We start from the raw sequence: 56,555 nt of genomic DNA on the forward strand, positions 1-56,555 counted from the left end.
TCGGAGCCTGGTGCTGGGATATTGAAAGCGGCCAGGTCAGTTGGTCCCGTGGCACCCAGGCGCTGTTCGGCTTCGATCCGCACCAGCCATTGCCCAAGGACATGGACTACCTCGACCTGCTGCCGGTCGAGGACCGCGCGCGCACCCTGCGGGCCTTCCACGCGGTACTGGAAGGCGAGCCCGTCGAACAGGCCATGCATCACCGCATCCTCTGGCCCGACGGCAGCCTGCACTGGCTGGAAATCAATGGCAGCCTGTTGCCGGACAAGAACGGCAAGCCGCGAATGATCGGCGTCATCCGCGAAATCACCCACCAGCGCCAGCGCGAACATGCCCTCAGCAGTTCGGAAAAGCGCTTCGCCACCCTGTTTCATCTATGCCCCAACATGGTGCTGCTGACCCGCGAGGAAGACGGCCTGATCAGCGAGGCCAACCAGTACTTCGAAAGCCTGTTCGGCTGGCCGGCGCTCCAGGTGATCGGACGGACCACCGTGGAGATCGGGCTCTGGGTCAATCCCGAAGAACGCGAGCGCCTGGTCAAATCGATCAACATCCGCGGCGAGTCAGTCAGCCAGGAGGTGCAGTTTCGCGCCAGCAACGGCAAAATTCATGATGGTATCCTCAGCGCCCAAAGGGTCGAACTGGAAGGCCAGGCCTATCTGCTGAGCACCTTTCTCGACACCACCGAACGCAAGAATGCCGAGCTGGCCCTCAAGGACAGCCAGGACCGTCTCGATCTGGCCCTGGACTCGGCGCAACTGGGCACCTGGGACTGGCATATTCCCAGCGGCATGCTCTATGGCTCGGCGCGCGCCGCGCAGTTGCACGGCCTGGAGCCACAGCCGTTCCATGAGTCCTTCGACGCTTTTTTCGACGGTGTCCCCGCCAGCGAACGCGAAAGCATGCGCAACGCCTACCGCAGCCTGCGCGAAGGTCCGGAAGGCAGCTATCAACTGACCTATCGGGTACAGTTGGAAAACGGTACCTCGCGCTACCTGGAAAGCCGCGCCCGCCTCTACCGCGACGAGCAGGGCAACCCATTGCGCATGGCCGGCACCCTGCTGGATATCACCGAACAGGTGGAGCGCGAACAACGCCTGGTGGCCTCGGAAGAGAAATTCGCCAGCCTGTTCCAGGCCAGCCCCGACCCGATCTGCGTCACCCGTCACGAAACCGGGCAGTTCATTGAAATCAACCCGGCCTTCACCCAGGTGTTCGGCTGGAACATCGATGAAGTGCGCAATCGCAGCGCCGAGCAGATCGGCCTGTGGGACGACTCGGCCAAGCGCCTGCAACGTATCCAGCAGGTGATCCGCGACCAGGCCCTGAACAATGTGGCGGTGATCGTTCACCACAAGCGCGGCCACGCCCTGACCTGCGTGATCGCCAGTCGGCAGATCGTGGTCGAGGGGCAGCTGTGCATCGTCACCACCTTGCGCGACATCACCCAGCAACAGCGGGCCGAGGCAGCGCTCAAGGCCAGCGAGGAGAAATTCGCCAAGGCCTTCCACTCCAGCCCCGACGCCATCACCATTACCGAGCGCGACAGCGGCCGCTACCTGGAGGTCAACGACGGTTTCTGCCGGCTGACCGGCTACACCAGCGGCGAAGTCATCGGCAGAACGGTGTATGAAATCGGTGTCTGGGCCGATCACAAGCAGCGCAGCGCCCTGCTGGCGGAGCTGAAGGAAAAGGGTCATGTCCCACACCGCGACATGCTCGGGCGCAACAAACGCGGCGATGTGCTCACGGTCGAGGTGTCGGTCGAACCCATCATCCTCAATGAAACCGCGTGCCTGCTGCTGACGGCCCGGGATATCAGCCAATTGAAGAACGCCCAGGCGCAGATCCGCCACCTGGCCTATCACGACCCGCTGACCAACCTGCCCAACCGCGCCCTGCTGATGGACCGCCTGAGCCAGCAGATCGCCCTGCTCAAGCGCCACAACCTGCGCGGCGCCTTGCTGTTTCTCGACCTGGACCACTTCAAGCACATCAACGATTCCCTCGGCCACCCGGTGGGCGACACCGTGCTCAAGGTGGTGACCGCCCGCCTGGAAGCCAGCGTGCGCACCGAGGACACCGTGGCGCGCCTCGGCGGCGACGAATTCGTGGTGCTGCTCAGCGGATTGGACGGTTCACGCAGCGAGGTCACGCACAAAGTCCGCGAGCTGGCGGACACCATTCGCGAGCTGCTGGCCGAACCGATGTTCCTCGACGGCCAGCGCCTGCAAGTGACCCCGAGCATCGGCGTGGCGCTGATTCCCGATCACGGCACGACCCCCGCCGACCTGCTTAAGCGCGCCGATATCGCGCTGTACCGGGCCAAGGATTCCGGGCGCAACATCACCCAGCTGTTCCACAGCACCATGCAGAAAGCCGCCAGCGAGCGCCTGCGCATGGAAAACGACCTGCGCCAGGCGCTTTCCCGGGGTGAATTCAGCGTGCACTTCCAACCCCAGGTGGATGCCCGCGACAACAGCATCATCGGCGCCGAGGCCCTGGTGCGCTGGCACCACCCGGAACTCGGCGCGCAATCGCCGACCGAGTTCATCAAGGTCCTGGAAGACAGCGGGCTGATCCTTGAAGTCGGCACCTGGATTCTTGACCACGCCTGCGAGGCCTTTGGCCTATTGCTGGGCGAAGGCCTGATCAGCCACGCTTTCAGCCTGTGCGTGAACATCAGCCCGCGGCAGTTTCGCCAGACCGATTTCGTCGAACGGGTGGAACGTACGCTGATCCGCTACAACGTGCCGTCCTCGATGCTGAAACTGGAAGTCACCGAGGGCATCGTGATCCAGAATCTGGAGGACACCATCAGCAAGATGCGCCGCCTGAACAAGCTCGGTGTCAGTTTTGCCATGGATGATTTCGGCACCGGCTATTCGTCGCTGACCTACCTCAAGCGCCTGCCGGTGGATGCCTTGAAGATCGACCAGTCGTTCGTCCGCGACGCGACCCACGATCCCAACGATGCGGAAATCATCCGTGCCATTGTCGCCATGGCCCGCAGCCTGGGGCTGACGGTGATTGCCGAGGGGGTGGAGTTGCCGGAGCAACTGGTGTTCCTGGAAGGCTTGGGTTGCCATCTGTACCAGGGTTACCTGCACAGTCGGCCGCTGCCTTTGGAGGAGTTCAAAAAGCTCCTGATCTGAGTGCACCAAACAAAGAACCCCGCCGTGGCGGGGTTCTTTTTCAGCGGACTGGCGCTTAGTGCTGCAGTGCCGGCTTTTGCCCGGCATTAATGGCAATGCGCTTTGGCTTGGCCTCTTCCGGCACGACCCGCAGCAGGTCGATATTCAACAGACCGTTGCTCAGGCCGGCGGCCTTGACCTCGATATGGTCGGCCAGGCGGAAGGACAGTTTGAACGCACGCTGGGCGATGCCCTGATGCAGGTAGCTGACGTTTTCAGCCAGGGCGTCACGTTTGCCGCCACTGACGGTCAGTACGCCTTTCTCGACCTGCAGTTCCAGGTCTTCTTCCTGGAAACCGGCGGCGGCCACGACGATGCGGTACTCGTCATCACCATGCTTTTCAACGTTGTAGGGTGGATAGCTGCTGCCCGGTTCGTTGCGCAGGGCGGTCTCGAACAGATCGTTGAAACGATCGAACCCGATGGAAGAACGGAACAGCGGAGCCAGCGAAAATGCGGTAGTCATGTCAATCTCCTGAAATTCAGCGAGTGGTTTAGTCCGCGACCCGAATTCGGCATCGCGTACTCCCTAGATAGGAACTCGCCCAGGCATTTCAAGAGATTGTCGTGAAATTTTTCAGGCCGTTTCAGACAACGGCACGTTCAACAGGCGCCCGACCGCCGCGCAATCGGTCTCACGGCGCAGGTGGGTGAACAGCTCCACCGCCTCCGGATAATTGCGCGTCAACATCGCCAGCCACTGCTTCAAACGACCCGGCGCCTGGCGTGGCGTCAGCTGCGCCTCTGCCTGTACCCAGAAGTCACGCAACAGCGGCAGCAGCTCGGCCCAGGTCATCTCCACGACTTCTTCGCCGGCCCGCGCCGCGGCGATCTGCCGAGCCAGGTCCGGACGCGAGACCAGGCCGCGACCGAGCATGATGTCCTCGGCACCGCTGATCTCACGGCAGCGCCGCCAGTCGTCCACCGACCAGATATCACCATTGGCGAACACCGGCACCTTGACCACTTCCTGCACCCGCGCCACCCATTCCCAATGGGCCGGCGGCTTGTAGCCATCGACCTTGGTCCGGGCGTGCACCACGATCTGCGATGCGCCACCTTCAGCCAGGGCCGTACCGCAGACCAACGCTCCATCCGGGCTGTCGAAACCCAGGCGCATCTTCGCCGTCACCGGGATATGCGCCGGCACCGCGCGCCGCACCTGCTCGACAATGGCGTTGAGCAACTCCGGCTCCTTGAGCAGCACCGCCCCGCCCCGGGACTTGTTCACGGTCTTGGCCGGGCAACCGAAATTCAGGTCGATCACCTGCGACCCCAGCTCGCAGGCCAGGGCCGCGTTTTCCGCCAGGCACACCGGATCGGAACCCAGCAGTTGCACCCGCAACGGCACACCCGCCGCCGTGCGGGCGTCGGTCAGCAGTTCGGGGGCGAACTTGTGGTAGTAGGCAGGCGTCAACAGCGAGTCATTGATCCGGATAAACTCGGTGACACACCAGTCGATACCGCCAACGCGGGTCAGCACATCACGCAGGATGTTGTCGACCAACCCCTCCATGGGTGCCAGGGCAATTTGCATGGGTACTCTCATCGGAAAAAGCGGTCATGAAAAAAAGCGACCGGCGAAAAAGTGCGGCAGTTTACGGGGTTCCGGCACAAACCGGTACGCCCTCAGACCGACTGCAGCGCCGGCCCGTAGCCCTCGATAAATTCCGCCGGCATGCGCTTGGGCTTGCCGCTGGACAGCTCGATGCAGACAAAGGTGGTTTGCGCGCGCAACAGGGTCAGGTTGTCGCGGGGACGGACCAGCTGGAAACGCCGCGTCATCTTCAGGCGCTGGTCCCAGTCGACGATCCAGGTCGCCAGTTGCAACTCGTCGCCTTCGTAGGCGGCGGCCAGGTAGTCGATTTCATGCCGGACCACGGCCATGGCCCGATCCAGGCGCCGATACTCGGTCAGGTCCAGGCCCAGGCGCTGCGAGTGACGCCAGGCGCAGCGTTCCAGCCAGCTGACATACACCGCGTTGTTGGCGTGCCCAAGACCGTCGATATCCTCGTCAGCCACCTGCAAATCGAGGATGAAGGGTGTCGCCAGATCCCAACTCATGTACCGCTCCCGGTCAAATCAAAGACCCGGGCAGTGTAACGGAACAACCCTCAGATCACCGCCGTTTTGGCCGCCCGCAGGATTCGGTCGGACAATTCGCCGGGCCCCAGCGCCCGGGCCACGGCCAGGCCGCCGATCATCAGGGCGATATCGGCCAGGGCCTTGTCAGTATCCTCGGGGCTGGACGCCAACTGCGCGACCATCAGTTCCACATGCTCGTTCAGGGCTTCGCGAAAACACTCCGGCAGGTTGCACATTTCCCCGACGATGGACGGGATCGGACAGGCCTGCTGGACCGCATCACGGTGCTTGCGCGACAGATAGAAGGCCGCGAACAGGGCACGCCGCTCCTCGCCCGGCAACTGGCTGTCGACCTCGCTCATCTTCGCCCGGCGCTGGGCGAGCAATTGCTTGAACGCCTCCAGCATCAACGCGTCCTTGCTCTCGAAGTGCGCGTAGAACCCACCCACGGTCAACCCGGCGGCGCCCATCACTTCACTGACACTCGGCTCCACCGGACCACGCTGGATCAGGGCGTTACTGGCCGCCTGCAGGATGCGCTCGCGGGTTTGAGCTTTCTTGTCGTTCATTGCCACCTCCAGACATCACACAGAAAATATTATTCGCATAATATTTTTCCGCAAGACTTTATTTTGACCGCTGGTCCGCACCATGGGTATTAAAAAATGAATCAAGGGAGCAAAGGGCCAAACGCCAGACAAACAAAAGGGCCATTCAATAATTGAATGACCCTTATAAAATCCCGCAGAGCGGGCAATCGTGGCGTCCCCTAGGGGACTCGAACCCCTGTTACCGCCGTGAAAGGGCGGTGTCCTAGGCCACTAGACGAAGGGGACACAAACCCTTCTAACATGATCGGCGCTGAGTGCCGATCGCTCCAAGGCCGGTGTGGCCAAACCTTGAAGTGTAAATTGGTGGAGCTAGACGGGATCGAACCGTCGACCTCTTGCATGCCATGCAAGCGCTCTCCCAGCTGAGCTATAGCCCCGGATTTTTCGCCTCGGAGGCGGAACGACATCAACCTGCAACATCGCTTCTGTAAAACTGGCGTCCCCTAGGGGACTCGAACCCCTGTTACCGCCGTGAAAGGGCGGTGTCCTAGGCCACTAGACGAAGGGGACGCAAACCCTTCTATACAACTGATCAACGCTGAGTGCTGATCGCTTCAAGACCGGTGTGGCCAGGCCTTGAAGTGTAAATTGGTGGAGCTAGACGGGATCGAACCGTCGACCTCTTGCATGCCATGCAAGCGCTCTCCCAGCTGAGCTATAGCCCCTCATCGGTGAGGACGGGGCGAATCTTAAGGGCGTATCGGGGAGCTGTCAAACTTATTTTCAAACTTTTTGAAAATTTTTTGTCGGCATAACAACCACTTACCGCCCTGCCCCGGTAAAACCGGGGGGAATACCACCTACTGTGGAATCCTCTACAACCCTGTAGGCACTCAGAACCCGTAACAGCTTGGCTTGCCAGCAAAGCTTTTGGTGATCTTATGCGCCTCTTCGCGGGCAAGCCCTGCTCCTACAGGTTTGCGTCGTACATGGATTTTGTATTCGACGAGGGACTGTAGGAGCAGGGCTTGCCCGCGAAGCTTTTGACGCCCTCAGGGCCGCCCCTGTCGCTGATCAGCCAATCGCGCCCAGCAGCTTTTCCCATTCCTTGTTTTCTTTCTTCGACACCCCGCCCAGCAAATCCAGGGCCTGGCGCAGACGGAAACGCGTAAGGTCCGGCCCGAGGATTTCCATCGCATCGAGCACCGACACCGAACTGGCCTGCCCGGTGATCGAGGCGAACATCAGCGGCATGGCATCGCGCAGCTTCAACTCCAGGGAGTCGACCACCGCCTGGATGGTCGCGGTGATGCTGTCCTTTTCCCACTGGCGCAAGCTTTCCAGCTTCCACAGGATCAACTGCATCAACTTGCGCACGTCGTCGGCCGAGAGTTTCTTGTGCTCGAACAGCTTGACGTCCAGCGGCAGGCTACCGGCGAAGAAGAAGTTCGCCAGCGGCGCGACCTGGCTGAAGGTCTCGACCCGGCCCTGGACCAGCGGCGCGATCTTCATCAGGTACTCGGGGTTCAGCGCCCAGTTCTGCACCCGGCTGGCGAATTCTTCCACCGGCAGGTCGCGCAGCCACTGGCCATTGAGCCAGGACAGCTTCTCGATATCGAAGATCGGCCCGCCCAGGGAAACGCGGGACAGGTCGAAATGCTCGACCATTTCCTCCAGGGAGAACTTCTCGCGCTCGTCGGGCATCGACCAACCCATGCGCCCCAGGTAGTTGAGCATGGCTTCAGGCATAAAGCCCATGCGCTCGTAGAAGGTCACCGAAGTCGGGTTCTTGCGCTTGGACAGCTTGCTCTTGTCCGGGTTGCGCAACAGCGGCATGTAGCACAGCTGCGGCTGTTCCCAACCGAAGTATTCGTAGAGCAGGATCAGCTTCGGTGCCGACGGCAGCCACTCTTCGCCACGCAGCACATGGGTGATGCCCATCAGATGGTCGTCGACCACGTTGGCCAGGAAGTAGGTCGGCAGACCGTCGGTCTTCATCAGCACCTGCATGTCCATGCGATCCCACGGGATCTCGACATCGCCACGGAGCATGTCCGGCACCACGCAGACGCCTTCGCTCGGTACTTTCATGCGGATCACATGGGGCTCGCCGGCGGCCAGGCGCCGGGCCACTTCCTCTTTCGACAGCAACAGCGCACGACCGTCATAGCGCGGGGTCTCGCCGCGAGCCATCTGCTCGGCACGCATCTGGTCCAGCTCTTCGGCGGTGCAGAAGCACGGGAAGGCGTGGCCCATGTCCACCAGTTGCTGGGTGTATTTCTTGTAGATCTCGCTACGCTCGCTCTGCCGGTACGGACCGTGGGGACCGCCGACATCCGGGCCTTCGGCCCAGGTGATACCCAGCCAGTTGAGGGCATCGAAAATCTGCTGTTCGGACTCGCGGGTCGAGCGCAACTGGTCGGTGTCTTCGATCCGCAGGATGAACTCACCACCGTGCTGCTTGGCAAAGCAATAGTTGAACAAAGCGATGTAGGCGGTGCCGACGTGGGGATCGCCGGTGGGCGATGGCGCGATGCGCGTGCGAACGGTGGTCATGGGCGGTCTCGAAGTGGAGATAAAACAAAGGGCGAATGGTAACAGGCACAGCCGTCCGGGCTCCAGTACAGGGCATCCGGCCGAGGGCATATAAGCCAAGCTTCGGTCTAAAAATGGCTCCAGGCCCCGAAAGCCGGGCTTTCTCGGTTACTGGCATTTACCCATTAATCCTGCTGTGCCAGATTCGTCTACCGTAAAATTCACTTACACATTGATGTGTTGCTGCCCATGCCCTCCCAACTCAAGCGTCGACTGTTTATTTTCCTGTTCCTGGTCCTGGTGATTGCCCTGGGCTTTTTCGTCCAGTGGTTTTTCAGGGGACGCTTTTATGAAAGCACCGATAACGCTTATGTCCAGGGCGAAATCACCCGGGTCTCCAGCCAATTGGGCGCACGCATTGACGAAGTGCTGGTGGCAGACAACCAGCATGTGGAGAAAGGCCAGTTGCTGGTCCGGCTCGAAGGCGCTGACTTCCAACTGGCCATCGACCGCGCCAATGCCGTCCTCGCCACCCGCGAGGCCGAACGGGTGCAGGCCCAGAGCAAGCTGACCCAGCAAGCCAGCCTGATCGCCTCCGCCGATGCGCAGGTCGCGGCCAGCCAGGCCAGCCTCGGCCGCTCGCAACTCGACCTGAACCGTGCGCAGACCCTGCGCAAACCCGGCTACGTCTCGGAAGAGCGGGTCACCACGCTCTCCGCCGACAACCATATCGCCCGCTCGCAAGTGGCCAAGGCCCAGGCCGACCTGCAAGGCCAGCGCCAGCAGGTCACGGCCCTGAGTGCCGAGCTCAAGCGCCTCGACGCACAGATCGCCAATGCCCGCGCCGACCTGGCCCAGGCCGAGCTGAACCTGACCCGCAGCGAGATCCATGCGCCCATCAGCGGCCTGGTCGGCCAGCGCGCGGCGCGCAATGGCCAGTATGTGCAGGCTGGTGCCTACCTGCTGTCCATCGTCCCAGACCAGGACATCTGGATCCAGGCCAACTTCAAGGAAACCCAGATCGGCCATATGCAGCCGGGCCAGCACGCGACGCTGACCTTCGATGCCTATGAGGACACGCCGATCCAGGGCCAGGTCGAGAGCCTGTTCGCCGCCTCCGGCGCGCAGTTCAGCCTGCTGCCGCCGGACAACGCCACCGGCAACTTCACCAAGGTGGTGCAACGCATTCCGGTCAAGCTGACCTTTGCCGCCGACAATCCGTTGCAGGGCAAGATCCGTCCGGGCATGTCGGTCACCGTCAAGGTCGATCTGCGCGACGCCCAGCATGGCCGGTGATCAACTGATCCGACCGCTGGGCGAGCCGACCCGCCGGGACTGGATTGCGGTGATGAGCGTGATGCTCGGCGCCTTTATGGCGGTGCTCGATATCCAGATCACCAACTCTTCGCTCAAGGATATCCAGGGCGCCCTGTCGGCGACCCTGGAAGAAGGTTCGTGGATTTCCACCTCCTACCTGGTGGCGGAAATCATCATGATTCCCCTCACCGCCTGGCTGGTGCAATTGCTCTCGGCGCGGCGGCTGGCGGTCTGGGTCTCCCTGGGTTTCCTCGGTTCGTCGCTGCTCTGTTCCATGGCCTGGAGCCTGGAAAGCATGATCGTGTTCCGCGCCATGCAGGGTTTCACCGGCGGCGCGCTGATTCCCCTGGCGTTCACCCTGACCCTGATCAAACTGCCGGACCACCACCGCGCCAAGGGCATGGCCATGTTCGCCATGACCGCCACCTTCGCCCCGTCCATCGGCCCGACCATAGGCGGCTGGCTTACGGAGAACTGGGGCTGGCAGTACATTTTCTACATCAACATCCCGCCCGGCCTGATCATGATCGGCGGCCTGCTCTACGGCCTGGAAAAGAAGGAGTCCCATTGGGAACTGCTCAAGAGCACCGACTATGCCGGGATCGTCAGCCTCGGCATCGGCCTGGGGTGCCTGCAGGTGTTCCTCGAAGAAGGCCACCGCAAGGACTGGCTGGAATCGGATCTGATCGTGACCCTGGGCAGTATCGCCCTGCTGAGCCTGATCACCTTCGTGATCCTGCAACTGTCCAAGGCCAATCCGCTGATCAATCTGCGCATCCTGCAGAACCGCAACTTCGGCCTGTCCAGCATTGCCAGCCTGGGCATGGGCGTGGGGCTGTATGGCTCGATCTACCTGCTGCCGCTGTACCTGGCGCAGATCCAGAACTACAACGCCCTGCAGATCGGCGAAGTGATCATGTGGATGGGGGTGCCGCAGTTGTTCCTGATTCCGCTGGTGCCCAAGCTGATGAAATTCATCTCGCCGAAGCTGCTCTGTACCCTGGGTTTCGGCCTGTTCGGGCTGGCGAGTTTTTCCTCCGGGGTACTCAACCCGGACTTTGCCGGCCCGCAGTTCAACCAGATCCAGATTATCCGGGCGCTGGGCCAGCCGCTGATCATGGTGACCATTTCGCTGATCGCTACCGCCTATATCCTGCCCCAGGACGCGGGGTCGGCGTCGAGCCTGTTCAATATCCTGCGCAACCTCGGCGGGGCCATTGGCATCGCCTTGCTGGCGACCTTGCTGGATGCGCGGACCAAGGTCTATTTCGACTATTTGCGCGAGGCGATCGTGCCGGGTAATCCGCAGGTGGCGGAACGCCTGACGATGCTTTCGGAGAAGCTTGGCAGCGACGGCGCGGCGTTGGGCAAGCTGAGCGAGATCACCCATCAGCAGGCATCGATCATGGCCTATAACGACGCCTTCCATTTTGTCGGGATCGCCCTGGGGATCAGCATGTTGGCGGTGCTGTTGACCAAGGCGCTGCCGGCGGGGATCAAGGCTGGGGAAGCGCATTGATCCTGATGACGCCTTCGCGGGCAAGCCCTGCTCCTACAGTTTTGCGTCGAACACAAAAACTGCGTACGACATAACTTTGTAGGAGCAGGGCTTGCCCGCGAAGAGGCCCGAGCGAACAACGCACCTCTCAAAGCCCTTGAGCATTGCGCTCGCGAATCAACTCGATCAACGCCCGCAACCCCGCCGGCACATGCCGCCGCCCCGGGTAATACAGCGACAAGCCGTCAAACGGTGGTGTCCAGTCTTCCAGTACCGACACCAGCGTGCCCGCCGCCAGGTCCGCCGCCGCGTTCCACTGTGTCGCATACACCAGCCCCAACCCCGCCCGCGCCGCCTCCAGCACCAGGGTCGATTCATCCAGGGTCAATACGCCCTGGACATCCACCGTATGGGTCTCGCCATGGCGCTCGAACTCCCAGTGGTAGATCCGTCCACTCGGCAAGCGCAAGCGAATACACCGATGCTTGAGCAGATCGGTCGGCGTCTGCGGCACCGGATGGCGCGAGAAATACTCCGGGCTGCCCATTACCAACAAACGCAACGGCAAGCCCAATGGAATGGCGATCATGTCCTGGGGCACGCTGTCGTGCAGGCGAATCCCGGCATCGAAGCCCTCGACCACGATATCGATCAGCTTGCCCTCGGTGACGATATCCACGTTCATCTGCGGGTAGCGGCGCATGTATTCGACAAACAACGGCATCGCCTGCTTCGCCGCGCCCACGGCGGTATTGATCCGCAAGGTACCGGCGGGAATACCGGCGTGACTGCCCGCCTGTTCCATGGCCGCGCGAATGGTCGACATGGCCGGCGAAATGCTCTCGACAAACTGCGCCCCCGCCTCGGACAACGCCACGCTACGGGTTGTACGGTTGAACAGCCGCGCCCCGATCCGGCTCTCCAACGCCGACACCGCATGGCTCAAGGCCGAGGTCGAGACCTCCAGCTCGGCCGCCGCCGCCCGGAAACTCCGGTGCCGGGCCACGGCCAGTACCGCTTCCAACTCTGTCAGGCCTGATGTGCGCATTATCCCAAATCACTCATTAACCCATGCCGCTTCGTCCGGCTTATCAGGCTAATCCTAGCCGCTTATCCTGACTCACACCACAGACGCACACCTCGGAGCAGCCATGCAACGCATCGACCATATCTATATCAATGGCGCCTTTGTCACGCCCCACGGCGAGGAACTGTTCGACCTGTTCAACCCCGCCACCGGCCAGGTCATCGGCCAGGTGCGCCTGGCGGACGAGCAGGATGCCCATGCCGCGATTGCCGCCGCCAAGGCCGCGTTCCCGGCCTTCTCCCGCACCACCAAGGCCGAACGCCTGGCCATGTTGCAGCGCATGCACGCCGCCATTATCGCCCGGGAAGACCCGCTCAACGACGCCATCATCGAGGAATACGGCGCCCCCGCTTCCCGCTCGCGCTGGATGGCCCAGCATGCCGCCAGCGTCTTTCTGGAAGCGGCGAAGGTCCTCGAACAGTACGACTTCAAGCGCCGCGCCGGAACCGCCGAGGTGATCATGCAGCCCCTCGGCGTGGCCGGCCTGATCACCCCCTGGAACAACGACGCCGGTTTTATCTGCGGCAAGCTTGCCGCCGCCCTGGCCGCCGGTTGTACCGCGGTGATCAAGCCCAGCGAGATGAGCGCGATCCAGACCCGTATCGTCACCGAGGCCCTGCACGAGGCCGACCTGCCAGCGGGGCTGTTCAATATCGTCACCGGTCGCGGTGAAACCGTCGGCGCCACCCTCAGCAGTCATCCGGATATCGCGAAAATCTCCTTTACCGGCTCCACCCCGGTGGGCAAGAGCATCCTGCGCAGCGCCGCCGAGACACTCAAGCGCGTCACCCTGGAACTCGGCGGAAAATCGCCGGTGGTGATCCTCGACGATGCCGACCTGAGCCAGGCCATTCCCCTGGCCTTGCAGGCCGGCTTCATGAACAGCGGCCAGGCGTGCATCGCCGGGACCCGGATACTGGTACCGGAGGAACGCCTGCACGAAGTCGAAGCCGCCGTGCTCCAGGCCATCGACGTGGTCAAGGTCGGTGATCCCCTTGATCCACAGACCACCGTCGGGCCGATGGTCAGCGAAAAACAATGGCAGCGGGTGCAACGCTATATCCGCATCGGCATCGACGACGGCGCCCGCCTGCTGGTCGGCGGCGAAGGCCTGCCCCAGGGCGTGGACAGAGGTTGGTTCGTGCGCCCGACGGTATTCAGCGGCGTGACCAATGAAATGACCCTCGCCCGCGAGGAAATCTTTGGCCCGGTGCTGTCGATCATCACCTACCGCGACCAGGAAGAAGCCATCCGCATCGCCAATGACACACCCTACGGCCTGCAGGCCTATGTGATGTCCGCCAATGTCGAACGGGCCCGCCAGGTCGCCGACCGCCTCGAGGCCGGACGCGTGCTGATCAACACCCTGGCCCACGAGCCGGCGGCGCCTTTCGGCGGCTTCAAGCAGTCGGGAATCGGCCGGGAATACGGGAGCTTCGGGCTCGAGGCGTTCCTCGAACCGAAATCGATTCTGGGGGGAACTCAATAATCGACTCCCCGGCAGGCCGCTGCCTGCCGGGGAGTCGCGTCCATCCGTGACGGCTCAGCGCGCCAGCCACTGCTCGGCGGAAACCACCGTGGCATAACCGAACGCCAGGGAGGCCATGAACGCCCCGTGCACATGGGCCGCCGGCACCGTCAGGCCGTTGAACTCCAGGTCCCGAGAAGCACAGGCATCGTGGATCACCGTGACCGTGTAGCCCTGGTCAGCCGCCGCGCGGGTGATGGCGTCGATGCACAGGTGGCTCATGCTGCCGACCACCACCAGTTCCTTGATCTTATTGCGCTCCAGCACCGCGCTCAGTTCGGTGTCGCGAAACGAGTTGACGAAATGCTTGAGTATCACCTGCTCGTCGGCGCGGTTGAGGACCTTGGCGTGCAGCCGCGCCCCTTCGGAACCCGGCACAAAGAACGGCGCATCGGCGCTGGCGAACTCATGGCGGACATGCACCACCAGGTCACCCGCCTCACGCGCCGCGGCCAGAATCGCGGCGGCCTTGTCGGCCGCCGCATCGGCGCCGCTCAGGGTCCACTTTCCGCCTGGGAAATAGTCATTCTGGATATCCACCAGGATCAGCGCTTGTACGGACATATCATCTTCCTCGATTAGTGGTGCAGCGTTCAGTTGCTTTGCCTTACCGGATCAAGTATCCAGTTCCCACGGTGTTCCGGGGATTGGCCGGACCGACACTTTCGAGGGGAAAACTGACAATGGACGCGCCCACGGCCGCCATCGACCGCGCCACGCCAGCCGACAACGCCGTGTCCGAGATCGGCCTGCTCCTCTATCCCGGCGCGCAGACCGCCGCCGTCCACGGCCTGACCGACCTGTTCAGCGTGGCCAATCGCATGGTCGCCGAACACGGCGATGCGGCCCGGCGGCTGCGTGTCAGCCATTGGGCCACCGGCGCCACGGGCGAGTCCCTCGAACGGATCTACGACAGCCAGCCGGGCATGGACGGCCATCCGGTCGCCGTGGTCATTCCCCCTTCGCTGGGCGATACGCCCTCGCCCGCCGCCCTGCAACTCAGTGCCGCCTGGGTCCGCGAACAACATAGCCACGGAGCGATCATCGGTTCCGTGTGCATGGGCGCCTTCGTGCTGGCGCAGACCGGCCTGCTCGACCAGCGTCCCGCCACCACCCACTGGAATTCGGCCAAGGCCTTTGCCGCGCTCTACCCGCAGATACGCCTCGACACCGACAAGCCGATCATCGACGACGGCGACCTGATCACCACCGCCGGGCTGATGGCCTGGGCCGAACTGGGCATGCGCCTGGTCGAACGGCTGCTGGGGCCGGGGATCGCCACGCGCACCGCGCGCTACCTGCTGATCGAACACCGTGACAACAGCGAATGCGCCGGCAACTTTGCGCCGATCCTGGGCCACGGCGACGCCGCAATCCTCAAGGTCCAGCACTGGCTGCAAAGCAGCGGCGCCCTGGAGGTGAGCGTAAATGCCATGGCCGACAAGGCCGGCCTGGAGGAGCGCACCTTCCTGCGCCGCTTTCGCGCCGCCACCGGCCTGCGTCCGACGGAGTACTGCCAGCACCTGCGGGTTGGCAAGGCGCGGGAAATGCTTGAATTCACCAACGGCACCGTCGACCATATCGCCTGGACCGTGGGTTACCAGGACCCCGGTGCGTTCCGTTCGACCTTCAAGAAAATCACCGGTTTCTCGCCCAGTGATTACCGAGGTCGCTACGGCGTCAGGGCGACCTGAGCTCAACCACCGGCAGGGCAAGGCCTTGCCGGTCACTCTTATTGATACGGCCCGGAGAAACACATGAGCAAGGTGCTGCTGGTACTCGTGGAAACCGTCGACGACTACCTGCCAATCATCCAGAAGCACGGCTTCGAACTGATCCTGGCGCCGACCCAGGCCCTGCGCGCGCAAGCGATCGCCGAGCAGGGCGAACGCATCAATGCCGTGCTCACCCGCGGCCCGCTGGGGCTGTTCGCCGAGGAAATCGCCGCCCTGCCCAAACTTGAAATCATCTGCGTGATCGGTGCCGGCTATGAAAAGGTCGACCTGCACGCCGCCGCGCAACGGGGCATCGTCGTGACCAACGGCGCCGGTGCCAACGCCTCGTCCGTGGCCGACCATGCCATGGCCCTGTTGCTGTCGCTGGTGCGCGATATTCCCCGCGCCGACGCCTCGGTGCGCCGTGGCGAGTGGCGCAAGCTGATGCGTCCGTCCCTGGGCGGCAAGCGCCTGGGCATCCTCGGCATGGGCGCGGTGGGCCAGGCGATTGCCCAGCGTGCGGCCCTGGGTTTCGGCATGACGGTGAGCTATCACAACCGGCGACCGCGCACGGATATCGATTACCACTATTGCGCCACGACCACCGAACTGGCGCTGGCCTCGGACTACCTGATCATCGCCACCCCAGGCGGTGCCGGCACCGACGGCCTGATCGGCCGACAGGCTCTTGAAGCCCTCGGCCCGCAAGGGTTCCTGGTCAACATTGCACGCGCCAGCGTGGTGGTGACCGCCGACCTGGTGGCCGCCCTCCAGCAAGGTCGCCTCGCCGGTGCGGCACTGGATGTGTTCGACGACGAACCGAATGTGCCTGAAGTCCTCAAGAGCCTGGGCAACGTGGTGCTGACACCCCACGTGGCCGGTCTGTCGCCGGAAGCCTCCGAAGCCACGGTAGCGCTGGTGGCCGAAAACCTGCTGGCGTATTTTTCCGGCCAGCCGGTACTCACGCCGATTGCCCTTCCCGGCTGACGGCCAACGAGCCAACCCATTATGATCACCACCTTCCCACACACCTGATGGACACCTCCCGCATGGAACGCACCGCCCGCCTGCTGCCTCTTGCCTGCCTGCTGCTGGGCCTCTCGCCCTCGACCTTTGCCGCCGAGGCACCGGTCGATTGCGATGCCCTGCATGAAAAAGCCAACGCCGAAGCCGGCAGCTACCGCCCCCCCGTCGAAGGCAAGGTCATCGGCCAGGGCCGGGTCTACTTTCACAGCGCGCCCAACAGTGCCTGCATCACCAAGAAGGTCTTCGTCGTGCCTGGCGACGGCCTCACGGTGTACGCCAGCACCGAGGACGGCTGGGCCCAGGTCATGTACATCGCCAAGAACGGCGATGACTTCAGCGGCTGGGTCGAGGAAAAGCGCGTCGAACTGGGCCAGCACTACGGCGGTGACCCGGCGCCCGAAGACACCCCGGAGCAATAAGCGTCTCCCCGCCTGAACTCCGCCGAGGAATGCCAGTCAGCTCAATAAGTGCATTCAAAGGCCTGCGCTGACAGCGGCAGGCCTCTCTACCCGGAGTTTCGCGGCCATGCCTGATCTTTCCAACGAACCCCAGAGCGCGATCGAGGCCCACGGCGTCATTGGCGACATGAGTAGCGCCGCGCTGGTCAACGATCGCGGCAGCGTCGACTTTTTCTGCTGGCCGGCTTTCGACAGCCCCTCGATCTTCTGCGCCTTGCTCGACAGCCCCGAAGCCGGGATTTTCCAACTGGCCCCGGACCTGCCCGATGCCCGTCGCGAACAGATCTACCTGCCGGACACCAATGTCCTGCAAACCCGCTGGCTGAGCGCCAGCGCGGTGGTGGAAATCACCGATCTGCTGCCGGTCAGCGATGATGAAAACGACCTGCCGATGCTGATCCGTCGGGTCCGGGTGATCAGCGGCCGGGCCACCTTCCATGTGCGTTGCGCCGTGCGCCATGACTATGCCCGCGCCGCGACCCGTGCCCGTCTCGACGGCGACGATGTGTGCTTCGAGGCGCCGGGCCAGCCGAGTCTGCGCCTGTGCTCCGACCAACCGCTGCAACTGGAGCGGCAGGCCGCCGTCGCCCGCTTCACCCTGGAACAGCAACAGAACGCCGAATTCCTCCTCGGTGCGGTCGACGATCCACGCATCAAGGTCGGCAGCAGTGACCTCGCCCTGCAACGCACCTTGACCTTCTGGCGCCATTGGCTCGGACGCTCGAACTATCGCGGGCGCTGGCGCGAAGCGGTCAACCGCTCGGCCCTGGCCCTCAAGCTGCTGACCTCGCGCAAGCACGGCGCGATCCTCGCCGCCGTTACCTTCGGCCTGCCGGAAAGCCCCGGCGGCCAGCGTAACTGGGACTATCGCTATACCTGGATCCGCGACGCCTCCTTCACCATCTACGCCTTTATGCGCCTGGGTTATGTCGAGGAAGCCAACGGTTTCATGCGCTGGTTGCGCGGACGGGTCGGCGATTGCAGCGATCAGCCGTTGAAGCTGAACATTCTCTACGCCATCGATGGCACCCAGGAACTGCCGGAAACCGAACTGACGCACCTGTCCGGCCACGGTAATGCCCGTCCGGTGCGTATCGGCAACCAGGCCTACGAGCAGGTCCAGCTGGATATCTTCGGCGAGTTGCTGGACGCGGTGTACCTGACCAACAAATACGGCGAGGCGATTTCCCATGAAGGCTGGCTGCATGTCGGCCAGATTGTCGATCAGGTCTGCGACACCTGGAACCAGACCGATGTCGGGATCTGGGAAATGCGCGGCGAGAAACACCACTTCCTGCACTCGCGGCTGATGTGCTGGGTCGCCCTGGACCGCGCCATTCGCCTGGCCTCCAAGCGCTCGCTGCCGGCCCCGTTCGCCCGCTGGGACCAGACTCGCCAGGCGATCCACGCCGATATCTGGAGCAACTTCTGGAACGCCGAACGTGGACATTTCGTCCAGCATATCGGCGGCACCGGCCTCGACGGCTCGATGCTGCTGATGCCACTGGTGCGCTTTGTCGGCGCCACCGATCCGCGCTGGCTGGCGACCCTGGAGGCGATCCAGAAAAGCCTGGTGCGCGACGGCATGGTCTATCGCTATCGCAACGACGATCACCCCATCGACGGCTTGCCGGGCAGCGAAGGGGCCTTCGCCGCCTGCTCATTCTGGTACGTCGAATGCCTGGCCCGGGCCGGACGGGTGGAGCAGGCGCATCTGGAGTTCGAGCAACTGCTGCGCTATGCCAACCCGCTGGGACTCTACGCCGAAGAGCTCGACCCGCAAGCCCGACACCTCGGTAATACCCCGCAAGCACTGACCCACCTGGCGCTGATCAGCGCCGCGTGTTTCCTCGACCGCAAACTCAGCGGCGAGGTTACGCCGTGGCAACCCTGACGCCGCTTGCTGAACCCATATCTTGTGAGGGGCGGTGCTTGTGTGGGAGCGGAGCTTTTCAGATTGAATATCCTTTTCAATCACCTCGATAGCTTGGGCCATGCGCGCCAAACGTCTAAGCTGGCATTTCCCGCCTGTTGTTCTGGAACGCCGTGTGAAATTCAGCCTGCCGAAAGTTGCCACCGCCCCCTTCTGTCCCTCTGAAGTGAACGGCTCCATTGCTGTCGACCGCGGGGCACCGTTCTTCAAGCGCGCCCTGCGCTTCGCCGGGCCCGGCCTGCTGATTTCCATCGGTTACATGGACCCGGGCAACTGGGCCACGGCGATCGAGGCCGGCTCGCGTTACGGCTACAACCTGCTGTTCGTGGTGCTGCTGGCGAGCCTCGCCGGGATGGCGGTGCAATGCCTTTGCTCGCGCCTGGGGATCGCCACCGGCCGCGACCTGGCGCAGCTCTGCCGCGAGCGCTACAGCCCGCGCTCCGCCAAACTCCAATGGCTGCTGGCGGAAATCTCGATCATCGCCACGGACCTGGCCGAAGTCCTCGGTTGTGCCCTGGCCTTTCATCTGCTGCTGGGCTGCTCGCTGACCTTCGGCATTGCCCTGACGGCCTTCGATACGGTGCTGATCCTGGCCCTGCAGAACCGCGGCTTCCGGCGCCTGGAAGCGATCATGCTGGTGCTGGTGGCGACCATCGGCGTGTGTTTTTTCATCGAACTGGTGCTGATCAAACCCTACTGGCCGGACGTGTTCCAGGGTTTCAAGCCGTCCCTCTCGGCCATCAACGACGCCGCACCGCTGTACCTGGCCATCGGTATTCTCGGGGCCACGGTGATGCCCCATAACCTCTACCTGCACACCTCGGTGGTGCAGACCCGGCTGATCGGCACGGACCTGGCCAGCCGCCAGGACGCTGTGCAACTGGCGCGCATCGACACCCTGGGTTCCCTGGCCCTGGCCTTGCTGGTCAACGCAGCGATCCTGATCCTGGCCGCGGCGGCCTTCCACCAGAACGGGCATACCGCCGTGGTGGAGATCCAGGACGCCTACCACCTGCTCGACCCGCTGGTGGGCGGCGCGTTCGCCAGCACTTTATTCGGCATCGCGCTGCTGGCGTCCGGACAGAGCTCGACCTTTACCGGCACCATCGCCGGCCAGGTGATCATGGAAGGCTACCTGAACCTGAAGATTCCCTGCTGGCAGCGCCGCTTGATCACCCGTGGCCTGGCACTGATCCCGGCCTTTGTCGGGGTCTGGCTGATGGGCGAAGACGCGGTGGGCAAATTGCTGGTGCTGAGCCAGGTGGTGCTGAGCCTGCAGTTGCCCTTTGCGCTGTACCCGTTGATCCGCATGACCGGCGATGAACGCCTGATGGGACCTTTCGTCAATCGCTGGTACACCAAGGCTCTGGCCTGGGGGTTGTTCGTGGTGATCAGTGCGGCGAATGCCTGGCTGATCGTGCAACTGTTCGCCGCGGACTGAGGCAATGACGTCACGCCGTGTCGCTTCCCATCAAGCGGCCACGGCTGACAGCCCTAGACTCCTGGACATCATCCGCCGGGATCAGGAGTCCAGCATGAACATCGCCACCGAGGCGTCATCCCCACAGACGTTGTTGCGCCGGGAGCTGGCCTGCGCCTTTCGCTGGGCCGCACGGCTGGGGTTGCACGAGTCGATCGCCAACCACTTCAGCGTGGCGCTGTCGGCGGATGGGCGGGAGTTTCTGATCAATCCCTACGGCCGACATTTCTCGCGGATCAGGGCCAGTGACCTGTTGCTGGTCAAGGCCGACGATCCGTCGAGCCTGGCGGGCCCGAACGCACCGGACATCACCGCCTCGGCCTTGCACAGCGCGCTGCATCGCAACCAGCCCCATGCTCGCTGCATCCTGCACACCCATTCGAAATATGCCACCGCGCTGGCCTGCCTGGCGGATTCAAGCCTGCCGCCCATCGAGCAGAATGCCATGCGTTTTTTCGAGCGGGTGGCAATCGATGACGGATTCGATGGCATGGGCCTGGGGGACGAGGCCGAGCGGGTCAGCCGGCTGCTGGGGGACAAGCCGATTCTGTTGATGGGCAACCATGGCCTGTTGGTGGCAGCGCCCAGCGTGGCCCAGGCCTTCGATGATCTGTATTACTTCGAGCGGGCGTGCGAGGTGTATATCACCGCGTTGTCGACGGGAAGGCCATTGCGTATCGCCAGCGACGAGGTGGCGCGCAAGACTGCGCGGCAATGGCTGGACTATCCGGGGTTTGCCGAGAAGCATTTCGCGGCGTTGTTGGGGATTCTCGAGGAAGAGGAACCAGGGTTTGCGCACTAGCCAGCGGCCATCACGGAACCTGTAGGAGCATGGCTTGCCAGCGAAGCTTTTGGCGGTCTCGAGGGCCTCTTCGCGGGCAAGCCCTGCTCCTACAGGTTCGTGTCATACACAAAATGGGTGAACGACAGAAGACTGTAGGAGCAGGGCTTGTCGGCCTCACTCCTCCATCAGCGAGGAGCGCGGTTCGCGACTCAGCGGCTGGCGCATCACCGGCGCACTGAATACCTGGCTGCGGTCCTCGCTCGGTGGACAACCGAAACGCGCGCGGTAGGTGCGGGAGAAATGCTCCAGCGAACCGAACCCCGAACAGGCCGCGACCTGGGCCACACTCATGCGGGTCTGTTGCAACAGGTTATGGGCCCGCGCCAGGCGCAGGCTCATGTAGTACTTGAGCGGTGACAGCCCGGTGTGTTGCTTGAACTGGCGCTCCAGTTGGCGCTGGGACAAACCGACCTTGGCGGCAATCGCCTCGCAGTCCAGTGGCTCCTCCAGCGCCTGCTCCATCAACTGCACCGCACGGCGCATCTTGGCGCTGGACAACCGGGTACTCGCCAAACCGTCGTCGAGCTGGTTGTCCAACGGCTGGCGCACGCGGCCCATCAGCAGGTGCATGGCAATCTCGCGGGCCAGGTCGCTGTCCACGCTCTGCCCCAGCCAACTGATCATCATGTCCAGGGTCGAGGTGGCACCGGCACAGGTCAGGCGCTGGCGCTCCAGGGTATAGAGCTGGGTACGGGCCTTCACCCGTGGGTAGCTTTCCTGGAAACCCTGCCAGTTGTCCCAGTGCACCGCCGCTTCATAGCCGTCCAGCACGCCGGCGGCGGCCAGCAGTTCGGTGCCGGTTTCCACCCCCATCAACACCGCACCGAACAGTGCCTGCTTGCGCAACCAGCTTTTCAGCGATTGATTGCGGCTGTGCTTATGCACGTCGAAACTGGCGATCACCAGGCAGGCGTCAAAGCCCTGCCCGGCGTCGAGGGTGCCGGCGACCAGGGTGGACAAGCCGTTACTGGCGAGGACCGGCTGACCGTCGAGGGACAGCAGGGTCCATTCGAAAAGCGGGCGCTGGGTCAGCCAGTTGGCAATCGCCAGCGGTTCGATGACCGCCGCCAGGCCCAGGTGGGAGAACGACGGCAACAGCAAGACGGCGATACTCAAGGGCGCCGCATCGGCGCGGCGCCAGTCGGGTGGCTGAGTACTGGTTTGCGGGTTCATCGCTAGCCTCTTTGACGGGCTCTACGGTTGATTTCAGTGCAGGGATCTCCCACGCCTCCTGTGGGAGCTTGACCGTCCCTTGAAATGATTTTCAAAAAAACGGTCAAGACAATTGCTCCTACAAGGTTCCGTGGGGGGGTCAATATATCGGACCGCAGCTCTCAACGTTGCTCGGTTTGCCAGTGCGGATGTATCCACACCGGCGCCCGCGCAGCCGGCAAAGGCGAGCGCCCACGAATCAGATCGCTGGCCTTCTCCGCGATCATCACCGTCGGCGCATTGGTGTTGCCGCTGACAATCACCGGCATGATCGAGGCATCCACTACCCTCAATCCTTCCACGCCATGGACCCGCAACTCTGGATCGACCACCGCCTCGGGATCGTCGCCAGGCCCCATCTTGCAGGTACCGCTGGCATGGTAGCCGGTTTCGGTGACACGCCGGGCCCAGGCGTCGAGCTGCGCATCGCTTTGCGCCTGGGCACCGGGCACCAGTTCCTCCCCCGCAAACGCCGCCATCGCCGGCTGCCCGATGATTTCCCGCACCAGCCGCGCCCCCGCCCGCATATCGGCACGGTCCTGCTCGGTACTGAGGTAGTTGAACAGAATCCGCGGCGGCTGGCGTGGATCGCTGCTGCCGAGGGTGACCCGGCCCAGGCTGCTGGGGCGCATCAGGTCGATATGCACCTGGAACGCATGGGCCGGCACCAGGTCGACGCTGCCGGGCTTGACCGCCAGGGGCATGAAGGTCAGTTGCAGGTCCGGATGCTCGACCCCGGCCCGCGAGCGGATAAATGCCCCGGCCTCGAAGTGATTGCTGGCCGCCGGACCGTCGTGACTGACGAACCAACGGGCACCGATCCACCATTTGCCCGGCGCGGTGGTCCAGGGGTAGAGCGACACCGGCCGTTTGCACAGGTACTGCACCACGGCGTCGGGATGGTCGTTGAGGCGTCGGCCGACACCCGGCAGATCATGCCGGACCGGCAGGCCGAGATCACGCAACTCGGCGGCCGGACCTATGCCGGACAACAGCAGCAACTGCGGCGAATTGATCGCCCCCGCCGTCAACAACACCTCGCGCCGGGCCCGGGCCTGCCAGACATGGCCGTTCTGCTCGTATTCCAGGCCATGGGCGCGCTTGTCCTTGAACAGGATCCGCAACGCCAGGGCGCCAGTGGCCACCTGTACATTGCCGCGCAGCAGGGCCTCTCGCAGATAACCCTTGGAGGTACTCCAGCGCTTGCCGCCACGGGTGGTGCGATCCACCGGGCCGAAGCCTTCCTGGCGATAACCATTGAGATCGTTGCTCGGCGCATAACCGGCCTCGACCCCGGCCTCGACGAAGGCCGCACACAACGGCGTACCGATATCCCCCGGGGTGACATGCAAATGCCCCTGGGCGCCGCGGTAGGTATCCGGCCCCTCGGCATGGGCTTGGGCACGGATAAAGTACGGCAGCACCTCCTGGTAACTCCAGCCACTGCAGCCCTGGGCGGCCCATTGATCGTAGTCGCGGGCGTGACCACGGATATAGACCATGCCATTGATCGACGATGAGCCTCCCAGGGTGCGCCCGCGCGGCGTGCCGATCCGACGCCCGTCGAGCCCCGGTTCTGGCTCGGACAGATAGCTCCAGTTATAACGACTGCCGCCAACGACTATGCCCACCGCCGACGGCATATCGATGGTCCAGCTGCTGTCGGCGGGCCCGGCTTCCAGCAGTAGGATGCGCACGTCCGGGTCCTCTCCCAGGCGATGGGCCAGGACACAACCGGCGGAGCCGGCACCGACAATCAGGTAATCGAATTCGTGTTCGGACATGACCGGGCGTACTCCATCGCAAGGTTCAGACGAGCAGCGGCGCGGCTCGCCCCGGGGCGTTTCAGCGGTCGTTCTGGCCGTGAATACCCTGGAACACCAGCCGATGAAAGTGATGCACCAGGTGTTCGCTTTCATTGCTGCGCTGGGCGTCGATCATGTAGCGGCCCTGATCGTAGCCCAGGGAGCGCAGGCCCTTCTGCACCGAGATATTCAGGGCGATATCCTCGGGGCCCAGATCCTCGTTCATCCACTTCATGCAGGCGCTGCTGACCTCGGCGGTGCGAGCATTGGAGGAGTAATAGCCGAAGCGCAGCAGCGAGCGCTCGGCATCCAGCGGAATCATCATGAACGAGCCGAGGAACTCGGAAAACGGGAAGGTATAGAAGGTATTGTTCGGCCACAGGCCGATATTGAAAAAGCATTCCTCGGGGTTCAGGTCGCTTCGCAGTTTCACCCCATAAGCTTCGGTGGCAGCGAGATTGGCCGGCGCGGCGTAGGTCCACCAGTTGTCGCGTTTGGTCAACTGGTAGCCCTTGAAGTCAATGAGTTTGGCCAGGTCGATATGACAAGGCCCGGAAAGCTTGAAGTGATAACCCTCGATGGAGTTGTCCATGATCACCTTCCAGTTGGCCGGCACGATCACATCCTGTTCTTCAATCAGTTGCATGCGGACAAGGTCGGGAAAGACCCGGCGCATTTCCTCGTCGGCCCCGGGAAACAGTTCGCGCAACGACGCTGCCTCGGGGTCCAGGTTGAAGTAGATAAAACCGCCCAGTTCCTCGGTCCTCACCTTGGGGATATTGAACTGCCGCAACTCGAAATTTTTCATCCGCTCGCAACGTGGTGCACCTCGCAGGCCGCCATCCATTTCATAACACCAGGAATGGTAGGCACAACGTACCACCCCGCCGGTGGTGCCACGACGCTGTTCGAGCAAGCGGTTGCCGCGATGCTGGCAGACATTATGGAAGGCATGGATCTGCCCCTGCCGATTACAGGCCACCACGATGCTCTGGTCGAACAGGTCGCAGACCACGTACTGCCCCGGCTCGGCGAACTCGTTCTTGTGCCCGGCCACATGCCAGGCGCGCATGAAGATATTGTCGCGCTCAGCCTGGAACAGCCCCTCATCGAAGAAATACCGCGACGGCAAGGTGAAGGCTTCTTCGGGATCCTGCTGATCCCAACCTTCGACCCCGGATTGTTGTTTCTGGATATGAATCGGTTGCATGGACGTGCTCCTCGACCAGATTTGAGCGCTCGGTTCGGCTGCCGGCGTTGAAACCTAATCTAGAGCAGCCTCCCGGGCCGGGATTGATGGAAAACGACTCGTTCGATAGAGAAAACATCAACCGCGACCGACAGCAATCGTCCGACAAATCTCGCCCCCAAGAGCTGCAAACACAAAGGAAATACCCCACAAAGCGACTGTCAGGACTCAACTAGGGTGAAGAGCAGACACATATTCTCTCTTTCAATCTATACGTTAGTAGCGTACAAATAATGAATGCTCTGGTTATCGAACTCCCTCCCTTCGAGCGTCATCGCAGAGCCTACCTGGGCGACGAGGCGTTCCACTGTTTTCAACTCGCCTTGTTGCGCAACCCTGAAGCCGGCGAGGTCATCCAGGGCACCGGTGGGCTACGCAAGGTCCGTTGCATGGACATGAAGCGGCAAAAAGGTAAACGGGGCGGCATCCGGGTGATCTATTACAAATGGCCGCCAGGTTTCCAGTTCTGGCTGTTCACCCTGTACGACAAAGACCAGCAGGACGATTTGAGCCCGCAGCAGAAGGGAATCCTGAAGCGGCTTCTGGACACAGAGATAGAGGCGAGAAACCATCATGAAGCGTGACATTTTTGCAGAACTGGTCGAGGGCTTCGACGCCCTGGCCGATGACCGCCGGGGCAAGGTCACCCTGCGCACCCACAAGGTCCAGTTGAACAAGTTGCAACCGATCAGCGCCGATGAACTGGTGGCGATCCGTACCCAACTGAAGCTGTCACGGGCGGTGTTCGCCCTGTACCTGCGCACCAACACCCGAACCCTGGAAAACTGGGAACAGGGCCGGGCCAAGCCCAATGCCCAGGCCACCACGCTGATCCGGCTGGTCGAGAAGTACCCTGAAACCGTGGAGCGCCTGGCGTCCCTGGTCTGAAGCGACGGGCGAGTTTGCTATGCAGCAGCGTCGCCCCACTGCCCTTTTGCGCATAACTGCTGTTCCCGTTGAGGCCTTAATCCACGGCAGCACGCTTCGTATAGTGAGTGCTCTGCGCCCCATAACCACAACGTCGAGAGGCCCGAGCATGAACCTTCAACAGCCGATGATCGCCAGCACCGAACTGCCCGCCTGCGAACAGGACGCCGAGTACTTCGAGTACAGCAAGGCCGCCAACCCGATCAGCGCCGGATTGATCTCGCGCATCCCCTATCAGGACTTTCCCGCCTCGCTCTACAACAGCGGGCCGTCGCGGCTGGTGCCATTGGACCTGAGCGAGGCCCTCGGCTGCGAAGGCCCGGCAACCGGTCCCGGGCTGTGCGCGAACTTTATCCGCCTGAATGCCGGCGACTCGCTGACCCTGCAACCCAACGCCACGTCCCAGGTGCTTTATGTGATTGCCGGGCATGGCCGCCTGGTACAGGGCGAGTCCCGCTTCGAGTGGGACAAGGGCTGCTTTATCGCCCTGCCCGGCCGCCAGGCGGTCGAACTGGCCGCCGGCGAGGACAGCCGCTTCTACTACGTGCACGACGCACCGCTGCTGCGTTACCTCGGTGTCAGCAGCCAGCAGGACCGCTTCAGTGCCACCCTGTACCCGGCGCAGACCGCCAATGCCAAGCTGCGCGAAGCCGCCGACGACCCACGCGCCCAGGACCGCAGCCGGATCAGCATCCTGCTGGGCAATCGGCACTTCCCCCAGACTCGCACCGTGACCCATGTGCTCTGGGCGATGTACGGCATCCTGCCGCCGGGCTCGGTGCAGAAACCCCATCGTCACCAGTCGATCGCCCTGGACTTCATCATCGACTGCCCGCCCGGCTGCTACAGCCTGGTCGGCACCGAGGTCGATGAACACGGCCAGATCCGCAACCCGACCCGGGTCGACTGGGCGCCCGGACTGGCGTTCGTGACGCCGCCGGGCTATTGGCATGCGCACTACAACGAGTCGGACCGCGAAGCCTTCCTGATTCCGATCCAGGATGCCGGCTTGCAGACCTACCTGCGCGCCCTGGACATTCGCTTCAGCTGAGCAGAATCAGGGCTGCCAATAAGGTGGCGTGCCGATACGTTCGAGCATGAAGTCGATAAAACTGCGCACCTTCGACGAGACGGTGCGCTTGGGCGGATAGACAAACCAGAGTGATGCGGCGATCTGTGTGGCCTGGGCCTGCCAATCGGGCAGCCAGTGCACCAGTTCGCCTCGCCTGAGCAGATCGGCCACCAGCCAGTCCGGCAACAAGGCCATGCCCAAGCCCTGACGCACCGCCAGCAGTTGCGCATCCAGATCGTTGATCCGCAGATGGCCCTTGATTGCAACGCGCTCGGCCTGGGCGCCGGGGGACTGCCGCGCAACGAAAAACACCTCGTCAGGCAGGTTGCCATTCAGTATCGCAGCACACTCCGCCAGCGCTTGCGGCGAGTGTGGCGGCGAATGCTGCCGGGCGTACTCGGGGCTGACGCACAGCAGCGTGTGCTCGGCCGCCAGCTTGCGCGCCTTGAGCGACGAGTCCGGCAGCACCCCGACCCGCAGGGCCAGGTCGACACCGGCACTGATCAGGTTGACGTGACTGTCTTCCAGGGTCAGCTCCAGGCGGATTTGCGGAAAGCGCTCGGCAAAGTCGCCAAGCAGCGGCAACACATGATGCCGGGCAAAGGCCGGTGGCAGGTTGAGCTTGAGCAGCCCCCGGGGTTGCTGGTTGAGGGCCGAGGTCGCGGCCCTGGCCTGATCCAGTTCGGCGAGTACCCTCAAGGCGTGATGCAGAAAGGTTTCGCCGCCCTCGGTCAGGCGCAGGGTACGAGTGGAACGATTGAACAGGGCGATGCCCAGGTCCTGCTCCAGGTCCTTGATATAACGCGAGACGGTCGAGGCCTTGATCGAAAGCTTCTCGGCCGCCCGGGAAAAATTGTTGGCCTGGGCGGCCTCGACAAAGGCCGTGAGGGCGGCGAAATAGTCCATGCGGGTATCCACTCGGGTGCGGCTCAATGCGTGAGCCAGCGAAACACCTGAATAGATACCGTTATCCGACGCCTTTGAGCAAGCCCACCTCGAAGCGATCCGCCAGGAACGGCGTGATATCCAGGGGCAGCGGCTCCTGATGGACCAGCCGCTCCAGCATTACGCCGGTGATCGCCGACGTGAGGATGCCGGTACGGAAATGTCCGCAGGCATTGAGATAGCCCCCGACACCCGCCATCGGCCCGAGTATCGGCAGCTCGTCAGGCGAGCCCGGACGCAGGCCGGCCCAGCAGCGCTTGAGATTGATGTCCTTGAGTTGCGGCACACAGCGAATGGCCCCCTGGACCAGGCCGGCGACTTCCGCAAAGGTCGTACTGACATCGAAGCCCTTGTCCTCGGTGGTGCTGCCGATCAGGATTTCACCGTTGTCCTTTTGCGCCATATAACAATCGCTGGTGGTCAGGCAGCCCTCCAGCAGCTTGGGCATGCGCTCGGTCAGGAGAATCTGCCCCTTCACCGGCTTGACCGGCAGCCTGATCCCGCTGGCCTGCTCGCTGAGCTCGGCGGCCCAGGCCCCGGCGGCATTGATCAATGTGCCGCAGTGGAAGGTGCCCTGCTCGGCGGTGCGCACGCCGCTGACCCGGTCGCCCTGATGCAGAACGCCGATGACATTGGTGTTGAAGTAGAGGTCCACGCCATTCTGCCGCGCGGCCTCGGTGTAGGCATCGGCCAGGCGGAACGGGCTGACCTGGTGATCGCAGAGAAACTCCAGCGCCCCCTGCGCCTCATGGCTTACCGCAGGTTCCGCTTCGCGCAGTGCTTCACGATCCAGCCAGCGCAGCTGGTCCGCCAGGTGCGGAATGCGTGAAACGATATGCTCGGCATACTGTCGGTCCTCATCGTCATAGATCACGTATTTCAAGCCGGTGCGTTCAAACTTGAAGTCCATGCCATGGCGTTCGATCAGTTCACGGTGCAACGGCGGATAGAGCGCGTTGGATTGCAAGGCGAACTCGAAGAATGCCGGCGGCAGGATATGCGGGGTACTTGCGTCCACCGCCACCGCCGCACCATGGGCCTGGCGACGCTGGGCCGACATCATGCGGAAGAAGATCACCCCGCAGCCCAGCCCCACCGACTCGCCGATGGCCCAGAGACCGCCGGCCGAAGCGCGGGTCGCGTTGCCGGGACGCTTGGCGTCGATCAGGGCGATCCGCAGGTTCTGGCGCCGGGACAGGTGGTAGGCACAGGAAGCACCGATCACGCCGCCACCGGCAATCACCACATCATAGGTTCTGTTCATGATTCAGGCGTCCTTACCCAGACTCTCGAAGGCGGAAAAGGGAACTGGCTCGATGGGAAAACGCGGGCGCAGCCAGCCGACATCGGTGCGCCCGGTGGCCTGCCGCAGGCGGTCGCTGCAATAACCGACGCACATGCGCCCCTGGCAATCGCCCATGCTGATCCGCGTACGCATTTTCAGCGCAGCCATGTCCTCGACGCCCTGGGACAGAGCAAGGTCGATCTCGGCGCGAGTCGTGTGTTCGCAACGGCAGATCAATGTGTCGGCGCGGGGCAAGTCGATCTGCCGGGTACCGCGCCGGGTGTAGCGATCAACACCGGCGCGGAACTTGCGGATTTTCGTCAGTTTGTCCAGGTAGATCTGGCGCAGGACCAGGGCCCCCTCGGCGTCGAGCACATCGCGCTGCATCAGGATCGACACGGCGGCAATCCTGCCGGCCAGCATCGCCGCCTCGCCGCCGCGAATCCCGCCCATATCGCCGGCCAGATGGATGGTCGGTTCGCTGCTCTGCTGCCAGACGTTGCTCTCGGGCCGCAGGCAGCCGTCCTCACCGACGCCATGGGCCAAGCCCATCTGCTGACTGAGTTGGGTGCGCGGGACAAAACCATAACCGACCGCCAGGGTCTGCGCTTCGACCCGCCGCGCCTGGGCGAGGTCCGGCTGCCAATCGCTGGAATACGGCGCCAGGGTCACGCTGGTCAACTCTTCCTGCCCCTGGGCTTCGACCACACCCCAGCCGTAGTAAAACGGGATGCCGTGCAATTTCAGATAGGCGAGCATGCTCAAACCGTCGAGAAACATCTGCGGCTTGTTCAGCAGGGCCAGGCTTTCGCGGGCGATCCGGCCCAAGGCGCTGGCTTCATAGACACCCGCCACCGGCACCCCGGCCGCGTGCAACTGGCAGGCCACCAACGGCAGCAAGGGACCGGTACCGGCAATCACCGTGGTCCCCAACGGCTTGACCACGCCGCTCTTGATCTGCAACTGCAAACCGCCGAGCAGCATGACTCCGGGCAAGGTCCAGCCGGGAAACGGCACGTTGCGCTCATGGCAGCCGGCCGCCAGCAACAGTTGCGAATACTCGATCTGCCGCAGGTGCTCGTCGGCATCCAGGGCCATCAGCGTTCGCGTGCCTTCACCACCGAGAATCCGCGTGCCCAGGCGCACATCGACCCGGTCGGAATACCGCGCGAACTCACCGTGCAGACGCTCCAGCACTTGGCGGTAGCGCGTGCCCAGATAGCCGAGGTCGACTCCCTTGCGTAATGGTCCGCGATAGACCACGCCCCCCAGGCGCGAGGCTTCCTCGAACAGTACGCTGGGTACCGCGTGCCGGGCCAGCTCGGCGGCGGCGGCCATGCCCGCCGGACCTCCGCCGACAATCACCACGGGCAGGCGGCTCATAGCACCTCCAGCACGGGGAAGCGGCTGACAGCGGTTTCGATCTGCATGCCGGGCCGTACCAGCGTCTGGCAGGCCCGGCGCTTGTGCCGGCCATCAATCGAGACCAGGCAGCACTGGCAAACGCCCATGCCGCAGAAGGCTCCGGCGATCTCGCCATGATCGTTGCGCGCCAGCTGTCGCAGGCCGACCGATTGCAGCACGCTGAGGACGGTCTCACCGGCAGCGGCCGGTACGGGTTGACCGTTGAGGTGGACGGTCATGTCCACCTGGGAAAGGGGTTGGATATCGTGTTGTCGATCCAGGTTTTGCATAGGTGCATCATCCATGACTAGCGTGAAAGGTGCACGCTAAGGGATTCGGCACTCCGGCCATTTGATCCAGGCCAGTAAAGAGAAACAAAAGTCCTGGGGGCCGCTTCGGCGCTCCGGTGGTGTCAGAGGTTCCGCGTCGCGCCGTTCGCGGGCAAGCTCCGCTCCCACAGGTCTGCGGTCGTACACAGGTTTTGTGTTTGACTCGGACAATGTGGGAGCGGAGCTTGCCCGCGAAGCAGGCGACACGGTCCATCGCTCTAACGCCGACGTTTCATCAACCAATACGCCGCCGGCAGCACCAGCATCGACAACAACGGCGCGGTGATCATGCCGCCAACCATCGGCGCGGCAATCCGCTTCATCACCTCGGACCCGGTACCGCTGCCCCAGAGAATCGGCAGCAGACCGGCGATAATCACCGCCACCGTCATCACCTTGGGCCGGACCCGCAACACCGCGCCCTCGCCGATGGCCTCCAGCAAATCGCCGTTCTCCTCCCGTCCGGCATCCAGACGCGCCGTCCAGGCATTCTTCAGATACAGCAGCATGATCACACCAAACTCCGCCGACACCCCGGCCAGGGCGATAAACCCCACTCCCGTGGCCACCGACAGATTGAAGCCCAACAGGTAGAGCAACCAGACGCCGCCGGACAGCGCAAAAGGCAAGGTCAGCATGATCAGGCCCGCCTCACTGAAACGCCCGAAGGTCAGGTACAGCAGCACGAAAATGATCAGCAAGGTGGCCGGCACCACCCACATCAGACGGGCATTGGCCCGCTCCAGGAACTCGTACTGCCCGGAATAGGACACCGTCATCCCGGCCTTGAGCTTCACCTGCTGCGCCACCTGTTGCTGCAGGTCACGAGCGGTCGACGCCAGGTCGCGGCCCCGGACATCCACATAGACCCAACCGGACAGCCGGCCATTTTCGCTGCGCAACATCGGCGGTCCCGCAGTCACGCCGATATCCGCCACCGCACCGAGGGTGATCTGCTGCCCGCTGGCGGTGAGTATCGGCAATTGCTGTAAGGCCTGCGGACTGTCGCGCCATTCCCGTGGATAACGCAGGTTGATCGGATAGCGGGCCACGCCCTCGACCGTCTCCCCCACCGTACTGCCACCCACGGCACCGGACACCACCGCCTGCACATCGGCAATGCTCAGCCCGTAGCGGGCCGCCGCCAGGCGATTGATCCGAATGTCGAGGTAGCTGCCTCCGGTCAAGCGTTCCGCCAGGGCCGAACTGACCCCGGGCACCTGCTTGGCGACCGCTTCGACCTGATGGGCGACCTCATCGATATCGGCCAGCGACGTGCCGGCCACCTTGACCCCGATCGGGCTCTTGATACCGGTGGCGAGCATATCGATACGGTTGCGGATCGGCGGCACCCAGAGGTTCGACAGCCCCGGCACCTTGACCGCCTGGTCCAGCGCTTCGATCAGCTTTTCCGGGGTCATACCGGCACGCCATTGCTCACGAGGCTTGAACTTGATGGTGGTTTCGAACATCTCCAGGGGGGCCGGATCAGTGGCGCTTTCCGCCCGCCCGGATTTGCCGAAGACATGCTCGACTTCCGGCACCGTGCGAATCATCCGATTGGTCTGCTGCAACAGCTCGCTGGCCTTGCTCGCCGGCAACCCTGGCAATGCCGAAGGCATATACAGCAGGTCGCCTTCATCCAGCGCCGGCATGAATTCCCCTCCCAGCTGGCTCAAGGGCCAGAGGCTGGAAAGGAAGATCATCAGCGCCAGCGCCAGGGTCAACTTCGGCCATTTCAGCACCGCATCCAACAGCGGACGATAGGCCGCGATCAGCCAGCGATTAAGCGGGTTCTGCTGCTCACTGGGAATATGACCGCGAATCCAGTAGCCCATCAGCACCGGCACCAGGGTCACCGACAATCCCGCCGCCGCCGCCATCGAATAGGACTTGGTAAACGCCAGCGGCCCGAACAACCGCCCTTCCTGGGCCTCCAGGGTAAACACCGGGAGGAACGACAAGGTGATGATCAACAGGCTGAAAAACAGCGCCGGCCCGACCTCCGCCGCCGCCTCGCCGATCACCCGCCAATGGGCCTCGCCTTGCAGCTTCTGGCCGGGATGGCGCAGTTGCCAGGCTTCGATATGTTTATGGGCGTTCTCGATCATCACCACCGCCGCATCGACCATCGCGCCGATGGCAATGGCGATACCGCCGAGGGACATGATGTTGGCGTTGACGCCCTCGATGCGCATCACGATAAAGGCCATCAACACCCCCAACGGCAGGGTGATGATCGCCACCAGGGACGAGCGCCAGTGCCAGAGGAACAGCAGGCAGACCAGCGCCACCACACCGAACTCTTCCAGCAGTTTGAAGCTGAGGTTGTGCACCGCCCGGTCGATCAGCTGCGAACGGTCGTAGGTGGTGATCAGTTCTACCCCGGGCGGCAGGCTGCCGCGCAAGCTGTCGATACGGGCTTTCACCGCCTGGAGGGTTTCATCGGCGTTCTTGCCGGAACGCAGGATCACCACGCCACCGACCGCCTCGCCTTGACCGTCCAGCTCGGCGATGCCACGGCGCATCTCGGGGCCGACCTGGATCGTCGCCACCTGGCCGAGCAACACCGGCACGCCTTGCGCCGAGGTTTTCAGCGGGATATTGTGAAAGTCCTCCAGGCTCTTCAGGTAGCCCGAGGCACGCACCATATATTCGCGCTCGGCCAGTTCCAGTACCGAACCGCCGGCTTCCTGGTTGGCGCTCTTCAGCGCCTCGTTCACCTGCTGCTGGGTGATGCCGTAGGTCACCATCTTCTGCGGGTCGAGCAGCACCTGGTATTCCTTGACCATGCCGCCGATGGTGGCGACCTCAGCCACATTGGGCACGGTCTTGAGCTCGTATTTGAGGAACCAGTCCTGGATCCCGCGCAACTGCGCCAGGTCATGCTGCCCGGTGCGGTCCACCAGGGCGTACTGATAGATCCAGCCGACACCGGTGGCGTCCGGGCCGAGGGTGCTGGTGACGCCCCGGGGCAAACGACCCTGGGCCTGGTTGAGGTATTCCAGTACCCGCGAACGGGCCCAGTACAGGTCGGTGCCGTCCTCGAAAATCACATAGACAAAGGAGTCGCCGAAGAACGAGTAACCGCGCACGGTCTTCGCCCCGGGGACCGACAGCAAGGTACTGGCCAGCGGATAGGTGATCTGGTTTTCGACGATCTGCGGCGCTTGTCCGGGAAAGCTGGTACGGACGATTACCTGGGTGTCGGACAGGTCCGGCAGTGCATCGAGCGGCGTGTTGCGCACCGACCAGATACCCCAGGCGACAATAAACAGAGTCGCCAGCAGGATCAGGAAACGATTACCGATGGACCAGTGGATCAGGCGCTTGATCATTTCCTGCCCTCCATCGAGTCCGTCGCTTCCATTGGTGCCATCGGAGCCATTGCTTCATCGGTTGGAACTATGCCTTGCAGGCTGGCTTCCGAGTCGAGCAGGAACTGCCCGGAGGTCACCACTCTCTGACCTTCGCTCAGACCGTCGAGCACTTCGATACGCCCGGCGGACTCGCGTCCGATACGGATTTCCATCGGTTTGTAGCGGCCCTGATCCCCGGCCAGCATCACCAGGGTGCGCTTGCCCGTGCGGATCACCGCTTCGCTGGGCACCAGCAGGCTCGGGGTCGGATCGGGATCGGCGAGGCGCACACTGGCGAACATGCCCGGACGCAACTTGCCGTCCGGGTTGGGCAGTTGACTGCGTACCGTCAGGGTGCGGTTCTGCGGATCGACACTGGGTAATACCGCCACCACCTTTGCGGCCAGCGTCTGTCCGGGATAAGCGGACAAAGCGACGGATACCGAAGCGCCCACCTGGACAGAAGTTGCCTGCGCCTCGGGGATCGCGGTATCGAGCCAGACACTGCCCAGCCCGTTGATCCGCGCCAGACTCATCCCGGCGGACACACTCATCCCGGCACGGACCTCCAGGCTTTGCAGCTCACCGGCAATCGGCGTGGTCAGGGTCAGCACCGGACGCACCTTGCGAGTCTTCTCCACCTGGGCGATCACCACCTCGGGCATGCCGAGCAATTGCAGGCGTTGGCGCGAAGCCTGGATCAAGCGACCATCGCCGCTGGCAAGCACGGCGACAAACTCCAGTTGCGCGGCCGACCACTCCGGTATCAACAGATCCACCAGCGGTGCGCCGGCCGGCAACACATCACCGGGGGCGCGATCATAGACCCGCTCGACAAAGCCCGCCGCACGGGCTTGCAGATTGGCGATATCGCGCTGGTTGTAGCCCAGCGAACCGACGGCATCAAGACCGCCGGGCAGGCGTTCACGTACCACCGAGGCCGTGCGCATGCCGAGGTTCTGGGCCAGTTGCGGCGACACGCTGATGGACGAGGTGTCCTCGGCGCCATCGACATACTTGGGCACCAGTTGCATGTCCATGAACGGCGATTTGCCCGGTGCATTGAAATGCTGGGTCGGGTACATCGGGTCAAACCAGTACAGGGTCGGGCGTTCCTTTTTTGCGCCATCGGCCGCAGCGGACATCAGGGGCCCACCGTGGCCGAGCCAATAGCCACCGGCAACACCGAGTCCGGCCAGCGTGAGGGTCAACAGCGAGTAAGTGAGCTTGTTCATTTCAGGCCCTCGACATAGGCGTAGTACAGGCTGGCGGACAGTTGGCTGAACTGATTCTGTTGGCTGACGCTGCGCAGCTGTGCCTCGATCAGATCGCGACGGGCGCCGATCACTTCGTTCAGCGGGCTCTTGCCGGCCTTGTAGGAGGCCAATGAAAGCTCGGCGCGGCGCTCGGCCAGGGGAATCGCTGATTGTTGCGAACGCTCCAGGGCTTTCTTCAAGCGTTCGAGTTCGGCCAGGCCGCTTTCCAGCTCGGCCTTGTGCTCACGCAACATGACTTCCTGTTCGGCCTCCCGCTGCTCGACCTCATGCTGCCGCGCATTGATCCGCGGCCCTTGGCGGGAACCGGTGAACAGCGGCAGGTCGAAGGTGAATTGCAACGACGCCATGTCGCCGCCGAACTGTCGGTCACGGTGACCGTAGACCAGCTCGACGCCCCAGTCGGGCTTCTTCTGCGCGATGGCATCGGCCAGTTCGGCATTGGCTTCGCTGACCCGGGCCGTGGCGGCCTGCAGGTCCGGATGGCGCCCCAGGGTGTGCTGGGTATGCGGCAGGATCGGACCCCAGGTCGGCGGCCCGTCGACCAGAGGTTGATCGGCATCGGCCCCGATCCAGCGGCGCAGCTTGGCCCGGGCCATGGCGATGTTCTGTACCAGTTCGTCACGGCGGTCGGCAAGGGCCAGGGCTTCTTGATCAGCCTGGAGCAGATCGCCTGCCTGCGTGGTGCCGGCGGCGATACGCGACGGGGTGGTGTTGCGCAACAGCGCGACCTGATGGTCCAACTGATCGAAGTTTTTCACACTGAGTTCGGCGTAATAGACATTCAGCCAGGCCAGCGCGGTTTGCCGCTTGACCTCCAGTAACGAGGCCCGCCGCTCGGCTTCGGCGACGTCCACGCTGGCCAGCGCCAGCTGCTTGCGGGCCAGGCGCTTGTCGCTGTTGGGCACCTCCTGGCGCAGGCCGATCTGGCGCTCGGTCATCGAGTCGCCGTCAAAGGAATAACGCCCGGAACCCTGGATCGGCAGGTCCTGGATCCCCAACATCAACTTGGGATCGGGCAACGCATCGGCGGGACCGACCGAGGACTGTGCCGACTCGACCTGCGCCAGGCGCGCAAGGTTTTCGGGGGCGGTGTTTTCGGCCAGGTGCTGGGCCCGCTCGAAACTCAGCGGCTCGGCCCTGACGGCCACCAGCGGGCTGGCGCCCAGGACAACAGCGATCACACCGGCCAATACGCGGTGTGAGGGAAGGAAAGCGAACATGCTTTCATCTCCAATGCAGGATCGACGCGTCCGCTGCAAATAGCGGTCGCGATGGCCCCTACGCCGCTTTGTGCAGGCGTGCGGGGATTCGGATCAAGGCATCAGAGGTAACGCGGAGGGCGCCACAGATCGGCCGGCGCCGACTGGAGCACGGCGGGCGCCTGCAGGGTAAGCGGGAGCGGCGGAACAGGGGTAAAGGTGCTGATCGTCAGGACCTGGACCAGCCCACCGATCTTGCACTCCTCGCCGGATTTGCAGGGCGACTTGGACGCGGCACCATGCTCCATATCATTACAGCAGGGGGCGCCGGTCATTTTCGACCCGGTGTGGTTCATCAACGGCATCGGGCAAGGTTCAGCAAAAGACGCGGCCGCGGCCACGCTGCCGAAGATCGGCAGCATCAGGCTGAGCACCAGGGTCAAGATCAGCTGAAACCTGAACATCGAGGACACCAATGAATAAGGGTTGCGGGAAGAGATACGCTACTTGAACGGTTGCAGGTTAAGTGAGCATTAATCTTCGTGCCGGCGGCGCTTGCCTATGGGTTACTCGGCAACCGCCTGCAACACCCATCCACCTTCCTGCTCCACGATCAGGCCACAGGCCAGCAGCAGCGGGCGCAACCGAACGTGCAACTCTGGCTTCACGAACTCATGCACCTTGGACAAGTCCAGTACACCTGGAACCTCGAGTTCGCTCTTGAAGAACGACAGCCAGGCCTTCTTCAACACCAGAAGAACCTCGCTTGGGGTGGTCCTGGCGAACTGGCGGTTGACCACCTTGCCCAGTTCGAAGCTGTGCTGGAAGGCATAGCCGGTTTCCACACCCGCTGCTTCCACACAGCGCAGGCATTTGCACGGCCCGTCGGCAAACGCCTGGAGCAGGAAGGCATTGAAGTCCGTCACGGGCTTGAGGGAGAGTCGCTTGTCCGTCTGAAACAAATCGTCCTGCAGTACCATTTCTTCCATCATCGTGCCCTTCCTTAACCATAACTGCCCGCGCCCGTTTGGAGCGACGGGTAAAAAGTCGCGAAGTTAATCCCTTGACTGCCTGATGTCAAAGCAGCGGGCAACCGCCGGTCCAGAGCTTCGCCGCCAGCCCAATCGAGGCAAGCCTGGACATTCTGGATATTTCAGCCAAGCTCCAGAGCGTTTTTTGCAGCGGCCACCGAGATCCTGTTCGGGCGAAGGCCAACCGCGTACCCAGGAGCCGTCCATGAGTATTACCTTGCTCAACCAGACTCGATACCCTGCTATTTACCTCGTCCTAAAAGACCAAAAGGTCATTGTGGGGCAACTCGACGTCAACCCGCACGCCCAGGCGATCATTCCGGTGGACGACATCTATGAAGTTAGCGCCACCACCCTGATCGATGGCAACACCTACACTTCTGCTCCGATGACAGCTTCAGGCAGCATGGGGTTTCTGGCGCAAGTGCTGCAATCGCCCTCTCAAGAGGCTTATGACTTCGACATGGTCATGTTTCAAAACGTCGCCCCCAATCAACTGGCCTTTCAGAAAACCTGCCTCAACCCAGTGACCTTCACCATCGGCAAGAATGGCAAACCTCTGCAAAACATCGTAGTGACCAGTAGCTTCCAGCCCCAGACGCTGGACATCAGCAACACCTTCTCGATCCATGCAGTGATCAACGGTGTCACCACCGACGAGGTGACGACCACCAACCCCAAGGCGACCGTCACCGCCGTCAACGACACGGGCTTCGCCGGCTATTACTTACTGGAGGTCAGCTAAGCCGCCAGCAGCAACTTTCCCAACCTACCCTGGGGCTCAGGCCTCCTCGCGGACCACACCCTGCTCCTCGAGCAGGCGCACGAACATGCTCAAGCTTTGCGACACCGTGCCACGGCGCCACACCAGCCAGGTTCGCAGATAACGCATGGACTCGGTCAACGGCCAGACACTCACGGTGCTGCAGCCCGGCATGCTTTCCAGCATGCTGCGGGGCATCAGCGCCAGGCCGGCCCCGGCGCTCACGCAGGCGAGCATGCCGTGGTAGGACTCCATCTCATGGATCTTGCCGGGCACCGCGCCGTCCTTGGTAAACCAGCTTTCGAAATGGTGCCGGTAGGAACAGTTGGCGCGAAAGGCATAAATGCTCTCGCCGTTGACCTCGCGCGCACGCCGGACAGGCCCATGCTGCAGCGGCGCGATCAGCACCATCTCTTCCTCGAACGCAGGCACACCCTCCAGCGCCGGATGCAACACCGGCCCATCGACAAACGCCGCCGCCAGGCGCCCGGACAACACGCCATCGATCATGGTCCCGGACGGGCCGGTGGACAGGTCCAGGTCAACCTTGGCATAGCGCTGGTTATAGGCCGCCAGCAGTTGCGGAATACGCACCGCCGCCGTGCTCTCCAGCGAGCCCAGGGCAAAGGCGCCTTGTGGTTCCTCGCCGGCCACGGTGGCCCGCGCCTCGCCGACCAGGTCGAGGATGCGCCGGGCATAGTCGAGGAAACTCCAGCCCGCCGGTGACAGCCGCAGGCGACTCTTCTCGCGGATAAACAGATCCACCCCCAGATCCTGCTCCAACTGCTTGATCCGCGTGGTCAGGTTCGACGGCACCCGATGGATCTGCTGGGCGGCCGCACTGATGCTGCCGTGCTCGGCAACGGCTTTGAAAATCTCCAACTGGACCAGATCCAAGTCATTCTCCAATCGTGAACGATATGCTCACCATTATTCAGTTTCCAGAAAACTAACGCCACCGTAATCTGAGGCCATACCCACACAGCAGGACGGTGCCATGTCTTCGATTTCCAGCCTCACCCATGCCCTGTCGATCAACCCCGCCAACGGTGAACAGATCGGCCACTACCCTTTCGAATCCGATTCGGCCCTGGATGCCGCCCTGTCCCGGGCCGCGGCCGGGTTTTCGCTCTGGCGCCGTACCGCGCTGGAACAACGCTCACAGGCGTTGCTCGCCCTGGCCCAGGCGCTGCGTGATAACGCCACGAAGATGGCCGAGATGATCACCCTGGAAATGGGCAAGCCCATCGCCCAGGCCCGCGGTGAAATTGAAAAATGTGCGCAGCTGTGCGTGTGGTACGCGGAAAACGGCCCGGCCATGCTCAGTGCCGAAGCGACCCAGGTGGAAGGCGGCAAGGCCCGTATCGAGTATCGCCCGCTGGGTCCGATCCTCGCCGTGATGCCATGGAACTTCCCAATCTGGCAGGTACTGCGCGGTGCAGTGCCGACGCTGCTGGCCGGTAATACCTTCGTGCTCAAGCATGCGCCCAACGTCATGGGCAGCGCCTACCTGCTGCTGGATGCCATCAAGCGCGCCGGTTTCCCCGAAGGCGTCTTCGAAGTCGTCAATGTCACCCCGGAGGGCGTTTCCCGGGCCATCGCCGACCCACGTATTGCGGCGGTCACTCTCACCGGCAGCGTACGCGCTGGCATGGCCATCGGCGCCCAGGCCGGTGCGGCCTTGAAGAAATGCTTGTTGGAACTGGGCGGTTCGGACCCCTTTATCGTGCTCAATGACGCCGACCTCGACGAAGCGGTCAAGGCCGCCGTGATCGGTCGTTACCAGAACACCGGGCAAGTCTGCGCGGCTGCCAAACGCTTGATTATCGAGCAAGGCGTAGTCGCAGCCTTCACCGAGAAGTTCGTCGAGGCCACCCGTCGCCTGGTGGTCGGCGACCCGCTGGCAACCGAGACCTATATCGGTCCCATGGCCCGCTTCGATCTGCGTGACGAGCTGGATCAACAGGTCCAGGACACCCTGGCGCAAGGCGCGACCCTATTGCTCGGCGGCAAGAAGGCCAACGGCTCCGGCAATTTCTACGAGCCCACGGTATTGGCCGATGTCACCGACCAGATGACCTCGTTCAAACAGGAGTTGTTCGGCCCGGTGGCGTCCATCATTACCGCGCGGGATGCCGAGCATGCGCTGGCGCTGGCCAATGACAGCGAGTTCGGACTGACGGCAACCGTCTACACCGCGGATCTGGAGCTGGCCCGCAAGTTCGCTGGCGAGTTGGAAACCGGCGGCGTGTTCATCAATGGCTATAGCGCCAGCGACCCTCGGGTCAGCTTCGGCGGCGTGAAGAAAAGCGGTTTTGGTCGTGAACTGTCGCACTTCGGAGTCCGCGAATTCTGCAATGCGCAGACGGTTTGGCTGGATCGCCGCTGAAGGTATTGCCCGGCCCCGGGGGCACCCGCCTCCGGGTCTATAGACGACAGGGCTGAAAAAAACGCAAAAAAAAAGCCTGCATCGCTGCAGGCTTTTCTTCTATCTGGCTCCACAACCTGGACTCGAACCAGGGACCCAGTGATTAACAGTCACTTGCTCTACCAACTGAGCTATTGCGGAATGCCGTGTATGTTACTGATATAAAAAGAGAAGTCAACCCCTGCCGGATCGGCAACAGGCCGCTGCCCGCCCGTCACACCGGCCAGCGACGATGCTCGTCGTCAATAATATAGGCGTGTTCGTGGATTTTACCGCCGGCGTCCTGCAGGTGCGGGTGATCCAATGGCAGGTCATCATGGCTATGCCTGAGCGCGGCCTGCTCGTGGGCTGGTCGCCAGATCGCCAGGCAGACCAGCACCGCCATGGCAGCAAGCAGGCTCAAGACCATGAACGAAGCACCGAGACCAACCTGCGCGCCCAACCAGCCGGCAAGCGGATAGGTGATCAGCCAGCAGGCATGGGACAGCGCAAACTGTGCCGCGAACAATGCCGGACGGTCTTCTACGTGGGACGAGCGACGCAATAGCCTCCCGCCGGGAGTCTGCGCCAGGGAATAACCGACTCCGAGCAGGAACCACAGCGGCAACAGCGCACTGTAGGAAGCCAGCGTCGCGCCGATGCCCAGGCCGGTCACCAGCAACCCGGCGCCCAGCAGCATCACCGTGCGGTCCGCCACGCGGCTCAACAGACGCGGCAACGCCAGGGCGGTGAGCATCGACCCCGCGCCAAAGGCCGCCAGGGCAAAGGCAGTAAAACGCTGCGGCAGGGAAAAATGCGCCTGCACCAACACCACGGTATTGACGATCACCATGGCGCTGGCGGCGGCCACCGCCAGGTTCAGGGCCAGCAGCCCGCGCAAACGCGGGGTCGCCAGGAACAGCCGCACGCCACGGGTGGTGCGCTCATAAATGCTGCGCCGCACGCCTCTCCTGGCCTTGGGCAGCACCACCGAGCCGACCAGCATGGCCGAAGCAAAAAAACCCAGCGCGGTGCCGCCGAACAGGCCATGGAAACTGATCACGCCGAGGAGCGCGGCGGCAAGCATCGGGCTGACCAGGCTTTCCAGGTCGTAGGCCAGCCGCGCCAATGACAGAGCGCGGGTGTATTGCTCCTCGTCGGGAAGAATGTCGGGAATGGTCGCCTGGAACGTCGGGGTAAACGCTGCCGAGGCCGATTGCAGCACGAAGATCAGCACATAGATCTGCCAGATCTCGCTGACAAAGGGCAAGGCCAGCGCCACCAGGGCCCGAATCAGATCCAGTGCCACCAGCATTGCCCGGCGCGGCAGGCGTTCGGCAAAGGCAGCAGCCACGGGGGCGACGCCGATATAGGCGCTCATCTTGATCGCCAGGGCGGTGCCCAGCACGACCCCGGCCTGGGCACCGGCCAGGTCGTAGGCCAGCAAGCCAAGGGCAACCGTGGCCAGGCCAGTCCCCACCAGCGCGATGATCTGAGCGAGAAACAGATGCCGATAGGTAGTGTTTTTCAGGATATCCAGCATGGCGATGCTCCGACGTGTCCGGGCCCTTCAACCCCGTGCAGCGGGGATGAACACCCACCCCCGTCTACAGGTATTTGGTGATCTGCTTGAACGCTTCCAGCGGTGCCCGTTCGGTGGCGGTCATCGCCCCGACGGTGTCTTCAAGGCAGTGGTCGATATGGTCCTGGATCAGCGTGCGCTTGGCCTGGCATACGGCCTTTTCCACCGCATGGAGTTGCTGGGCCACGTCCACGCAGGGCCGCCCCGTTTCGATCATGCCGATGATGCTGCGCAGGTGCCCTTCGGCACGCTTGAGCCGTTTGATGATCGCCTCGTGTGTCTGATGCACGTGCAAGGATTCGCTCATGGCGCCGGTTTCCGAATGAATGTGCTTTTATCCTATCCCCCCCCATAGGATACAGTCAATCGGACAGGCGCCCGGTTTTCGAGCGGCGTCGGGCGAGATCAGTCGACGCCGACAATCAGCTCGCCGGCCAACCAACTGGCGAGTAGCGATCCGGCCTTGGCAATACCGGCGGTTTCGCCAAGGCGTTCAACGAGCCATTCGCACAACCCGGAAAAACTGCCGTTCTCCTGCAAGCGCAACAGCGCCTGGTGTTCCAGTGCCTCGACAGGTCGCAGGCGCACCACCCTCTGCCGACGCCAGACCAGCAGGCCCGCCGTCTCAGCCAAGCGCTCGGGCGCGGGTAGCGGCAGCCCTTCGCTGAGGGCCGACCAGATCGGCTCGGCGTTGCTGGCCAGGGCACCAGTTCTGAGGGACGCTGTAAATCTCAGGCAGGCCGTCTCCCAATCCATGCTCGCCAGCACAGCCATGGGCAGCGGCTCGGCATCGGCGGCCACGAACGACTCATCGAGTGCCCGCTCGATCCAGGCCAGCTCGTGCACCTCGGGGCTGTCGGGAAACAACGTCGCCAGGGTCGCGGCGAATCCTTGCGGGTAGGCATCCAGGGTCCAGGCATGGGGCGGATGCTGATCGATATGGGTGACGGCGGCGGTAAAAAAAGCCTCGGCGCCGATCCATGTACGGACCTGGGGAAAAGCCTCCTCAAGGCATCCCAGCAACTGCGCGCGGTAGTTGTTCTGGTAGACGGACAATCCGGCCTGCGCCGTAGCGCCAAGATTGGCGGCCGCTTGCGCCGAGGCGCTGACCAGAGAGTTGCGCAGCTCACGCTGCCATTGCGCCAGGTTCATGCGCCACTCCGCGAGCAGGCCCGCCCATCGAGGCCGCCGAGGGTCCGGGCTATCGTCAGTTCCTTGAGCAGGTCGGCCAGCGGCGGGATCCGGTCATCGCGCTCGATCATTGTCGCCAACGGGCCGAAGCGGGCCATCGCCAGGGTGTATAACGCCCAGACCTCGGCACAGACCGGGCTGTCATGGGTATCGATCAGCAGCTCCTTGCCCTGGCTGTGGCCGGCCAGGTGGATCTGCCTTACCCGGTCGGCCGGCAGGCCATCGAGAAACGCCAGGGCATCAAAGTGGTGGTTGCTTGCACTGACGAAGAGATTGTTGACGTCGAGCAGCAGCTCGCAGCCGGTGCGCCTGGACATGGCAGCAATAAATTCCCACTCGGTCATCGAAGCGCCGTCGAAGGCCAGGTAGCTGGAGGGGTTTTCAAAGAGCAGGGGGCGACCCAGGACATCCTGGGCGCGGGAAATATTCGCGCAGACCAGATCCAGCGCCTCATCGGTATAAGGCACGGGCAACAGGTCATGGGAATTGAAGTGATCGATGCGCGACCAGCTCAGGTGGTCGGAGACGAACAGGGGTTCGATCTCGTCGACCAGTGCCTTCAAGCGATGCAGGTAGGCGGAGTCGAGCCCGTCCGCCGAGCCGACGGACATCGAGACACCGTGCAGCGCGACCGGATAACGCTCGCGGATCTGGCGCAGGATATGCCGCGGTTGACCGCCGTCGACCATGAAGTTCTCCGAAATCACCTCGACGAAGTCGACGGGAATCCGGCTCTCCAGGAAGTCCCGATAGTGCTCCTTGCGCAGGCCCAGGCCGTAGCCCGAGAAGGGGGTAGTGGACATCGCATGTACTCGGCTTGAGAGAGGAATACTGTTTTGAAAACACCGCGTAACCTGTAGGAGCAGGCGGTCCGGCGTCCCGGCTTGCCCGTGAAGCTTTGGCGTTCTCACGGGCCCTTTCGCGGGCAAGCCCTGCTCCTACAAGGATGGTGTCGAAGGCAGATTTTGCGTAGGGCACTACGTCCGTGCCCTGCCCTTACTTCGGCTCAGTCAGGGTGCCGCCGGCCTTGAGGCACTCACTCGGGGTCTTGACGATAACGCCCTGCCCCTTGCAACTGTTCAGTCCCTTGCAGTCGTTCCTGGCGGTGGCGCAGAGGCTTTCGCCCTTGCAGCTGTTGACGCCGTAGCAGCGGCCCGGCTGCTCTTTCTCGGCGGCACTGGCCGATACGGCAAAGGATGCGGACGCCAGTGCGATCAACGCGGCGGCGGTGGCAAGGCTCAAACGGGATGCGGTGCTAGCCATGATGTTTCTCCAGTTCAGTCAGGGGTACAACAGTGAAAGTTCAGGTGCCGGATGGGTGTTACTTGACGTTCAACGCGGCCTGCTCGATGACTTTCGCCACCGCCTCGGGCTGCGAGATGTACAGCGTGTGGCTGCCCTTGATCTCGGTCACCGTGGAACCGGCGCGCTTGTACATCCAGCGCTGCAGATCCGGGTTCAGGGCCTTGTCCTCAGTGGCGACAATCCCGTAGCTGGGTTTCTGGTGCCAGGCCGCGGCCCAGGTCCGCGCGCCGAAGGTCTCGGTGGTCGCCGGTACTTGCGAGGCCGCGAGGAAATCGGTGCGATTGCTGGTCTGGTCGGCGGCGAAGTCTTCGCCGAACTTCGCGCGGTCGACGAACAGGTGCCCGTCACGGGTGGCATGGATGTCGTTGTTCGGTGCCGGCATGGAGTCCAGCAACTGGGTCAGGCTTTCGCCCACTTCCGGTTGCAGCGCGGCGACATAGACCAGTGCCTTGACCTTGTCGCGATCACCGGCCATGCCGATCACCGCACCACCGGAACTGTGGCCGACCAGCACCACCGGACCGACCTGCTGGTCGAGGACCAGGCGGGTGGCGGCGATGTCTTCGTCCATATTGGTCGCCGGCTGGTGCACGACGGTGACCTTGTAGCCCTTGTGGATCAGGATGTCGTGAACGACCCGCCAGCCCGACCCGTCGACGAAGGAGCCATGGACGATGACGATGTTTTTCGCGCCAGCAGGCGGCGTCGCCTCGGCGGCGCCGGCAAACATCGGTGTCGCCAGGGCCAGTGCGGCCAGGGCCAGGATTGGAATCTTGCGCATGGTGTTTCCCCACAGGCCGCCAGGACCTGATGTGATGGTGGATGATGGGTGGTGCGTTAGCGGCGTTGGCGCTGCAGCAGCGCATCGAGCGACCAGTGACCACCGCCATAAGCGATCAGTGGCAACAGCAGGCCTACCCAGGTCAGGTGCGTCGGCCAGGCATCGGGATAAACGAAGATCTCGATGACCAGAGTCATGCCCAGCAGTGCGGCGGCGGCCGGTCGTGTCAGCAGACCCAGCACCAGCAGGATCGGAAGCAGGTGCTCGGCATAGGTCGCCAGATGCGCCGCCAGGTCGGAAGGAATCAACGGCAACACGTACTCCGAACGAAACAGCACGTAGGTCGACGGTTTGATCGTCAACAGGCCTTGCACCTTGGTGCGCCCGGAAAGAAAGAACACTGAGGCGATCCCCAGGCGCGCCACCAGCAGCAACAGTGGCTCAGGCAGCAGGCGCCTCAGGCCGGCAGGCGCGCCGCTGTTGCCACGGTTCATGGCTGCTCCGTCAGGGAGCCGACGCCCTTGGGCGTCTTGATCTGGAGGCAGGTGCCCTTGTCCACCAGCACCCAGGCATTGCCCTGGTAGTCGGCCTCGGCGGTGCCGGCACAGGAGGTGCCTTTGCCGGCGGCACAATCGTTCTGGCCGGCCTTGGACACGCCGTAGCATTTTTCCTTGGGGCTTTCATCGGCGGCATCGGCAGCGCTGGCGAGAACCGTCAGTGAGAATGCAAGGGTGGCGGCAAGGGCCGCGTAGGGGCGCTTCATGGACATCTCCCGATCAACAATGAATGGCGCGAACCAGCAGCGTCGTGGGCTGCGTTGTTCGACCAGCAAAGTTAACCGCGAGCGTGTATCCCTTCTGTGTCGCGGACCCGGGCAGCACGTCGCGGGATGTATCCGCCGCCGGTTCGTACACAGTGTGATACATCACCTGCCGTGCAACGACCGCCATCCCGTCGCGGACTCGACTCGGCGACCAAGCGGGAGGCCGTCATATAAGCTTCATATTCCGCAGATAGCATTGTGCCTTCACCTCGCCCGGCGACCCCAGCATGCGCGCAGAAAACTTCCCCTTTATGCGTCCACAGCGGCCTAGAGATCATCGCTGCGCCGGTGACTTGTGCATTGAAGTGCCGGTGATCGACTCCAACAGCAGCAATGCCCTGGTGATGGAGACCTTCAACGCGCACAAGGAAATCGTCTGCCTGGCGGTACTCGAAGACGAGCGCCCGATCGGCCTGATCAACCGCAATATCTTCCTGTCGATGATGAGCAAGCCGTTTCACCGCGAGCTGTACGACAAGAAAAGCTGCATTGCCTTCATGGACAAGGAACCCTTGATCGTCGATGCCGGAATGAGCATTGAGGAACTGACGTTCAAGACCGTGGAATTTGGCGAAAAGACCCTGGCCGACGGTTTTATCATTACCCGCAACGGCCAATTCGCCGGACTGGGCAGTGGCCTGCAACTGATGGAAGTGGTCGCGGCCATGCAGGCCGAAAAAAATCGCCAGATCATGCAGAGCATCGAGTATGCGAGCGTTATCCAGCGCGCCATGCTGCGCGCCTCGCGGGATGCCCTGAAGTCGACCCTGGACGATGCCACCCTGCTGTGGGAACCACGGGATGTGGTCGGCGGCGACTTCTACCATTTCTGCGCCTACCCCGATGGCTGGTTCGGGGCGATTGCCGACTGCACCGGGCACGGTGTTCCCGGCGCCTTCATGACCCTGATCGCCTCCTCCTCGCTGACCCAGGCACTGGCCAAGCTCGGACCGCGTGATCCCGGCGCGCTGTTATCGGCGGTGAATAAAAGCGTCAAGGAACTGCTGGGGCAGGTCCAGGGCGTCGATGAAACCCCCGAGTCCGACGATGGCCTGGATGCCGCTTTCTTCTGGTTCGACAGCGCCAGCCAGACCCTGAGCTTTGCCGGCGCGCGCATGTCCCTCAACCTCTTGCCGCCTGATGCCCAACAACTGGAAACCCTCGCCGGTCAGCGTGTCGGCGTCGGCTACGTCGACAGTGACATCAACTACCAATGGCCGGTAAGCCAGGTGACGATCGTGCCGGACAGCCTGGTATTCATCGCCACCGACGGCCTGACCGACCAGATTGGCGGCCCGCGCAACATTGCGTTCGGCAAGAGCAAGACCTTCGACACGATACTGGAACACCGCAATCAGCCAGCGACCGTCATCTGCGAAGCCTTGCAACGCACGCTGGCCAATTGGCAAGGAGAGCAAAACCGGCGTGACGATCTCACCCTCTTCTGCGCGCGTCTTGGAAACAATCATGATTAATTCGAACACAGCCCATGCCGATTGCCACTTCTTCGACCTGGCCCAGCAACGTAATGTGATTTTCTATCATATGGGTTATTTCTCCCACACCATCATTACCGCCATGGCCGAGGTGGTGCGGCTGCAGCTGGAGATTTCAGGGGTGAACGGGCCGACACGGCGCAAACTGTTTTCCTCCTTCGTCGAATTGTCGCAAAACATCATTCACTATTCCTCCGACTCGTTGCCCACCGAGCCGCGTGAAGAGTCGTCGCTGCGCCAGGGGGCCGTGTGCATCAGCGCAGAAGGTGATCGCCACCTGATGCTCTGTGCCAACCCGATCGCCACCAGTGATGTCGACCGCCTGCGGGAAAAGCTCGAGCCCCTGCGCAACATGTCGCTGGAGGAGATCAAGCAAGCGTACAAAGTGACCTTGCGTGCGGAAACCCCTGCGGACAGCAAGGGGGCCGGCCTGGGCTTCCTGACAATGGCGCGCGATGCCTGCGCACCGTTGGAATTCGATTTCTACCCAAGAGCGGACGAGCCGGGAACCACGCTGTTCTGCCTTAAAGCCACTATCTAAGTAGAGTGACGCAATCGCCATGGATAATTTCTACATTGAAGCAACCGCCACATCACCGGAAGTCGACTTTCGTTTCGATCAGAATCTGCTGACGATAAAAGGCGAGTCCTACCCGGAAAATGCCGCCGCCTTCTATGCCCCTGTCCTCCAGCAACTGCGCACCTACCTCGCCGCCCGCGAGGACACCACCATCACCACCCATATTGCGCTGGCCTACTTCAACAGCTCCAGCACCAAGATGCTGTTCAGCATTTTCGATGCCCTGGACAAGGCCGCCCAATCGGGTAACGAGATGCAGGTGAACTGGTACCACGACGAAGAAGATGAAACCATCTTCGAATTCGGTGAAGAACTGAAGGCCGATTTTACCGCCATCATCTTCAACGACCACGCAACGACTCTCCAGTGATTCCTGGAGAAGGATGGTGAGCATGACCGCTTCAGTCACTTCCGCCGGCGCACAGGATGACGCGGCACACGACCTGTTCAGGAGCGAAACCGACGCCCTGGAACACGCCCGTTCGATTCTGGCCCTGACTGAAGCCGACGCCCCGGTGTACCAGCAAGCCCTCGGCGAGCTGACCGTGCACTTCGAGCGGCTCATGCGCGAGACGCGCCGGCTGATACGCCGCAGCGACCGTGCCGAGCGCGAAATGAACGCCCTCAATGCGCAGTTGCAAACCCTCGCCCGCCAGCTCGAATACCGTGCCACCCACGATGCACTGACCGATGTGCTGAACCGCGGCGCGGTGATTGACCTGACCGTGCAAGCGCTGCGCAAGACCGGGGCGGCGATGGTGGTGCTGGACATCGACCACTTCAAGCAAGTCAACGACGAATTCGGCCATCCGGCGGGCGATGCGGTGATTCAAGGCATCGTCGGCTGCCTGCGCCGGGCCGTGGGCAATGCGGGATTTATTGGTCGCGTGGGCGGAGAGGAATTTACCGTGCTGATTCCCGCCGGCACGCTGGAGGAAGGCCTCAGTCTTGCCGAGACCCTGCGTGACTGCATTGCCTCGCACGTCTTCGGGCAACCGGTGAACCGGCAGATCACCGCCAGTTTCGGGGTCAGTGCCAGTCCCATGGGCACCAGTTTCGACACGGCCTATGGCTTGGCGGATGCGGCCCTGTACCAGGCCAAGCGCTCGGGCAGGAATCGCGTCGAGGCAGCGCGGCCAGAAGCGGATGTCTGCCCGCTGGAACAACAGGAAGAAGAGCGCCTGAGCCCTCCTCTTCCCACCCTGTGATCAGAAGATCGAGATAGGGTAATCGGCGATCAGGCGCAATTCGTTGTTGTCGCCTTCAGGCTGATCGGCATTGGCACGGTGGAACGACTGGCGCAGGCGCAGCGCCAGGTCCTTCGCCGGACCGCTTTGCACCACGTACTTGGCCTCGACGTCGGTCTCGTGGTGCGTACCGTTGGCACCGTAGTGCAGCTGGTTGTACGCGCTGTCCGCGGCCATCTTGGTGCCGTCGATATCGTCACCGTAGATATAACGGGTCATGAAGCTCAGGCCCGGCACTCCATAAGTCAACATGTTCAGGTCATAACGCGCCTGCCAGGATTTCTCGCCCGGACCGTTGAAGTCCGAGTACTGCACGGAGTTGGCCAGCATGATCGAGTCGCCGCCGTCGCCAGGGCCGTTGGTGCCGAAGCCGACATAGTCGAACGGCGTGTCGCCATGGATCTTCTGGAACGCCAGGGTCACGGTATGCGCCGTCAGGAAGGTGTAGGCCGTGGCGAAGGAGAACGCGGTGTTGTTGATCGGACCGGCCTTGGCCGAACCTTCGTCATTGGTCTTGTACAGGTTGAAGTCGAAGTTCAGCGACTGACCCGGCGAGAGCGCCAGGGTGTAGTTGCCGTTGGTGTAGTACTGGCGCCAGACGTCTTCGAACTCGGAACCGTAGAGAGTGAAGTTGAGGTTGTCGTTGACCTTGTACTTGCCACCGAGGTAGTTGACGGCGCTGGCGGTGACGTTGGCGTAGGTGGCATACAGCGAGTGATCGTTGCTGGTGGAGACCACCCCGGTGCCACTGGTGAAATGCCCGGCTTCCAGGTCCAGGTCCTTGATCTCGCTGCTCAGCAGGTTGAAACCGGTGGCGGTTTCAGGAATCAGGCGGGTACCGCCGGCGGCGAAGACCGGCGCGGTGGGCTGCATATCGCCGTAGAGCAATTCGGTCTTGGAAATCCGCATCTTCACCGCGCCGCCGGCCTTGGCGTAATCGTCTTCGGGCTCGCCATTGCGACCCACCGGCAGGTTACCGGTACCGGCCGTGCCGGCGCCACCATCGAGCTTGATCCCCCAGTAACCGAAGGCATCCACGCCAAAACCGACGGTGCCCTGGGTGAAGCCGGAGCTGTAGTTGCCGAAGATGCCCTGGGTCCAGTCCTTCTTGTCCGCCGGACCGTTTTTCACGTCACGGTCAAAGTACTGGTTCTTCAGATGCAGGTTGAGGCTGCTGTCCTCGACGAAACCCTTGGCCTCGTCTTGATCCGTCACGGTGGTCGCCATGGCCGCCTGGGCCATGCCCAGCGAGACCGCCAGCGTCAGGAAGTTGAGTTTGGTCGACATCATTGTAATTCCCCTGGTTAATAATGTTTCACCCTCTTGTTAGTGCAAACGACGGGTACACTCCGTCCTCCGCGCGAAGGGGTGGAAACGTAAAGCGGTAAAGGGCAGAAAGTGCCCGAAGGCAAGGACAATCTTCGCATCAGCGAAGGAGGTGGCGGGTGCAGCTGTTATTGTGATTGCCAGCACCTATATATAATTTTTTGCCCATGGCCTTCATGAACACTGATTTAAGTAGCGGTGAAAATTTCTTCACCGAGTTTTAAGTTGTGGTTCATGTTGCTCCAGACAAAAAAAGGCCTGCATCGCTGCAGGCCTTTTTCATGGGGCGCCAGGGTATTACCGGCGGAGTCAGATCACCTGAACGATCGCCTTCACCACCGCTTCGATATTGCGCTGGTTCAACGACGCCACGCAGATACGGCCGGTATCCAGGGCATAGATGCCGAACTCGTTTTTCAGGCGGGCCACTTGCTCGACCGTCAGGCCGGAGTAGGAGAACATCCCGCGCTGGCGACCGACGAAGCTGAAGTCACGCTTGGCGCCGTACTGGGCCAGCAGGTCGACCATCTGCATGCGCATGCCGCGAATACGCAGGCGCATCTCCGCCAGCTCCGCTTCCCACTGGGCGCGCAGCTCAGGGTTGTTCAACACCGCCGCGACGATGATCGCACCATGGGTCGGCGGGTTGGAGTAGTTGGTGCGGATCACGCGCTTGACCTGGGACAGGACGCGGGCGGTCTCTTCTTTCGACTCACTGACGATCGACAGTGCACCAACCCGCTCGCCGTACAGCGAGAACGATTTGGAGAACGAGCTGGAGACAAAGAAGGTCAGGCCCGATTCAGCGAACAGACGCACGGCGGCGGCGTCTTCATCAATGCCATCACCAAAACCCTGGTACGCCATATCGAGGAACGGCACCAGATCCTTGGTTTTGACGACGTTCAGTACGTCCTGCCAGTCGGCCGGGGTCAGGTCGACACCGGTCGGGTTGTGACAGCAGGCGTGCAGCACGACGATGGACTTGGCCGGCAGCGCGTTGAGGTCTTCCAGCAGACCGGCACGGTTCACACCGTTGCTCGCGGCATCGTAATAACGATAATTCTGCACCGGGAAACCGGCGGTTTCGAACAGCGCGCGATGGTTTTCCCAGCTCGGGTCGCTGATGGCGACGGTAGCGTCCGGCAGCAGTTGCTTGAGGAAGTCCGCACCGATTTTCAGCGCACCGGTACCGCCCACCGCTTGGGTGGTGAGCACACGACCGGCGGCGATCAGCGGCGAATCCTGACCGAACAACAGGGTTTGCACGGCCTTGTCGTAGGCGGCAATACCGTCGATCGGCAAGTAGCCACGGGAGGCATGCTGAGCCGCGCGCTGGGTTTCGGCTTCGACAACGGCCCGCAACAGTGGAATTTTCCCACTTTCGTCACAGTAAACACCCACACCCAGATTGACCTTGTCGGTACGGGTATCGGCATTGAATGCTTCGTTGAGGCCCAGGATAGGATCGCGTGGTGCCATTTCGACAGCGGAGAACAGGCTCATTATTGCGGCGGCTCTGAATGGGGGGTGGAGGGAAGTGACAACGCTCCGGCCGATTGCACTAGAGCGGTGCACAAACGGGGAGCTAGTATAGAGGCCATCACCGGCCAGGGCGACCGACTATTGTCGGAATGTGACAAGTTTTTTGATTTATTTGCGGGACGCCCGTCCAATTGCAACAAGCTGCCCGGGTGGCGATTGCCTTGAAAGCTGTCCTCCCGGGCACCATATCCAGCATTATCATGTTTTTTCCCTACGACATCGGTCGTAAGAGGTCTTTCTCGTTTTCGCCGCGACTGTCAGGTGGGAATGAACCCAGAGGTAGGTTATGTCCGAATTCCAGCTCGTCACCCGCTTCCAGCCCGCCGGCGACCAGCCTGAAGCCATCCGTCAGATGGTCGAGGGCATCGAAGCCGGCCTGGCTCACCAGACCCTGCTCGGGGTGACCGGCTCGGGCAAGACCTTCAGCATCGCCAACGTCATCGCCCAGGTGCAACGCCCGACCCTGGTGCTGGCGCCGAACAAGACCCTGGCCGCGCAGTTGTACGGCGAGTTCAAGGCATTTTTCCCGAACAACGCCGTGGAGTATTTCGTTTCCTACTACGACTACTACCAGCCGGAAGCCTATGTGCCCTCCTCCGATACCTTTATCGAGAAGGATGCCTCGATCAACGACCATATCGAACAGATGCGCCTGTCGGCGACCAAGGCGCTGCTGGAGCGCAAGGACGCCATCATCGTCACCACGGTGTCCTGCATCTATGGCCTGGGCAGCCCGGAAACCTACCTGAAGATGGTCCTGCACGTGGACCGCGGCGACAAGCTCGACCAGCGCGCCCTGCTGCGCCGCCTGGCCGACCTGCAATACACTCGCAACGATATGGACTTCGCCCGTGCCACCTTCCGTGTGCGCGGGGATGTGATCGACGTCTATCCGGCCGAATCCGACCTGGAAGCGATCCGCATCGAGCTGTTCGACGACGAAGTGGAAAGCCTCTCGGCCTTCGATCCGCTGACCGGCGAAGTGATCCGCAAGCTGCCGCGCTTTACCTTCTATCCGAAAAGCCACTACGTGACGCCACGGGAAACCCTGCTCGGTGCCATCGACGGGATCAAGGAGGAACTCAAGGAGCGCCTGGACTACCTGCGCGACAACAACAAGCTGGTGGAAGCCCAGCGCCTGGAACAGCGCACCCGCTTCGACCTGGAAATGATCCTCGAACTGGGTTACTGCAACGGTATCGAAAACTACTCGCGCTACCTCTCCGGCCGCGCTTCCGGAGAGGCGCCGCCGACCCTCTACGACTACCTGCCGGCCGACGCGCTGCTGGTGATCGACGAATCCCACGTCAGCGTTCCGCAAGTCGGCGCCATGTACAAGGGCGACCGCTCGCGCAAGGAAACCCTGGTGGAATACGGCTTCCGCCTGCCCTCGGCGCTGGACAACCGGCCGATGCGCTTCGACGAGTGGGAAGCGGTGAGCCCGCAGACCATTTTTGTCTCCGCCACCCCCGGCAACTACGAAGCCGAACACGCCGGCCGGGTCATCGAGCAAGTGGTGCGTCCCACCGGCCTGGTGGACCCTCAGGTGGAGATCCGCCCGGCGCTGACCCAGGTCGACGACCTGCTCTCGGAAATCGCCAAACGTGTGGCCGTGGAGGAGCGCGTACTGGTCACCACCCTGACCAAGCGCATGGCCGAAGACCTTACCGACTACCTCGCCGACCATGGCGTACGGGTACGTTACCTGCACTCGGACATCGACACCGTGGAGCGCGTGGAAATCATCCGCGACCTGCGCCTGGGCACCTTCGATGTGCTGGTGGGGATCAACCTGCTGCGCGAGGGCCTGGACATGCCCGAGGTGTCGCTGGTGGCGATCCTCGATGCGGACAAGGAAGGTTTCCTGCGCTCCGAGCGCTCGCTGATCCAGACCATCGGGCGGGCGGCGCGCAACCTCAACGGCCGGGCGATCCTTTATGCGGACCGCATCACCGGCTCCATGGAGCGGGCGATCGGCGAGACCGAGCGCCGCCGCGACAAACAGATTGCCCACAACCTGGCCAATGGCATCACGCCCAAGGGCGTGTTCAAGGATGTCGCCGATATCATGGAAGGCGCCACCGTGCCCGGTTCGCGCAGCAAGAAGCGCAAGGGCATGGCCAAGGCCGCCGAGGAAAACGCCCGCTACGAAAACGAACTGCGTTCGCCGAGCGAGATCACCAAGCGTATCCGCCAGCTGGAAGAGAAGATGTACCAGTTGGCCCGCGACCTGGAGTTCGAGGCGGCGGCGCAGATGCGCGACGAGGTCGCCAAGTTGCGCGAGCGTTTGCTGACCGTCTGATCCTGAGACCGAGCACCGCCCCCTGTAGGAGCAGGGCTTGCCCGCGAAGCTTTTAGCGATCTTGCGGGCCTCTTCGCGGGCAAGCCCTGCTCCTACAGGTTCGGGGCGTATTGATGGGCGAGTCAGTTCAGTAACATCGCCAACAGCACCAGCGCCAGCAATCCGATGTAGATCCTGGCATGTAGCCGATCCGGAATGCGCCCGATCAACGGCGTCGCCAGGCGCATCCCCGCCAGCGATCCAAGGATCAGCACCGCGAACGCCAGCAGATCCACATACCCGGCAAACCAGGGCCCCAGCCCCAGTGGCCGGAACCCGGCCAGCGCCACATAAGTCAGGGTCCCGACCACCGCCACCGGCACGCTCAGTGGATTGGCCATGGCCGTAGCGAGGTTCATGCTCAAGCCGCTGCGTCGCAACAGCGGCACCGTCATGACGCTGCCACCGACACCGAGAAAAGTCGCCACGACACCGATCACCAACCCTCCGCCCACCGTGACAAAGGGCTTGAGCGGTTGCACCAACCCCGTCGCGCCCTGCTGCATAAACCCGTGCCGTGCCAGACAATCGACAATGGTCAACGCCAGATAAGCGATAAAGGCCCAACGTACCGTCCCGCTGCTGACCAAACTGGCCAGCACCGCCCCCAACACCGAACCCAGCCCGATAAACCCCGCCAGCGGCCAGATATAAGCGCGCCGCAGATTTCCGGCACGCCGGTGCTTGCCCGTGGCGATCAGGGCATTGGCGATCATCACGCAGGTCGAGGTCGCCACGGCAATCTGCATCGCCGCCGTGCTGATCGCCGGGTCCGGGCTGCCGCTCAGGGCCCAGTACAACAACGGCACCACCACAAAACCGC

51 protein-coding genes and 5 tRNA genes (2 of these 56 cut by a window edge) are annotated in these 56,555 nt (G+C 62.7%); 20 read left to right on the forward strand and 36 right to left on the reverse strand.

Annotated features, from left to right (window positions below; translation table 11 throughout):
* On the forward strand, positions 1-3,155 hold the 3' portion of the coding sequence (locus HX830_RS20775) for a sensor domain-containing protein (RefSeq protein WP_177102325.1). The gene continues 121 nt to the left of window position 1, outside the view; 3,155 of the gene's 3,276 nt are visible here — the last part of the coding sequence; its start codon lies off the left edge, out of view; its stop codon occupies positions 3,153-3,155.
* Between the two features lie 55 nt (positions 3,156-3,210).
* Here the strand turns inward: HX830_RS20775 and HX830_RS20780 are convergent, their stop codons facing one another.
* The 9 genes from HX830_RS20780 to gltX all read right to left on the reverse strand — a co-directional run bounded on the left by HX830_RS20780 (position 3,211) and on the right by gltX (position 8,386).
* Entirely contained in the window at positions 3,211-3,660 is a 450-nt protein-coding gene (locus HX830_RS20780; protein WP_103497622.1) for an Hsp20 family protein, read from the reverse strand.
* 111 nt (positions 3,661-3,771) lie between these two features.
* Positions 3,772-4,731: a tRNA dihydrouridine synthase gene (locus HX830_RS20785; RefSeq protein ID WP_177102327.1), complete on the reverse strand. Its 960-nt coding sequence runs from the start codon at positions 4,729-4,731 to the stop codon at positions 3,772-3,774.
* 92 nt (positions 4,732-4,823) lie between these two features.
* Complete coding sequence (locus HX830_RS20790; RefSeq protein ID WP_152737391.1) at positions 4,824-5,258, reverse strand: acyl-CoA thioesterase; 435 nt, start codon at positions 5,256-5,258, stop codon at positions 4,824-4,826.
* Positions 5,259-5,308: 50 nt separating this feature from the next.
* Positions 5,309-5,848 carry a TetR/AcrR family transcriptional regulator gene (locus HX830_RS20795; RefSeq protein WP_152737390.1) on the reverse strand — a complete coding sequence of 180 codons (540 nt, stop codon included), beginning with the start codon at positions 5,846-5,848 and terminating at the stop codon, positions 5,309-5,311.
* A 191-nt stretch (positions 5,849-6,039) separates the two neighbouring features.
* Positions 6,040-6,115: transfer RNA gene (locus HX830_RS20800), tRNA-Glu, on the reverse strand.
* Positions 6,116-6,191: 76 nt separating this feature from the next.
* Positions 6,192-6,267: transfer RNA gene (locus HX830_RS20805), tRNA-Ala, on the reverse strand.
* A gap of 57 nt (positions 6,268-6,324) precedes the next feature.
* Positions 6,325-6,400: transfer RNA gene (locus tag HX830_RS20810), tRNA-Glu, on the reverse strand.
* Between the two features lie 79 nt (positions 6,401-6,479).
* Positions 6,480-6,555, reverse strand: a tRNA-Ala gene (locus HX830_RS20815).
* 349 nt (positions 6,556-6,904) lie between these two features.
* Positions 6,905-8,386 carry a glutamate--tRNA ligase gene (gene gltX / locus HX830_RS20820; protein WP_103499116.1) on the reverse strand — a complete coding sequence of 494 codons (1,482 nt, stop codon included), beginning with the start codon at positions 8,384-8,386 and terminating at the stop codon, positions 6,905-6,907.
* Positions 8,387-8,614: 228 nt separating this feature from the next.
* On the opposite strand from gltX, the gene HX830_RS20825 reads away from it, so the two are divergent.
* Both HX830_RS20825 and HX830_RS20830 read left to right on the forward strand, forming a co-directional pair.
* Positions 8,615-9,661 (forward strand): HlyD family secretion protein, encoded by a 1,047-nt coding sequence (locus HX830_RS20825; protein WP_103499117.1) that lies wholly within the window; start codon positions 8,615-8,617, stop codon positions 9,659-9,661.
* Positions 9,662-9,710: 49 nt separating this feature from the next.
* Positions 9,711-11,201 (forward strand): DHA2 family efflux MFS transporter permease subunit, encoded by a 1,491-nt coding sequence (locus tag HX830_RS20830; protein WP_177102602.1) that lies wholly within the window; start codon positions 9,711-9,713, stop codon positions 11,199-11,201.
* Between the two features lie 127 nt (positions 11,202-11,328).
* Here the strand turns inward: HX830_RS20830 and HX830_RS20835 are convergent, their stop codons facing one another.
* Entirely contained in the window at positions 11,329-12,228 is a 900-nt protein-coding gene (locus tag HX830_RS20835) for a LysR family transcriptional regulator (RefSeq protein WP_152737388.1), read from the reverse strand.
* Positions 12,229-12,331: 103 nt separating this feature from the next.
* Between HX830_RS20835 and HX830_RS20840 the strand changes: the two genes are divergently transcribed.
* Positions 12,332-13,756, forward strand: coding sequence for an aldehyde dehydrogenase family protein (locus tag HX830_RS20840; protein ID WP_177102329.1), 1,425 nt, complete (start codon positions 12,332-12,334; stop codon positions 13,754-13,756).
* Between the two features lie 54 nt (positions 13,757-13,810).
* Here the strand turns inward: HX830_RS20840 and HX830_RS20845 are convergent, their stop codons facing one another.
* Positions 13,811-14,359 (reverse strand): cysteine hydrolase family protein, encoded by a 549-nt coding sequence (locus tag HX830_RS20845; protein ID WP_152737386.1) that lies wholly within the window; start codon positions 14,357-14,359, stop codon positions 13,811-13,813.
* Positions 14,360-14,478: 119 nt separating this feature from the next.
* Here HX830_RS20845 and HX830_RS20850 point away from each other — a divergent pair, with 119 nt between their 5' ends.
* The 6 genes from HX830_RS20850 (at position 14,479) to HX830_RS20875 (ending at position 21,209) form a co-directional block, all read left to right on the forward strand.
* The gene (locus tag HX830_RS20850; RefSeq protein ID WP_152737385.1) at positions 14,479-15,489 is read left to right on the forward strand and encodes a GlxA family transcriptional regulator; all 1,011 of its coding nucleotides are present in this window, start codon (positions 14,479-14,481) and stop codon (positions 15,487-15,489) included.
* Positions 15,490-15,552: 63 nt separating this feature from the next.
* On the forward strand, positions 15,553-16,497 hold the full coding sequence (locus tag HX830_RS20855) for a 2-hydroxyacid dehydrogenase (RefSeq protein ID WP_177102331.1): 945 nt from the start codon (positions 15,553-15,555) through the stop codon (positions 16,495-16,497).
* 62 nt (positions 16,498-16,559) lie between these two features.
* A complete protein-coding gene (locus tag HX830_RS20860) occupies positions 16,560-16,955 on the forward strand; it encodes an SH3 domain-containing protein (RefSeq protein WP_177102333.1) in 396 nt (131 codons plus the stop codon).
* 106 nt (positions 16,956-17,061) lie between these two features.
* Complete coding sequence (locus HX830_RS20865) at positions 17,062-18,888, forward strand: glycoside hydrolase family 15 protein (protein ID WP_177102335.1); 1,827 nt, start codon at positions 17,062-17,064, stop codon at positions 18,886-18,888.
* Positions 18,889-19,042: 154 nt separating this feature from the next.
* Complete coding sequence (locus tag HX830_RS20870; RefSeq protein WP_177102337.1) at positions 19,043-20,368, forward strand: Nramp family divalent metal transporter; 1,326 nt, start codon at positions 19,043-19,045, stop codon at positions 20,366-20,368.
* 94 nt (positions 20,369-20,462) lie between these two features.
* The gene (locus HX830_RS20875) at positions 20,463-21,209 is read left to right on the forward strand and encodes a class II aldolase and adducin N-terminal domain-containing protein (RefSeq protein ID WP_177102339.1); all 747 of its coding nucleotides are present in this window, start codon (positions 20,463-20,465) and stop codon (positions 21,207-21,209) included.
* 156 nt (positions 21,210-21,365) lie between these two features.
* Here the strand turns inward: HX830_RS20875 and HX830_RS20880 are convergent, their stop codons facing one another.
* The 3 genes from HX830_RS20880 to HX830_RS20890 all read right to left on the reverse strand — a co-directional run bounded on the left by HX830_RS20880 (position 21,366) and on the right by HX830_RS20890 (position 25,478).
* On the reverse strand, positions 21,366-22,424 hold the full coding sequence (locus tag HX830_RS20880; RefSeq protein ID WP_177102341.1) for a GlxA family transcriptional regulator: 1,059 nt from the start codon (positions 22,422-22,424) through the stop codon (positions 21,366-21,368).
* Between the two features lie 161 nt (positions 22,425-22,585).
* Entirely contained in the window at positions 22,586-24,247 is a 1,662-nt protein-coding gene (locus HX830_RS20885) for a choline dehydrogenase (protein ID WP_177102343.1), read from the reverse strand.
* 61 nt (positions 24,248-24,308) lie between these two features.
* Positions 24,309-25,478: an aromatic ring-hydroxylating oxygenase subunit alpha gene (locus HX830_RS20890; protein WP_177102345.1), complete on the reverse strand. Its 1,170-nt coding sequence runs from the start codon at positions 25,476-25,478 to the stop codon at positions 24,309-24,311.
* 272 nt (positions 25,479-25,750) lie between these two features.
* On the opposite strand from HX830_RS20890, the gene HX830_RS20895 reads away from it, so the two are divergent.
* The 3 genes from HX830_RS20895 (at position 25,751) to HX830_RS20905 (ending at position 27,495) form a co-directional block, all read left to right on the forward strand.
* Positions 25,751-26,101 carry a toxin gene (locus HX830_RS20895; RefSeq protein WP_177102347.1) on the forward strand — a complete coding sequence of 117 codons (351 nt, stop codon included), beginning with the start codon at positions 25,751-25,753 and terminating at the stop codon, positions 26,099-26,101.
* Positions 26,091-26,405 carry a helix-turn-helix domain-containing protein gene (locus HX830_RS20900; protein WP_152737376.1) on the forward strand — a complete coding sequence of 105 codons (315 nt, stop codon included), beginning with the start codon at positions 26,091-26,093 and terminating at the stop codon, positions 26,403-26,405. The genes HX830_RS20895 and HX830_RS20900 overlap by 11 nt, the downstream gene beginning before the upstream one ends.
* 148 nt (positions 26,406-26,553) lie before the next feature.
* Positions 26,554-27,495, forward strand: coding sequence for a cupin (locus HX830_RS20905; protein WP_177102349.1), 942 nt, complete (start codon positions 26,554-26,556; stop codon positions 27,493-27,495).
* A gap of 6 nt (positions 27,496-27,501) precedes the next feature.
* Here HX830_RS20905 and HX830_RS20910 read toward each other — a convergent pair whose 3' ends face one another.
* The 9 genes from HX830_RS20910 to HX830_RS20950 all read right to left on the reverse strand — a co-directional run bounded on the left by HX830_RS20910 (position 27,502) and on the right by HX830_RS20950 (position 38,303).
* Complete coding sequence (locus tag HX830_RS20910; RefSeq protein ID WP_177102604.1) at positions 27,502-28,422, reverse strand: LysR family transcriptional regulator; 921 nt, start codon at positions 28,420-28,422, stop codon at positions 27,502-27,504.
* Between the two features lie 61 nt (positions 28,423-28,483).
* Entirely contained in the window at positions 28,484-29,725 is a 1,242-nt protein-coding gene (gene hcnC / locus HX830_RS20915; protein WP_177102350.1) for a cyanide-forming glycine dehydrogenase subunit HcnC, read from the reverse strand.
* A gap of 3 nt (positions 29,726-29,728) precedes the next feature.
* Positions 29,729-31,129: a cyanide-forming glycine dehydrogenase subunit HcnB gene (gene hcnB, locus HX830_RS20920; RefSeq protein WP_177102352.1), complete on the reverse strand. Its 1,401-nt coding sequence runs from the start codon at positions 31,127-31,129 to the stop codon at positions 29,729-29,731.
* A complete protein-coding gene (gene hcnA, locus HX830_RS20925; RefSeq protein ID WP_103498975.1) occupies positions 31,126-31,440 on the reverse strand; it encodes a cyanide-forming glycine dehydrogenase subunit HcnA in 315 nt (104 codons plus the stop codon). The genes hcnB and hcnA overlap by 4 nt, the downstream gene beginning before the upstream one ends.
* Before the next feature lie 257 nt (positions 31,441-31,697).
* On the reverse strand, positions 31,698-34,817 hold the full coding sequence (locus HX830_RS20930; protein ID WP_177102354.1) for an efflux RND transporter permease subunit: 3,120 nt from the start codon (positions 34,815-34,817) through the stop codon (positions 31,698-31,700).
* On the reverse strand, positions 34,814-36,073 hold the full coding sequence (locus HX830_RS20935) for an efflux RND transporter periplasmic adaptor subunit (RefSeq protein ID WP_177102356.1): 1,260 nt from the start codon (positions 36,071-36,073) through the stop codon (positions 34,814-34,816). The genes HX830_RS20930 and HX830_RS20935 overlap by 4 nt, the downstream gene beginning before the upstream one ends.
* Positions 36,070-37,335, reverse strand: a complete 1,266-nt coding sequence (locus HX830_RS20940) for a TolC family protein (protein WP_177102358.1) — start codon at positions 37,333-37,335, stop codon at positions 36,070-36,072. The genes HX830_RS20935 and HX830_RS20940 overlap by 4 nt, the downstream gene beginning before the upstream one ends.
* A gap of 101 nt (positions 37,336-37,436) precedes the next feature.
* On the reverse strand, positions 37,437-37,778 hold the full coding sequence (locus tag HX830_RS20945) for a hypothetical protein (protein WP_177102360.1): 342 nt from the start codon (positions 37,776-37,778) through the stop codon (positions 37,437-37,439).
* A 102-nt stretch (positions 37,779-37,880) separates the two neighbouring features.
* Complete coding sequence (locus HX830_RS20950) at positions 37,881-38,303, reverse strand: hypothetical protein (protein WP_177102606.1); 423 nt, start codon at positions 38,301-38,303, stop codon at positions 37,881-37,883.
* A 247-nt stretch (positions 38,304-38,550) separates the two neighbouring features.
* Between HX830_RS20950 and HX830_RS20955 the strand changes: the two genes are divergently transcribed.
* Positions 38,551-39,090: a hypothetical protein gene (locus tag HX830_RS20955; RefSeq protein ID WP_177102362.1), complete on the forward strand. Its 540-nt coding sequence runs from the start codon at positions 38,551-38,553 to the stop codon at positions 39,088-39,090.
* Between the two features lie 36 nt (positions 39,091-39,126).
* Here the strand turns inward: HX830_RS20955 and ptrR are convergent, their stop codons facing one another.
* A complete protein-coding gene (gene ptrR / locus HX830_RS20960; protein WP_152737367.1) occupies positions 39,127-40,005 on the reverse strand; it encodes a putrescine utilization regulator PtrR in 879 nt (292 codons plus the stop codon).
* A 100-nt stretch (positions 40,006-40,105) separates the two neighbouring features.
* Between ptrR and HX830_RS20965 the strand changes: the two genes are divergently transcribed.
* Positions 40,106-41,497, forward strand: a complete 1,392-nt coding sequence (locus tag HX830_RS20965; protein ID WP_177102364.1) for an aldehyde dehydrogenase family protein — start codon at positions 40,106-40,108, stop codon at positions 41,495-41,497.
* A 104-nt stretch (positions 41,498-41,601) separates the two neighbouring features.
* On the opposite strand, the gene HX830_RS20970 is transcribed toward HX830_RS20965, so the two are convergent.
* From HX830_RS20970 to HX830_RS21010, 9 genes are all read right to left on the reverse strand, one after another.
* Positions 41,602-41,677, reverse strand: a tRNA-Asn gene (locus tag HX830_RS20970).
* A 73-nt stretch (positions 41,678-41,750) separates the two neighbouring features.
* On the reverse strand, positions 41,751-43,058 hold the full coding sequence (locus HX830_RS20975; protein ID WP_177102366.1) for an MFS transporter: 1,308 nt from the start codon (positions 43,056-43,058) through the stop codon (positions 41,751-41,753).
* Between the two features lie 64 nt (positions 43,059-43,122).
* Positions 43,123-43,404, reverse strand: coding sequence for a metal-sensing transcriptional repressor (locus tag HX830_RS20980; RefSeq protein ID WP_177102375.1), 282 nt, complete (start codon positions 43,402-43,404; stop codon positions 43,123-43,125).
* A gap of 98 nt (positions 43,405-43,502) precedes the next feature.
* Positions 43,503-44,249, reverse strand: coding sequence for an HvfC/BufC N-terminal domain-containing protein (locus tag HX830_RS20985; RefSeq protein ID WP_177102377.1), 747 nt, complete (start codon positions 44,247-44,249; stop codon positions 43,503-43,505).
* Entirely contained in the window at positions 44,246-45,091 is an 846-nt protein-coding gene (bufB, locus tag HX830_RS20990) for an MNIO family bufferin maturase (RefSeq protein ID WP_177102379.1), read from the reverse strand. The genes HX830_RS20985 and bufB overlap by 4 nt, the downstream gene beginning before the upstream one ends.
* A 193-nt stretch (positions 45,092-45,284) precedes the next feature.
* A complete protein-coding gene (bufA2, locus tag HX830_RS20995) occupies positions 45,285-45,551 on the reverse strand; it encodes a BufA2 family periplasmic bufferin-type metallophore (protein ID WP_103494194.1) in 267 nt (88 codons plus the stop codon).
* Between the two features lie 58 nt (positions 45,552-45,609).
* Positions 45,610-46,374, reverse strand: a complete 765-nt coding sequence (locus HX830_RS21000; RefSeq protein WP_177102381.1) for an alpha/beta fold hydrolase — start codon at positions 46,372-46,374, stop codon at positions 45,610-45,612.
* A 56-nt stretch (positions 46,375-46,430) separates the two neighbouring features.
* Positions 46,431-46,868 (reverse strand): DoxX family protein, encoded by a 438-nt coding sequence (locus HX830_RS21005; RefSeq protein ID WP_177102383.1) that lies wholly within the window; start codon positions 46,866-46,868, stop codon positions 46,431-46,433.
* Positions 46,865-47,137: a BufA1 family periplasmic bufferin-type metallophore gene (locus HX830_RS21010; protein ID WP_177102385.1), complete on the reverse strand. Its 273-nt coding sequence runs from the start codon at positions 47,135-47,137 to the stop codon at positions 46,865-46,867. Before HX830_RS21010 ends, HX830_RS21005 begins: the two co-directional genes overlap by 4 nt.
* A 311-nt stretch (positions 47,138-47,448) precedes the next feature.
* Between HX830_RS21010 and HX830_RS21015 the strand changes: the two genes are divergently transcribed.
* The 4 genes from HX830_RS21015 to HX830_RS21030 are packed head-to-tail and all read left to right on the forward strand — an operon-like array spanning position 47,449 to position 50,481.
* Complete coding sequence (locus HX830_RS21015) at positions 47,449-48,672, forward strand: SpoIIE family protein phosphatase (protein ID WP_218171358.1); 1,224 nt, start codon at positions 47,449-47,451, stop codon at positions 48,670-48,672.
* Positions 48,665-49,234, forward strand: a complete 570-nt coding sequence (locus HX830_RS21020; RefSeq protein ID WP_103494199.1) for a SiaB family protein kinase — start codon at positions 48,665-48,667, stop codon at positions 49,232-49,234. The genes HX830_RS21015 and HX830_RS21020 overlap by 8 nt, the downstream gene beginning before the upstream one ends.
* Positions 49,235-49,253: 19 nt before the next feature.
* Positions 49,254-49,643, forward strand: coding sequence for a DUF1987 domain-containing protein (locus HX830_RS21025; RefSeq protein ID WP_100942705.1), 390 nt, complete (start codon positions 49,254-49,256; stop codon positions 49,641-49,643).
* A 22-nt stretch (positions 49,644-49,665) separates the two neighbouring features.
* On the forward strand, positions 49,666-50,481 hold the full coding sequence (locus HX830_RS21030; protein ID WP_103494200.1) for a GGDEF domain-containing protein: 816 nt from the start codon (positions 49,666-49,668) through the stop codon (positions 50,479-50,481).
* On the opposite strand, the gene HX830_RS21035 is transcribed toward HX830_RS21030, so the two are convergent.
* Both HX830_RS21035 and HX830_RS21040 read right to left on the reverse strand, forming a co-directional pair.
* Positions 50,482-51,810: an OprD family porin gene (locus tag HX830_RS21035; protein WP_177102389.1), complete on the reverse strand. Its 1,329-nt coding sequence runs from the start codon at positions 51,808-51,810 to the stop codon at positions 50,482-50,484.
* A gap of 345 nt (positions 51,811-52,155) precedes the next feature.
* Positions 52,156-53,352 (reverse strand): amino acid aminotransferase, encoded by a 1,197-nt coding sequence (locus HX830_RS21040; RefSeq protein ID WP_177102392.1) that lies wholly within the window; start codon positions 53,350-53,352, stop codon positions 52,156-52,158.
* 325 nt (positions 53,353-53,677) lie between these two features.
* Between HX830_RS21040 and uvrB the strand changes: the two genes are divergently transcribed.
* A complete protein-coding gene (gene uvrB / locus HX830_RS21045) occupies positions 53,678-55,693 on the forward strand; it encodes an excinuclease ABC subunit UvrB (protein ID WP_103494202.1) in 2,016 nt (671 codons plus the stop codon).
* Positions 55,694-55,815: 122 nt separating this feature from the next.
* Here the strand turns inward: uvrB and HX830_RS21050 are convergent, their stop codons facing one another.
* Positions 55,816-56,555 carry the 3' portion of a sulfite exporter TauE/SafE family protein gene (locus tag HX830_RS21050; protein ID WP_177102394.1) on the reverse strand. 70 nt of this gene lie beyond the right edge of the window, so only the last 740 of its 810 coding nucleotides appear in the window; its start codon lies off the right edge, out of view — the gene reads right to left on this strand; its stop codon occupies positions 55,816-55,818.

Origin of the sequence: Pseudomonas gingeri, assembly GCF_013385425.1 — a bacterium.
Classification (GTDB): domain Bacteria; phylum Pseudomonadota; class Gammaproteobacteria; order Pseudomonadales; family Pseudomonadaceae; genus Aquipseudomonas; species Aquipseudomonas gingeri_D.

What these genes read in the sequence shown, in the direction of transcription:
- HX830_RS20975 (WP_177102366.1), bottom strand. Translation starts at nt 43,058, where the DNA reads ATGCTGGATATCCTGAAAAACACTACCTATCGGCATCTGTTTCTCGCT.
- HX830_RS20930 (WP_177102354.1), bottom strand. Translation starts at nt 34,817, where the DNA reads ATGATCAAGCGCCTGATCCACTGGTCCATCGGTAATCGTTTCCTGATC.
- HX830_RS21015 (WP_218171358.1), top strand. Translation starts at nt 47,449, where the DNA reads ATGCGTCCACAGCGGCCTAGAGATCATCGCTGCGCCGGTGACTTGTGC.
- HX830_RS20835 (WP_152737388.1), bottom strand. Translation starts at nt 12,228, where the DNA reads ATGCGCACATCAGGCCTGACAGAGTTGGAAGCGGTACTGGCCGTGGCC.
- HX830_RS20905 (WP_177102349.1), top strand. Translation starts at nt 26,554, where the DNA reads ATGAACCTTCAACAGCCGATGATCGCCAGCACCGAACTGCCCGCCTGC.
- HX830_RS21035 (WP_177102389.1), bottom strand. Translation starts at nt 51,810, where the DNA reads ATGATGTCGACCAAACTCAACTTCCTGACGCTGGCGGTCTCGCTGGGC.
- HX830_RS20845 (WP_152737386.1), bottom strand. Translation starts at nt 14,359, where the DNA reads ATGTCCGTACAAGCGCTGATCCTGGTGGATATCCAGAATGACTATTTC.
- HX830_RS21025 (WP_100942705.1), top strand. Translation starts at nt 49,254, where the DNA reads ATGGATAATTTCTACATTGAAGCAACCGCCACATCACCGGAAGTCGAC.
- HX830_RS20855 (WP_177102331.1), top strand. Translation starts at nt 15,553, where the DNA reads ATGAGCAAGGTGCTGCTGGTACTCGTGGAAACCGTCGACGACTACCTG.
- HX830_RS20825 (WP_103499117.1), top strand. Translation starts at nt 8,615, where the DNA reads ATGCCCTCCCAACTCAAGCGTCGACTGTTTATTTTCCTGTTCCTGGTC.
- HX830_RS20940 (WP_177102358.1), bottom strand. Translation starts at nt 37,335, where the DNA reads ATGTTCGCTTTCCTTCCCTCACACCGCGTATTGGCCGGTGTGATCGCT.
- HX830_RS20780 (WP_103497622.1), bottom strand. Translation starts at nt 3,660, where the DNA reads ATGACTACCGCATTTTCGCTGGCTCCGCTGTTCCGTTCTTCCATCGGG.
- HX830_RS20980 (WP_177102375.1), bottom strand. Translation starts at nt 43,404, where the DNA reads ATGAGCGAATCCTTGCACGTGCATCAGACACACGAGGCGATCATCAAA.
- HX830_RS20935 (WP_177102356.1), bottom strand. Translation starts at nt 36,073, where the DNA reads ATGAACAAGCTCACTTACTCGCTGTTGACCCTCACGCTGGCCGGACTC.
- hcnA (WP_103498975.1), bottom strand. Translation starts at nt 31,440, where the DNA reads ATGCAAAACCTGGATCGACAACACGATATCCAACCCCTTTCCCAGGTG.
- HX830_RS20875 (WP_177102339.1), top strand. Translation starts at nt 20,463, where the DNA reads ATGAACATCGCCACCGAGGCGTCATCCCCACAGACGTTGTTGCGCCGG.
- HX830_RS21020 (WP_103494199.1), top strand. Translation starts at nt 48,665, where the DNA reads ATGATTAATTCGAACACAGCCCATGCCGATTGCCACTTCTTCGACCTG.
- HX830_RS20890 (WP_177102345.1), bottom strand. Translation starts at nt 25,478, where the DNA reads ATGCAACCGATTCATATCCAGAAACAACAATCCGGGGTCGAAGGTTGG.
- HX830_RS20850 (WP_152737385.1), top strand. Translation starts at nt 14,479, where the DNA reads ATGGACGCGCCCACGGCCGCCATCGACCGCGCCACGCCAGCCGACAAC.
- gltX (WP_103499116.1), bottom strand. Translation starts at nt 8,386, where the DNA reads ATGACCACCGTTCGCACGCGCATCGCGCCATCGCCCACCGGCGATCCC.
- HX830_RS21030 (WP_103494200.1), top strand. Translation starts at nt 49,666, where the DNA reads ATGACCGCTTCAGTCACTTCCGCCGGCGCACAGGATGACGCGGCACAC.
- HX830_RS20985 (WP_177102377.1), bottom strand. Translation starts at nt 44,249, where the DNA reads ATGAACCTGGCGCAATGGCAGCGTGAGCTGCGCAACTCTCTGGTCAGC.
- HX830_RS20880 (WP_177102341.1), bottom strand. Translation starts at nt 22,424, where the DNA reads ATGAACCCGCAAACCAGTACTCAGCCACCCGACTGGCGCCGCGCCGAT.
- HX830_RS20965 (WP_177102364.1), top strand. Translation starts at nt 40,106, where the DNA reads ATGTCTTCGATTTCCAGCCTCACCCATGCCCTGTCGATCAACCCCGCC.
- HX830_RS20895 (WP_177102347.1), top strand. Translation starts at nt 25,751, where the DNA reads ATGAATGCTCTGGTTATCGAACTCCCTCCCTTCGAGCGTCATCGCAGA.
- HX830_RS21040 (WP_177102392.1), bottom strand. Translation starts at nt 53,352, where the DNA reads ATGAGCCTGTTCTCCGCTGTCGAAATGGCACCACGCGATCCTATCCTG.
- bufB (WP_177102379.1), bottom strand. Translation starts at nt 45,091, where the DNA reads ATGTCCACTACCCCCTTCTCGGGCTACGGCCTGGGCCTGCGCAAGGAG.
- uvrB (WP_103494202.1), top strand. Translation starts at nt 53,678, where the DNA reads ATGTCCGAATTCCAGCTCGTCACCCGCTTCCAGCCCGCCGGCGACCAG.
- HX830_RS20795 (WP_152737390.1), bottom strand. Translation starts at nt 5,848, where the DNA reads ATGAACGACAAGAAAGCTCAAACCCGCGAGCGCATCCTGCAGGCGGCC.
- HX830_RS20785 (WP_177102327.1), bottom strand. Translation starts at nt 4,731, where the DNA reads ATGCAAATTGCCCTGGCACCCATGGAGGGGTTGGTCGACAACATCCTG.
- HX830_RS20865 (WP_177102335.1), top strand. Translation starts at nt 17,062, where the DNA reads ATGCCTGATCTTTCCAACGAACCCCAGAGCGCGATCGAGGCCCACGGC.
- HX830_RS20860 (WP_177102333.1), top strand. Translation starts at nt 16,560, where the DNA reads ATGGAACGCACCGCCCGCCTGCTGCCTCTTGCCTGCCTGCTGCTGGGC.
- HX830_RS20790 (WP_152737391.1), bottom strand. Translation starts at nt 5,258, where the DNA reads ATGAGTTGGGATCTGGCGACACCCTTCATCCTCGATTTGCAGGTGGCT.
- bufA2 (WP_103494194.1), bottom strand. Translation starts at nt 45,551, where the DNA reads ATGGCTAGCACCGCATCCCGTTTGAGCCTTGCCACCGCCGCCGCGTTG.
- HX830_RS20945 (WP_177102360.1), bottom strand. Translation starts at nt 37,778, where the DNA reads ATGTTCAGGTTTCAGCTGATCTTGACCCTGGTGCTCAGCCTGATGCTG.
- HX830_RS20885 (WP_177102343.1), bottom strand. Translation starts at nt 24,247, where the DNA reads ATGTCCGAACACGAATTCGATTACCTGATTGTCGGTGCCGGCTCCGCC.
- HX830_RS20910 (WP_177102604.1), bottom strand. Translation starts at nt 28,422, where the DNA reads ATGGACTATTTCGCCGCCCTCACGGCCTTTGTCGAGGCCGCCCAGGCC.
- hcnC (WP_177102350.1), bottom strand. Translation starts at nt 29,725, where the DNA reads ATGAACAGAACCTATGATGTGGTGATTGCCGGTGGCGGCGTGATCGGT.
- HX830_RS20950 (WP_177102606.1), bottom strand. Translation starts at nt 38,303, where the DNA reads ATGGAAGAAATGGTACTGCAGGACGATTTGTTTCAGACGGACAAGCGA.
- HX830_RS21005 (WP_177102383.1), bottom strand. Translation starts at nt 46,868, where the DNA reads ATGAACCGTGGCAACAGCGGCGCGCCTGCCGGCCTGAGGCGCCTGCTG.
- HX830_RS21000 (WP_177102381.1), bottom strand. Translation starts at nt 46,374, where the DNA reads ATGCGCAAGATTCCAATCCTGGCCCTGGCCGCACTGGCCCTGGCGACA.
- hcnB (WP_177102352.1), bottom strand. Translation starts at nt 31,129, where the DNA reads ATGAGCCGCCTGCCCGTGGTGATTGTCGGCGGAGGTCCGGCGGGCATG.
- HX830_RS21010 (WP_177102385.1), bottom strand. Translation starts at nt 47,137, where the DNA reads ATGAAGCGCCCCTACGCGGCCCTTGCCGCCACCCTTGCATTCTCACTG.
- HX830_RS20955 (WP_177102362.1), top strand. Translation starts at nt 38,551, where the DNA reads ATGAGTATTACCTTGCTCAACCAGACTCGATACCCTGCTATTTACCTC.
- HX830_RS20840 (WP_177102329.1), top strand. Translation starts at nt 12,332, where the DNA reads ATGCAACGCATCGACCATATCTATATCAATGGCGCCTTTGTCACGCCC.
- HX830_RS20900 (WP_152737376.1), top strand. Translation starts at nt 26,091, where the DNA reads ATGAAGCGTGACATTTTTGCAGAACTGGTCGAGGGCTTCGACGCCCTG.